The sequence below is a fragment of the Pseudomonas sp. A125 genome (assembly GCF_055409485.1).
On the sequence record NZ_JBUZVP010000005.1, the window covers coordinates 283524 to 329854 of the forward strand.

The window sequence follows — 46331 nt, forward strand, 5'->3', positions numbered from 1 at the left end:
TTGGCGCCCATGTCCACCGATGCCTGGCGAATCAGGGTCATGCGGTTGACCGCAAACACCCCCAAAATGACCACAAGCAACGCAATGAACGCAAAACCAAGGAAAGCTCGAGGTGCAATATTCAGGTTACGAAGGGACATAGCTGCGCTCTCAGAAGTAATGGCTGCGAGCGTCCCTGCCGCGACACGGTCAGTCAGCGTCAACGCGCTGCTCCGACCTTACGGCGCCACTGTTCTAATAGGTATGTGGCGCCTACAACCTTATCGGCCGGCTTGAGGATTTATTGCAGGATGTTCCGAAATATTTTTTCACACTTCTGACGACCGGCAGTTTCTGGCATCCTGCGCCTCCTTTTTCCTACCCGGGCCCGTATTTTGTCTGACACTCAAACCCCTCGCCCCCGTTATAAATCCGACCTGATCTACGGCCTCGAAGACCGCCCGCACTTCAGCGCGGCGATCTTCGCCGCCCTGCAGCATGTGCTGGCCAGCTTTGTCGGGATCATCACGCCCACCCTGATTGTGGGCGGCGTGCTCGGCCTTGAAAGCGAAGTGCCGTACCTGGTGAGCATGGCGCTGTTCGTCTCGGGGCTGGGCACCTTTGTGCAGGCCCGTAAGTTCGGCCCGGTGGGTTCAGGCCTGCTGTGCCTGCAAGGCACCAGCTTTTCGTTTATCAGCGTAATCCTGAGCGCCGGCTTCATGGTCAAGGCCCGGGGCGGCGGCACCGACGAGATCCTGTCGACGATCTTCGGCATCTGCTTTTTCGCGGCGTTTATCGAAGTGGTCCTCAGCCAGTTCATCGGCAAGCTGCGCAAGCTGATCACGCCAGTGGTCACCGGCACCATCATTACCTTGATGGGCTTGTCGCTGATCAAGGTAGCCGTCACCGACATGGCCGGCGGTTTTGGCGCCAGCGACCTGGGCGCCGCCGGCAACATGGGCCTGGCGGGCCTGGTGTTGCTGACTATCGTAGTGCTCAACCGCTTCAACAACCCGTTCCTGCGCCTGGGTTCGATCGTGATCGGCCTGACCCTGGGCTTTGTGGTGGCCTGGTGGATGGGCCGCGTCGACCTGGCCGCCCTGCCCCAGTTGCCGTTGATCAGCGTGCCGGTGCCGTTCAAGTACGGTTTTTCGTTCGACTGGGTGGCATTTATCCCGGTGGCGGTGATCTTCCTGATTTCGCCGCTGGAAGCCGCTGGAGACCTGACGGCCAATTCGATGATTTCCCAACAACCGGTCAAGGGCCCGCTGTACATCAAGCGCATCAAGTCCGGCTTGCTGGCTGACGGCCTCAACTCGGTGATGGCGGCCACCTTCAACAGCCTGCCGATGGTGACCTTCGCCCAGAACAACGGCGTGATCCAGTTGACCGGCGTGGCCAGCCGCTACGTGGCGTATTTCATTGCCGGGCTGCTGGTGCTGCTGGGGCTGTTCCCGATGATCGGCGCGGTGCTGCAACTGATGCCCAAGCCGGTGTTGGGCGGCGCGACCCTGATCATGTTCGGCACCGTGGCGGTGGCCGGGATCAAGATCCTCGCCGAAGCCGGCCTGCACCGGCGCAACGTGCTGATCGTGGCGATCTCCCTGGGCATGGGCCTGGGCGTGGCGGCGGTCCCGGAAGTACTGCGCGAGCTGCCCAAGGCGCTGCACAACATCTTCGAGTCGCCGATCACCGTGGGTGCGTTCTGCGCTATCGTGCTGAACATCTTCCTGCCTGAAGAGTTCATAGAACTGGAAGAAGATGAATTTGATCCGGAAGCCTCCACGCTCAAGGTGATGCAGGACCCGGACGTCACGAAATAGGAGAACCCGTTTATGCGCAAGCTCATGGTTTTGTCACTGCTGCTACTCACCCTGAGCGCGTGCGCGCTGTTCCCCAACCGCGACCCGGTGAACATCAACGTGGTGGGTATCGAACCGCTGCAGAGCCAGGACCTGGAGGTGCGTTTTGCGGTGAAGCTGCGGGTGCAGAACCCTAACGAAACCGCGATCGACTACAGCGGCGTGGCCCTGGACCTTGAGGTGAATGGCCGGCCACTGGCGTCTGGGGTCAGTGACCAGGGGGGGTCGATCCCGCGCTTTTCCGAGGCGGTGCTGACGGTGCCGGTGAGTGTCTCGGCGTTCTCCGTGCTGCGCCAGACGCTTGGTTTGAGCCAGACCCAAAGTTTGAATAACCTGCCTTACGTGTTGCGCGGGAAACTGGCGGGCGGCCTGTTTGGCACCATGCGCTTTGTGGATCGCGGCACGCTGGACTTACCCAACACTGCCACGTGGTGACGACATGGACGCCCTGCCTACGCTGTATACCGAACGCCTGATTCTGCGGCCGCTGACGCTGGAAGATGCCGAGGGCGTGCAGCGCCAGTTTCCCCATTGGGAAGTGGTGCGTTATCTGAATGCCCTGGTGCCTTGGCCTTACCCCGAAGATGGTGCGCGCAACTATCTTGAGCATGTTGCGCTGCCGGCGATGGCGCGCGGTGAGGAATGGCATTGGTCGATCCGCCTGAAAAGCGCGCCTGGGGCGTTGATTGGCAACGTCAGCCTGATGGATGAGGTGGATAACAACCGGGGATTCTGGCTGGGGCCGCAATGGCAGGGCCAGGGATTGATGGCCGAGGCCAGTGCGGCGGTGACGGCGTATTGGTTTGAGGTGCTGGGGCGACCCGTGATGCGGGTGCCCAAGGCGACGCCGAACGTGGCCTCTCGCAGGATTTCCGAGCGTACGGGGATGCGGTTGGTCAGGACCGACGAGGGGCAGTTTGTCGAAGGTCGTTTCCCCAGGGATATTTGGGAGATTACCCGGGAGCAATGGCTGCAGATTCGGGGGGAGTGAGGGGGGTTGGTTGAGTGGTACAGAACAAACTCAAAGGCGAACACGTTCCACTGTAGGCGCTGGCTTGCCGGCGATGGCATCACCTCGGTGTGGCTGAAAGACCGAGTTGCCTGCATCGCCTCCTGCACCTTGCCCTGGCTTCTCGCTGGCGCTGCCGCGTTACCCAGGTGCAACTCGATCCGTTACTGCTCAAGGTGCGATAGGCGATTGTCGCCTGCTTTGCGCTTACTTCGCCGCCATCAGCCGATTGACTTCACTGCGCACCATGTTGGAAAACTCCGGCGGCGACATCCCATCCAGCTCCGCACGCACCCATTCGGCCCATTTGCCCTTGCGCTTGGCGCGCTCGCCAAACAAGCGCGCAGCCTCACCCTTGGCCTTGCCCAGGTTGCTTTGCCAGAGGTCATAGAGACGGGACTTTTCATCTTCCAGCGCGGCGCGCTCGGCAAGGGGCTTGTTGGCCAGATTGAAGCTCATGTTGAATTACCTGCTGCACAAATAGGTGACATCTTACACTGTAGGTCGAAATTTCCAGGCCTGGATTTCACCTAAGCTGACCGTAGGAAAAAAACCTGCAACTTTTGCCCGCTTAAAACACTCCATTCTTCATCAAGCGCATTCATTGCCACATTCACCTGCAAGGAGTTAACCCAATGGCTCGCAAATCTGCCGCCCAAGCCGTCGAAGAACAAATCAAGGATCAAGCCTTCAGTGAACTCACGGCACTGATTGAAGAATCGGACAAGTTGCTCAAAAGCAGCGCGTCGCTGGTAGGGGAAGAAGGTGAAACCCTGCGCGAACAGGTCGCCATCAAGCTCAAGCAGGCCCTGGACTCGGTGTCCAACGTGCGCGAGCGTAGCAAGCCCGTGGTGGACGCCACCGAAACCTATATCGGTGGCCATCCGTGGCAGACCGTGGCGATTTCCGCCGGCTTTGGCCTGGTGGTCGGCCTGTTGCTGGGCCGTCGCAACTGACCTGAGTACCGGCTGCGCCCTCCCCGGGCGCAGCTTGCTTCACGCCTGTGCCAGCACCCGCAACCGGCTTAATTCTGCCGTCTCGATTTCAATTCCGCCTGCCAGTGACTTCGCCCGTGTGCGATGGCGCCGGTCTCCCGGCAACCGCCGCAACCCTGCTGCATGCATCTGGCGCACCAGTTCCTGGCTGCGTTCGGCGAAGTTTTGCCCGGCAGTCTTGCTCGGGTCGATCACGATCAGCAACTGCCCGGTCCACGGCGTGCGCGCGCCGGGGTGATCGGACCAGTTGAACTCGAACGAAAAGTTACCGCCCGTAAGAGCCGCCGCCAGCAGCTCGACCATCATCGACAGGGCGGAGCCCTTGTGCCCGCCAAAGGGCAACAGCGCACCGCCTTCAAGAATGGCCTTGGGGTCCTGGGTCGGCTGGCCGAGGCTGTCCACGCCCATGCCCGGCGGCAGGCGTTCGCCCTTGCGCGCGGCAATCTGCACGTCGCCATGGGCGATGGCACTGGTGGCCAGGTCAAACACGATCGGCAGGCCATCGGCACGGGGCGCGGCGAAGGCAATGGGGTTGGTGCCGAACAGCGGGCGATCCGCGCCGTGGGGCACCACGCACGTCATGCTGTTGACCACGCTCAAGGCCACCAGGCCTTCTTCGGCGAAGGGCTCGACATCCGGCCAAAGCGCCGCGAAGTGATGCGAGTTATGGATCGCCAGCAAGGCAATCCCGGCGCTGCGGGCTTTTTGTACCAGTAATGGGCGGGCGGCTTGCAGCGCGGGCTGGGCAAAGCCATTACCGGCATCCACCCGCACAAAGCCGCTGGCCACGTCCTCGACCACCGGCACGGCCTTGCCATTGACCCAGCCACTGGCCAGGGTCGAGACATAACCTGGGATACGGAATATGCCGTGGCTGTGGGCGCCGTCGCGCTCGGCGCTGGCGCAGTTCTCGGCCAGCACCCGGGCGACCTCGGCCGAAGTACCGTGGCGCACGAACACCTGGCGCAGCAGGTCGGTCAATTGCGCATAACTGAGTCGCTCTGATGAAGACTCGACATCCAAAGGCGATGCAGACATCTGAAGCTCCCGTTTAATTATTGGAATGGGCAACAGCGTACGAAGACTCGGACTGCCGATTAGACAGGGTTTGCCCCGTGGCTGTCGACAGGCAGTCCCAGACATATCTAGGCCCCGGGGTTGGCGAGGCGCGATAGCGTCTAGTGCCCTATCTCTCCAAGGATCGCAAGGATGAACCCGATGCCCTACTTTTTCGCCGAAGCCATGCGCGTGGGCTGGAAGGTGCTGGACCGAGAGCGCCAGTTGAACATCACCCCCCAGGACATCGAGTTTCTGGGCAAGGTATTTATCGCCAGCGATGCCGGGCGCCGCGAAAAAACGCCGCCGATGATCGCGCAGCGCGTCTGGCTGAATAAAAACACCGCGCACGCGTTCGAACTGGCCGGCAGCTTCATCATGAGCTCAACCAGCGTTTACCCACACGCGTTCCTCTACACCCCTTATGGCGGGCTGGAAAAATTCGACCACCGGCCTGCGCTGCTGGCCGCGCTGGGCGAACGCCTGAAAACCCCTGCCCAGGCGGCACAACTCTTGTGTTTCCTGCCCCTGCTGCAACAGACAATGCCCGTGCTGGACACCACGCCGGTGCTGACGCCCGAGGACATTGCCGGGGATGTATTTGGCGACCAGGAGCGAATCCTTAAGCACTACCAAAACAACAACCGCGAGGTATTGCTGGCAACGTTAAAGCAGCTACCGTCCCTGGATACGCTGCTGACCCAACTGATTGAAAGCGTTGCCCGCCCGCTGTTCCCCGGGTTGTTTGCGGGCGACACCCAAGTCAGCTTTTTTGCCGCTCGGCCTACCGCCACCCACCCCGTGCGTTGGCTGGATTCACTGCCCATCAATAACGCATTGCTGTTGTTTTACCGCGAGCAGGCCTGGCCTGCCGGGCAAACCCGGGAGTTCTTCCACCCCCAGCGCCCGCCCGATGCCAAGGACCCACAACGCCGCAGCCGCGACGCCCAGCTCTGGGAAACCGCGATCAAGCAGGCCGCAGGCCAACTGATCAGTTTTTTGCAGAGCGTCCTGGAGACTTTCTGGAACACCGACCTGTCGCCAGGCGTATCACGGCGCAGCGGGTTCGCGCAGGTTATGGCCGCGAACGCGCGACTGGACATACTGCTCAAACGCCAGCAAGCCATTATCAGCCCCGAACAAAGCCGCTCATTGGCAGCGCTCTACCTGTCGTCGGGCCCGGCGCCGGAGGATAGCCAAACGTTGCGTTTCGAGCGGCCACACATCTGGGAGCACCCGGCCAATGTCGTGACATTGGCCAACACTCTGCTGATCGGCAATGCCAAAGCGTATTTCTACACCTCGGAAAAAGGCCTTCAAGTGCTGGGAAGCTACGAGGACTTGATGAGTGCTCTCAAGGCCATGGTCAAGGCGCCCGGGTACGAAGACGACTTTTACAACCTGATGTCGCTGCAAGAGCGGGCACTGTTTATCGGTTTCAAGGCACCCCAGTTTTCCGGCAGCCGCATAGGCGGCAACCTGTTTGCGCAGTTGTTCGATGACATCATTGCCAAACAACAGCAAAACCTCGCGTATGCCCTGGACCTGTACCGCCGCACGCGTGCCGGCATCGAGCCTTCAGCGCTGGTGGATCACGCACTGGACGTACGCTACATGATCGACAGCCGCCTCCTCGCGCTCGATACCGCAGGGCGCTGGACGCCCCACTCCGTGCTGGCCGACCCGACCCGCCCCGTCTCACCCACTGCGCAGCGTACCGCCCTGATGCAAAAGCAGCTGGCGAGTATCCAGCAAGCGTTGGCTGAACGGGTCCGGGCACAACCCACGCTGGCGACTCGTGTGAACACCACACTCTCCTCCAAACTCAACCAGCGTCATCGGATAAACACTGCTGCCGACCAGATTTTCGTCAACCGCTACGACACTGCCGCCAGGGCTACCGAACCTGAGGCGCCGCGGCAAAGCCAGACATTGACCGCCTGCTTCGTCGACCGCCTGACGCGAGGCACGGGACCTATCCCGCAAACCGCCACCTACGGCCTATACCAGGTGCAAGGAAGCGGCCCCGCGGCCCAACGGCTGAACCTGAAAATCGAGCAGGCGAACGCGATTCTTGACGATACGCTGGTGCAGTTTCACAACCACCGCATTGCCGATCTCCCCCGCGAGCATCTGGAACAGCTTAAGGCATCGATGGCCCACGCCATGTCAGTGGCCATTCAAGGCGAAGCCCGGCTGCGGCGCCTGAATAACAGCCTGGACAGCCGGGACGAGGCAATGATCCAGACGGTATTCGACCTGCAGCATGCCAACCGCCATCAGCGCCTGGGCCTGGACGGTTTTATTCCCGATGCCTACGCCGTGACGGTCGAGCACCAGGGCCAGCCGCAAAGAATATCGCTGGCCAACTGTACGGTACTTACCGAGCGTGGTGGCCTGGACCCTTCTCACTCCGGGCGGGTGTTGCTGTGGATGCCCGCCGGGGGCCTGGAGCGCTTCACCGACGTGGGGCGCTTGCAAAGCGAACTTGAGCGACGGCTGTCTGATCCGCACCGACGCGAAACACTGCTGGCAAACCTCGACCCCATCCAGCGCCAGCCTCACCAGCGTTACGTGCTGGGCCGCTTCCTGCTGATCAACGAGTCGGTGGCCCAGCACCGCCAGCAGTCCTGGATCAACCATTACATCGGCCAAAGGGCCCATTGCCTGGCGCTCGGCCTGCCTGGCAGCGCCCTGCTCAAACGCCTGGGTGAGCTGGAGCGAGCGTTGCCTGCCACCAACCTGATGCACACAGCCCGGATCGCCCAGACCTTGATGGTGCAGCAGGCTCTGCCCGCCTGGCTGGGGATGGCACCGATACCGGAGCAGCGACGGCACTGCGAGATCCTTGAGCAATATCGCCATAGCCTCAAGGATGACAAAGACTACCTCGACGGCTTTCCCTCACTGTCGAGCTATGTGAGTGACACGCTCAACGACGTGTTGAAAGCCTATGGGGTTGACGCGCGAAACGTACACATCACGCCCAGGCTGGTGTTGGCCGGCCAGCGCCAGAACCTGGTGGACTACGCGCTTAATCATGTCACCGAGCAGGCCGCGACTTTCGACGTCGAGTCCACCGCCACCGGCCTGACGCCAGCCGTGGTGCGCCAGATACTCGCCCGCTTGCCCCTCAAGCAAGACAACCAACGCTACCTGGCCAGCCACCTGACTCCGGGCAACCTGGGGGCCGCGGAGCGCGAGCGGCGGTTTATTCGGCAGTTGCCCTGGCAACTGCTGCAACATGCCCATGGGCTGATGCTGCAGGAGCAGCTGTCGCCCACTGCCATGGGCTTGATCACGCAGATTCTCGACATGCCCGATGCCATCGCCCGCGCCGCCGTCAAGGGTACGACGGCACTCATTCGTCCCCTGGAGCTGATCGCCACCGCCGGCGCCCGAACCATCAAGGCACTGGGGGTGTATTTATTCAATGCCACGGGAAAAGGCCCGCTGGTCATCTATACGCCTTATTACCCGACGCAGGCGTTCCAGGAGTTTGACGACGAGGCCGATTTTTTGCACCGGCTCAACCTGCCTGGCGCATTGCAGGACTGGGTGGTCGAGCACCTGCCGACGGCCGAACGGGCCACCTACAAAAACCTCTGGGCCAGCACCGTCGGGCAAACCGCGGAAATCACCCTGGCGTCCAACCCCATCAACGGCCATGCCCTCAAACAGTTGTACCGGGACAACATCGCCTTGATGTCGAACATGCTCGAACAGCAAACCCACACCGCCGGCCAGGGCCCCTGGGCCACGCTCAAGGCACTGTTTACCCAAGGCCTTCAGCAGGCGCAGAGCCTGTTGCCCGCCAAGGTGATGCTGCCGTTGGTGATCTGGCAGAGCTATAAACTGTTCAAGGCCTCGGCAGAAGACTTGCAACAACACCACTGGCGCCATGCCCTGGAGACATTTATCGCAGGCGTCGCCCAAATGGCATCCATGCGGGACCTGATGAATGAGCAGCCGGTTTCAACCACAACCCCGGTGCAAGCCGCCCCCGTGGAAAAAGCCCGCACCTGGCAAGAGATCGGCATCACCGACCAGGCCCGCACCCAGCGGCAGCCCTTCGAAACCTGCGACCTCAGCCTGGCACCATTGACCGCTGCCAGTTCCGGGGTCTACACCGCCACCGATAACCACCATTACCTTCCCCTGGAGGGAAAGGTCTACCGGGCCGAGACGGCAAATGGGCAATGGCGGCTTTTCAGTGCACGTTCCAAGGGGCCGTACGTGCTGTTGGATAGCGACCGCCGGTGGGCCCTGGATACACGTGCGGCACGACGCCGCCATGGCCCCGGATTCAGCAGGTACCTTGAACGCCGGGAAGTCAATGAAGTGGTGCGCAGCACCATGAACGTCGAAGCCCGCGGCATGGCGCAGATTCGCCGCATATCGCCGCACCGCGCCCAGGTGATCGTGGATGCACTGGACCTGGCAACCTTTTACCTGCACAACTGCCAGCAGAACATCAAGCTGCTGGACCCCAAATACCCCCCGGTCACGCGGGTGCATCGTTTTATCAATCGCTTCTTTGGGGTACCGATCGACCCAGACACCGGGCCCGGGAAGTTTCCCCAGGAGCTTTCGGAAAAACTCCTGGAGACGATTACCGCCGTCCTTGACGAAGCGTTGGAACCGTCGCTTTATTCGCTCAATTCCACCCGGTTTATCTCCGGCGCGCATATTGCCGACCCCGAGCGACATTGGGCCTTTGTCATCGACGATGATCCCGACCGGCGCATCTACCTCACAGAGAACTTCTTCAACCCGCCCACCAGTCAGTATGAGGGCCGCCTGACCCATCACTTCGACAAGGAGATCCACGCCCGCGCCACGACATTGATCCATGAACTGACCCATATCGTCAGCAATACGGTCGACGTGGCGTACCTGAATTCATCATCACCGTTTTCGGACTTGATCGAGGTACAAACCCAGGAAGGCCGCGACCTTCGCACCTGGTTGCAAGACCTGCAGGCGAATGCCTACTCGTTGAGCACACCCATAGGGCAACTGTTCAAGTCATGGAACGGGGAAGGCGCTACAAAGGCCGATGTGGGAACCGACCCGGACGACGAATACATAAGGCAGCAAATTCTTGCCACCACAGGAGGCGTGGACTTGAGCAATGCGCGGGGGATTTTCAAAACCAACCTGACGCGGCGCTTCAATACCCAGATGGATAACGCCGACTCACTGACCTTACTGATCACAACCCTGGGTCGCCAGCTGGACCCGGTACCCTCGATTGCCGAGGCCACGCCGTAACGGACGGGGTGCAGGCCAGCGCCTGCACCCGCCAGCGCAATCAGTCTTTCTGGTCACGCAGCACATTGCCAGATTCACCGTCGATGCGGAACTCATAGACGATACCGTCGGACTTGCGCCCTTCACCTTCCCAGTAGCCATCGTTATCGGCTTCGATCTTGTAGACCTCGATGTAGCCTGCCTTGGTCTTGGCAGCCTCGATGGCTTTCTCGATGGTGATCCAGCCGGCACCCGGCTTGTCCGCCATGGCAGCGCCGGCACTGAGCAAGGCTGTGGTTGCGACGACGGCGGCTAAGGTTTGCTTAAACATTTTGGTACTCCATTCAGGGATTAAGTCTGCACTGTCCTGATTTTTTAGGGCCTTGCAGACGAGAATTAGTTCCAATTGATGTGCATTCGCCATGATCGCTGTTCTCGCCGTCCTGCTGGGGAGGTTAGAATGTGGGAAATCAGGATGAGTTAATGACAGATAAGTCCCTTTCAGAAGCCCAATATGACGCGATCACCGATGCGGCTGCGCACTGGTGCATGCGTTTGCACGCCGGCGATTGCACAACGGCGGAGCGTCAGGCTTTCGAGCAGTGGCACGATGCGCACCCACTGCATGCCTTCGAATATGCCGCGATGCTGGAAATCTGGGACGTTGCCGACCACCTGCCCCGCAGCGAACCGGCCCCTGTCGTGGTCCGGCTAAAGCCTCGCAGCCGGTTGCACAACTACGCAGTAGCCGCGGCGATAGCCCTGGTAGCCTTGCCATTGGCGGCCTTTACCGGCTGGGAAGTCGGCTGGCTACCCAGCTCATACAAGCATTACGAAGCCCAAAGCAGCCTGCGCCAGGTCACCCTCGATGATGGCAGTAAGGTTGAGCTGAACCTGGGCACCGAGCTGGTCTACAGCAATTACAAGGACCAGCGCCGGGTCACCCTGAAAAAGGGCGAAGCATTTTTTAACGTCAGCCATGACCCGCAGCACCCCTTCATTGTGCATGCAGGGGACGGCCAGGTGCAGGTGACGGGCACCCAGTTCAACGTCTGGAAATACGAAGACCATGTGCGGGTCATGCTGCTGCAGGGCTCGGTGCTGGTGACCAGCGATGAGGCCCACAGTGGCCTGCGCCTGTCTCCGGGGATGCAGGCCAGTTACAGCCGTGGTGATATCACCCCGCAGGCCCAGCCGGTTGCCCCGGGCGACACGGCCCTGGCCTGGCGTGAGGGTAAGCTGATCCTCGACAACCTGGCCCTGGCCGATGCGTTGCCGCTGATCAACCGCTACCTGAGCAAACCGGTAATGCTGGCTGACGCCGGCACCGGCGCAATTCGCATTGGCGGCATCTACAACATCAACGAGGTGTCTAACCTCGTCCCCTCCCTGCCCAAGGTTTTGCCGGTCTACCTGACCCAGAACCAGGACGGCAACCCCGTACTCAATTCCATTCCGCGTAAAACCCCAAAAAGCTGACCCTCGGGCGGCAGGGCGCGTGCCCTGCCCCAAGGCCGCTGCGTGCCTGGAACTGTCCACTTTTGAAACACTTGCACCGGCTGAACTGACAGCCGGCTGCGGACTGTCGGGTTTGTGGCGCGCAGTGTTTCATCCCTGAGACACGTGCCGGGCGAGTTGAACACAGGCCGCTCGTCTCACATTTGAAACACATCCTGCAGGCGCGCCTTTTCCAGAACGCATAACTCGTTGAATGACTTCATAAAATAAAAAGCGGCACAGCTCCTGCTCTCTTCCTGACAGCGCTGTTTAGGGTCAGCGCCAAGAATAAGGAATGCCGTCGTGAAGACACTTAATCCGGGCTCATTGAGCCTTCTGCTGATCAGCTGCGTACTGAGTACCAGCGTGAGCCTTCCAGTGCTCGCGGCAGGCGACGGTGTGATCGTGATTCAACGCACCGTCCAGGGCCACATGGCCGGCCGTACTGCTGGCGTCGACCCAAACCCCGTCACCGTAAATGCCAACGCTGCCCCACAGATCCTGCGGGCCACCAGTGAGTTGAGCGATAACGACTACGCCAGCATCAGTAGCGGCTCCAGCATCACGCGCGCCATCTTGCCTGGCGGCAATCTTCCCGGCTTGACCAACAACGGTGGCGGCGTGGGCCTCGGTGCAGGCGCAGCGGCCGGCCATGGCGGCGGCTCCAGCCTCTCCGGCCAGATCAACGGCTCAATCTCCCGCGGCATGGCGCCCCTGAACAACATCGGCGCCATGATGGGAGGCCAGTGAGATGAAATATTCCTGGTTGTTCCTCGCGATCCTCGCCAGCTCCTCGGCCATGGCTGACAACAGCGCAGTGATCGACAACTCCGGCAAGCAATACAACGGCGTTGTCTCGATCAACCAGGCGGCCGGTGACCAGCAGCAACAACTCAACAGCCGCGCCATTGCCACAGGCAGCAACACCCAGGCTGGCGGCGCTATCAGCCAGACCATCGGCGGCGCACCTGCAGGCCGCGCCCAAAACACCAGCGTGGCGATCCAGGGCAACTCTTTCAGCAATGGCAGCGGTGTACTGGGCGTCAACCAGTCGGCCGGGGCCAGCAACCAGATGATCAATGCCGTGCGGATCAGCGTGAATGCTGGCCCGCAAAGCATCGACGACGGCGTCATGTCGCAACAGAACGTGGCGCTGTCACCAAACTCAGGGTTTACCTCTACCACTGGCAGCCGCCAGGTCGTCACAAGCGACCAGGCCTTCACCGGCAGCCGTGGAGTGGTACAGGTCAACCAGAGTGCCGGGGTGGGGAACCGCATGGCTAACGCCCTGAATGTGCAGATCCAATGAGCATTGGATCGCAAGCTGCACCGTACCAACACTTAACCAACTAATTAGAAGCAAGGAGATACACCATGAAACCTACAATGGCTCTTAAACCACTGGTTTTCGCTCTGACTGCTCTCATGGCTGTTGCTGCAAACGCAGGTGGCTACGGCGGTGGCCATGGCGGTCACCCTCAACCTGCCCCGACATCCACAGTTGCTGCGGTGTCTGATGCCCAGTCGAGCCACGGCAACGGCGTGCTCAACCTCGGCACTCAAAACAATGCTTCGGCCAACAACTCGGTGAACGGCAGCAGCGGCAACGCTCAGGTCAACATCGCTGCCGGCGACGGCAACCAACAAGACAACCAGACCGCCATTGCCGCCGGCGATGCGGACGCTGTGTTTGCCTTGGGCACCATCACCCAGGACAACCGCAACAATATCTCCGTACAAGTGGCTACCCACAACAACGCGTCGCTCAACAACTCGGGTAACGGCAGCTCCGGCAACCTGGGCTTGAACGCTTCGGCCGGCAACTTCAACCAACAGAAAAACCAACTGGCAATTGCCAGTGCCAGCGGCACTGCTGCAGCGGCTTCGAGCAACACCACCCAAACCAGCGTAGACAATGCCTACCTGAACACCGTGGCTGTGCAATCGGGCCATCACAGCACCAGCTATCTGCCTGTCGTGAACAACGCCAGCGCAAATAACTCCCTTAATGGTTCGTCCGGCAACCTGGGCGCAAACATTTCGGCTGGCGTGGGCAATCAGCAAGGCAACACCACTGTGATCGCCTCTGGCGTGCGCTTCTGATCCAACGGGGCCTTGGCAACAAGGCCCCTTTTTTATTCCAGTGTCCACCAGGCCATTCGATCATGCGGATCATCGCCCTCACCTTCCTGTTATTGCTCACCGGCCCGACCTGGGCAGGGCAAATGGCGATTGCCGCCATGCCCGGCGGTGGCGTGATCTACAAGAAGGTCGAGAGCATCCGTGAACGCAAGTTCGCCAACCTGGTGGAACAGAAAACCGACTTCAGCTGCGGTGCCGCCGCCCTGGCCACCATCCTGCGCCAGGCCTACTGGATGGATGTGGATGAAGACCACATCATCAAGGGCATGCTGGTCAACGCCGACCAGGACCTGGTTCGCACCCAGGGCTTCTCCATGCTGGACATGAAACGCTACCTGGAAAGCATCGGCATGCGCGCCCGGGGTTACCGGATCAACGGTGACACCCTGCTCACCGTGAAGATCCCGGTGGTGGTGCTGCTGGAGATCCGCGGCTACAAGCACTTCGTGGTGATGCAGCGTGCCGACAAAGACTGGGTGTACATCGGCGACCCGGTACTAGGCCACAAGCGTTACGCCCGCGAGGACTTCGTCAAGGGCTGGAATGGCATCGTCTTCGCCGTATTGGGCGAAGGCTACGACAAGACCAATGTACTGCTCGCCCCGCCCACACCACTGACCGCGAAGAACCAGCTCAATGAGTTCAGCCCGGTCCGGGACAGTGAATTGATGGACTTCGGTTTTATCCAGAGCGACTTCTTCTAGAAGCGCAATAAGGGGCAGGACGCCCCAGGAGCAAACGATGAACACTTACCGTTGGCTGACGGTCATGTGCCTGGCAGCCTCAATGCCCGCTTATGCGTCATCGGTGTTCAAGCCGATTGAAATGAAAGACTCCGAGCTGGCCGAATTACGTGGGCGCTACGTAATGCCCGGGCGGATCATCAGCTTTGGCATCGTGATGAGCAGCACCTGGACCAACGCCACCGGCGACAGCATTACCGGCTCGGCCAGCATGCACGTCAACGCGTCGACCATCACCCCACAGTTTTATGTGACCACCACCAGCACTACCGGCAACGGCACGACGCCCACCACGGGCACCGGTACCGTCATCGGCGGCTCAGGGCTGGGCACCGGCCAAGGCGTTACCCAGAGCGTACGCGCCGCCGGCGATGGCAATACGGCAAACAACAACGTCGATATCAACGTCAGCCAGAACGGCCTGTCGCCAGCCAATATCGTGCAATCCGGGCAAGCGCTGGTGGCCGGCCAGACCATTACCGGCAACAGCGGCGCGGGCCAGATCAGCGTTTCGGCGAAGAACGGCGGGCTGCAGATGGCGATCCTGGCCAGTAACAACCAGGGGAATGTGACCCAGCAAATCGGCGGCGGCAATGTGCTGCAAGGCACGGTTTTGCAGGGCAACAGTAACTTCGTCAGCAACATGACCCAACTCAATGTGGTACTGGGCAACAACGGCCTGAACAATTTGGGGCAGAACCTCAACCTGAATCAACTCAAGGCCCTACGCACCAACGGTTATTGAACTACGCTGTGCCTCGACACCTGCGCATTAGAAAGGGACGGCTTATTTCATGCACCGATCGCTATCGTTACGTGCCGTAATTTGTTTAAGCACGCTCCTGCCCGCATCCATGTTGTATGCCGCGCCGGACACCGACATCGATACATTGAAAAAGGAACTGCTGGAACTCAAGCAACGCTACGAAGTGCAGCAAAAAGCGCTGGCGGTGCTGGAGCAACGGGTTCGCCAGGTTGAAGAACAGCCGGCAGCCCCGCCCCCCAAACGCCTGGCCAAATCCCCTGCAGACTTTCAGAAAGGCGGCACCACCGTGGCCGGCAATACGCCGGGCGTCGGTGCAGCTGCAGCTTCTGGTGGCGCAGCCGGCGGCGCGTCCTACGGCCAGTCGCTCAAGGATGATTCGGCCCCGGCGCAAAGCGTGAGCAACCTGTACAACGAGGCCAGCGGCTTCTTTGGCAACGGCAAGTTCAGCTTCGAAACCGGCGTGACCTATTCCCGCTATGACGCGCGCCAGTTGACCCTCAACGGCTTCCTGGCGCTGGACTCGATCTTCCTTGGCAACATCAACCTGGACCGGATCAAGTCGGACAGCTGGACCCTCGACCTCACGGGCCGCTACAACCTCGACAATCGCTGGCAGTTCGACGTGAACGTGCCGGTGGTGTACCGCGAGTCGACCTACCAATCCGGCGGCGCGAATGGCGGCAGTGGCACGGCGACTTCGGAACAATCGGTGACCCGCGACCCGACCATCGGCGACATCAACTTCGGGATTGCCTACAAGTTCCTCGACGAGAGCGTCAACCTGCCGGATGCGGTGGTGTCGGTGCGGGTCAAGGCGCCTACCGGCGAGGACCCGTTTGGCATCAAGCTGATCCAGTCACCGAGCAACACCAACCTCTACGTGCCGGAAAACCTGCCGACCGGCAACGGTGTGTGGTCGATCACGCCGGGCATCTCGCTGGTCAAGACCTTCGACCCTGCGGTGCTGTTTGGCTCGCTGTCGTATACCCATAACCTGGAAGACTCGTTCAGCGATATCAGCTCCCAGGTCGGTCAGAAAATCCCCGGCAAAGTCCAGTTGGGCGACAGCTTCCAGATCGGCGCGGGCGTAGCGTTTGCATTGAACGAGAAGATGAGTATGTCGTTCTCGGTCTCCGACCTGGTGCAACGCAAGAGCAAGCTCAAGCCTGATGGCGGCGACTGGCAGTCGGTGGTTTCCAGCGACGCCAACGCTGGTTACTTCAACGTGGGCATGACGATTGCGGCCACCGACAACCTGACGATCGTGCCGAACCTGGCCATCGGGATCACGCCGGATGCGCCTTCGTTCAGCTTCAGCCTGAAGTTCCCGTACTACTTCTAAACAGAACACTGCAGGAGCTTGCTCGCGAAAAACCTTAGAGCAACGCGGGGAACCAGAAGCCCCGCGTTATCGTTAACGAATTTCGCGAACAAGCTCACGCCTACAGACAAGGAAAAGCCCCGCAACGATAAGGGTCGTTGCGGGGCTTTTCGGTTTACCCGCCCTAGCGGATCTGGTGTTTGTGCAGCAACCGGTAGAACGTCGGCCGGGAAACCCCCAGCACACGGGCCGCGACACTCAGGTTGTCGCTGTGCCGGTTGAGCACATCGCACAGCGCCTGGCGTTCGGCGCGGTGCTTGTAGTCTTCAAGTGTAGCCATCGGCAGCGCAATTGCCTGGTGGCTTTGCAGCCCCAGATCAACGGCTTCGATTTGCCGCCCTTCAGCCAGCACCAGGCCACGCCGCACGCGGTTGGCCAACTCGCGCACATTGCCCGGCCAGCCGTGCTCGCCCATGGCCACCAACGCGTCTTCGCTGAAGCTGCGAGGGCGGCGGCCGGTTTCCTGGCTATAGAAGTGTGAAAAATGGTTGGCCAGCATCGCCACATCACCATGACGCTCGCGCAACGGCGCCGTCACCACCTGCAGGACATTGAGCCGGTAGTACAGATCTTCCCGGAAGGCCCCCTTTGCAACCGCTGCTTCGAGGTCGACGTGGGTGGCCGCCAGTACGCGTACATCCACCGGGATTGGCTGGCTGCCGCCAACGCGCTCGATCTGTTTTTCCTGGAGAAAGCGCAGCAGGTTGGCTTGCAGCTCCATGGGCAAATCGCCGATTTCATCAAGGAACAATGTACCGCCATGGGCCGCCTCGATACGCCCGACCTTGCGCTGATGGGCGCCGGTAAACGCACCCTTCTCATGGCCAAACAGTTCGGATTGGATCAGGTGTTCGGGAATTGCCCCGCAATTGATCGCCACAAACGGCTTGGCGTGGCGCTGGGACTGGCGATGCAAAGTACGGGCAACCAATTCCTTGCCGGTGCCGCTGTCGCCACGGATCAACACCGGGGATTCAGTGGGTGCCAGTTTGGCGAGCAACTTTCGCAGTTCACGAATGGGCCGGCTATCGCCCAGCAACTCGTGCTCGGGCTGGCCGGCGGGCGCGCTGTTGCCCTTGCCGCGCAGGCGCGCCATGCCGAAGGCGCGGCCCAGGGTGACCTGCACCCGGGACACATCAAACGGCAAGGTATGGAAATCGAAAAACCACTCGCAAACAAAGTCGCCAACGTTTTGCAGGCGCAGCACTTCCTGGTTAAGCACGGCAATCCACTCGGTGCCGCTGCGGCTGATCAGCTCCTTGACCGCCTCCGGGCGCTCCAGGTGAAACGGCTGCAAGCGCAGCAAACCCACGTCGCAGGAGCGCTCACCCACCGCCTCCAGGGCACAGCTGTCTACATCCCACCCCGCCGCACGCAAACCGGGCAATAACCCGTGGCAGTCCTCACACGGGTCGACCACAAGCAGGCGTCGCTGGGCAGGTGTAACAATCATGACTATTCCTTGGCGTCAAAATCGTTAAAGTTATTTAAAAACAGATATTTGGAATGCCTGTTGGTTACCCTATCAAGATCTTGACGCGGGCTTTGTACCGATTCGCTATAAGTCGCGCACGAACGGGTGCTTTCAGTTATCCGGGTGCGGTAAAAGGTCGCGGCACAACTTGCAGGAAGCTTTCAAAATAGCCCCTTACATGACATTAATCAGGGAAAGTTGAAAAATCTTCTTCTAACATGTGACCCGTACCCGGTGATCGTGCATCAGTACAAGTAACCAGTCGTTAGGCACGCCCAACCAACGGCTTCACTTGAATGGGCATTTAGAGAGAAGACCCCATGAACGCCCCGCTCCGCATCAACGAAGCTCTTTTGATCGCAGACCGTGCCTTCCAGCCCTTTCAATGCGTGGCCTGGCACGATGGCAACGGCGCCCTGAGCCTGAGTGTCATCGACCGCACCAATAACCGTATTGGCCGCAAACAGCTGTCTTGCAGCACTTATTCCGACCCGGCGCAGCTTGAAGACTTGCTCTTGCAAGCCCGCGCCGAACTCGACAAAGATGGCTATCAGTTACAATCCTGGGCAATGCCCAAGTAACTGAAAGTGGCCCGGGCGGCACTCAAAAGTGTGCCGCTGGGCCGCGCAGTGTATTCACTCGCACTAACATTTATAGGTAGCCCGCAGAGCAAGTTGCAACTTTACTTAGCGGGCTACTTATTACTGTGCTTGCCAATTAATGGGCCGAGAGAATAAATCGCTCGATGGCTTCCGCCGCCCCGTCATCGACATTACTGCCGGTGACCACAGTGGCCTGGCGCTTGACCACTTCCTCGGCCTGGCCCATGGCAATCGACAACCCGGCCACGTGAAACATCGCCGGGTCGTTGCCACCATCGCCGATGGCTGCTGTCTGCTCCAGCGGCACACCCAGGTGCGCCGCCAGGGTCTTCAAGGCTTCGCCCTTGTTGGCCTTCATGGCGGTGACGTCGAGGAACACCGGTTGCGAGCGGGAAACCTGGGCCAACCCCTCGACCCTGGGCTGCAATTGCGCCTCAAGCTCGATCAACAGCTGGGTATTGGTACTGGCCGCCACAATCTTGTCGACCCGGTCCAGGAACGGCTCAAAACTCTCCACCACAATTGCCCCATAGCCCAGGCCATGTTCCTCACGAACTGCCATCGGCCCACCCGGATCGCGACGCAGCCAGTCGCCATCGGCAAACAGCCACACCTCTACGTCAGGCTGGGGCGTAAACAATGCCAACGCCACCAACGCCGCTTCTGCCGGCAAGTGATGGGCCACCAGAATACTGCCGTCGGGATTGACCAGCGTGCCACCGTTAAAGCCTGCAATCGGTACATCGATGCCCAGCGCTTCGACCTGCTGCATCATGGCCTTGGGCGGACGCCCGCTGGCCAGGCTGAAAAACACCCCGGCCGCGCGTAACGCGCGAACCGTATCAATGGTGCGTTGGCTGAGGCTGTGATCCGGATGCAGCAACGTGCCATCCATGTCACTCAACACAAACCGGATAGGTTGACTCGGCAAGTCGCTCATCCGAGGCTGTGCCAGGTGTGGCCATCGCGCGCCAGCAACTCATCGGCCGCCGCCGGGCCGTCCTCGCCCGCCTTGTAGGCCTGGATACCGTCATCCTGCTTCCACGCATCGAGGAACGGTTGTACGGCACGCCAGCCATTTTCGATATTGTCTGCGCGCTGGAACAACGTCTGGTCGCCGGTCATGCAGTCGTAGATCAGGGTCTCGTACCCCGTCGACGGCTGCATTTCGAAGAAGTCCTTGTAGGCAAAACCCAACTCCACGTTGGCCATGTCGAGGGTCGGCCCAGGCTTTTTCGCCAGCAGGTCAAACCACATGCCTTCATTCGGCTGGATCTGGATCTTCAGGTAGGTGGGCTTGAGCTCATCAACCTCGGTGTCACGGAACTGCGCATAAGGCGCCGGCTTGAAGCAGATGATGATCTCGGTGTCGCGGATGCTCATGCGCTTGCCGGTACGCAAGTAGAACGGCACGCCGACCCAGCGCCAGTTGTCTATCATCACTTTGAGCGCGACGAAGGTCTCGGTGCTGCTGTCGGGTGCAACGTTGGCCTCTTCGCGGTAGCCCGGCAGTTGCTTGCCGCCGACTTCACCGGCGGTGTACTGCCCGCGTACCGAGTTGGCACGCGCGTCTTCCAGCGACCAGGGCCGTATGGCCCCGATCACCTTGGCCTTTTCGCCACGTACCGCATCGGCACCAAAGGCGGCGGGCGGCTCCATGGCGATCATTGCCAGCAACTGGAACAGGTGATTGGGCACCATGTCGCGCAGGGTGCCGGTGTGTTCGAAGAAGCTGCCACGGGTTTCCACGCCGACGGTCTCGGCGGCGGTGATTTGCACATGGTCGATGTAATGGTTGTTCCAGAACGCCTCGAACAGCACGTTGGAGAAACGGCTGATGAGGATGTTCTGCACCGTTTCCTTGCCCAGGTAATGGTCGATGCGATAAATCTGCTTCTCGCTCATCACCTTGAGCAGGCAGGCGTTCAGCGCTTCGGCTGTGGCGAGGTCCGAGCCGAAAGGCTTTTCGATCACCACCCGGCGGAACGCCTCCGGGGTTTCTTCGAGCAAGCCCGCCGCGCCAAGGCGCTGCACCACTTCGGCAAAGAAACGCGGCGCAGTCGCGAGGTAGAACACCGCATTGCCGGTGCCGCTGTCGGCGATTTTCTTGCCGATATCGGCGTAGGTGCCGTCGTCGAGGAAGTCGCCCTCGACATAGCTGATGCCCTTGGCCAACTGGGCCCACAACTGTGGGTCCAGGGCGTCTTCACCCTTGCCCTTGACCTTGCTCGCAGCCTCGGTGCGAATAAAGTCTTCGAGTTTCTTGGCGAAATCGGCGTCGCTGATGGCGTTGTGGTCAACCCCCACAATGCGCAAGCCGTTGCCCAGCAGCCCGTCACGGCTGAGGTTGTACAGCGCCGGCATCAGCAGGCGCTTGACCAGGTCACCGTGGGCACCAAACAGAAACAGGGTGGTGGGCGGAGCAGGTTCGGCCTTGAGTTTCTTGCCGTTGGCGGTCATTTTTTGGGTGTCTCCACATGGCCGCCAAAGCCGAAGCGCATGGCAGAGAGCATTTTGTCACCGTAGGTACTTTGCTGGCGGGAGCGGAAGCGCGCGAACAGCGAATTGGACAACACCGGTACCGGCACCGACTGCTCCATGGCGGCCTCGATGGTCCAGCGGCCTTCGCCACTGTCGGCGACCGAGCCGGAATAACCGTCGAGCTTGGGGTCGGTGGCCAGCGCATCGGCGGTCAGGTCCAGCAGCCAGGACGACACCACACTGCCACGACGCCAGACTTCGGCAATGTCTGCAACATTCAGCTCAAAGCGCTGGTCTTGTGGCAGGTTTTCCGAGTTCTTGGTCTTGAGGATGTCGAACCCTTCAGCAAAGGCCTGCATCATCCCGTACTCGATGCCGTTGTGGATCATCTTGACGAAGTGCCCGGAACCAGCGGGGCCGGCATGGATGTAGCCTTGCTCGGCACGGCTGTCAGCGCTAGCCGAACGATCCTTGGTGCGCGGGATGTTGCCCAGGCCCGGCGCCAGGCTTTTAAAGATAGGGTCCAGAAGCTTAACGGTCTCGGCGTCGCCACCGATCATCATGCAATAGCCGCGCTCCAGGCCCCAGACACCGCCGGAGGTGCCGACGTCTACATAGTGCAGGCCTTTTTCCGACAGGGCCTTGGCCCGGCGGATGTCGTCCTTATAGAAGGTATTGCCGCCGTCGATGATCACGTCACCGTCTTCCAGCAGTTGGCTCAGTTCTTCAATGGTGTTCTCGGTCGGGTCGCCAGCCGGCAGCATCACCCAGATCGCCCGGGGCTTTTGCAGCCCGGCCACCAGGCCTGCCAGGTCGGCAACGCCCGTGGCGCCCTCACCTGCCAAACCCTTCACGAATGCTTCATTGCGGTCGTAAACCACGGTGGTATGCCCATTGAGCATCAGGCGCCGCGCAATGTTGCCACCCATGCGGCCTAGTCCAATAATCCCCAGTTGCATGTGCTGATGCTCCTTACTACGAATAAATGTGTGTCACAGTTTATAGCGCAATGAGGCTAATGAGGGTTAGTCCAGAGCGGATCTGCATAGTTTCATGACAAAAAGTGGCCATCCTTTAGCCTTCAGTGCGGAAAAAGTCACAGCGACCATCAAAAATAAAAAAGTTCCCTTCGCAAAAAAAAGAATTCAGAATTGCCCCGACTGTTGCCGAGGGCCTCGAATCAAGCGCCCTGGCACCTCGATACACCGGCTATTTGCGAGGCAAGCAATGAGCACTGCACAGATGACCCGTCCACCACAGACCCTCTACGTCAACATTCGTCGCGATGAATTGCGTCAATTGAAAGAGGAGCGCGACCAGTTGCAGCAGGAAGTCCTGCGCCTGCGCTCGCACCTGCAAGGCCAGCTCATGCAACCGTCAAGCACCCAGCCAGCCCTTTGCTGAACCTGCGCTGAACGAACCGTTCAGGAATAACTCACGAAGTTTTCACATCCTCCTCCCGATACTCCCGCCGAATAGGTCCGCCCAACGCGCGGCGGTCCTCTGCTGCGCGTGTCTTCGCGTGGTGACTGAAAATTATCGGGTTGGAGCGCTGGATGGCGATGTTCAAACGCAGCACTACGTCTGCGAAAGGTTTTGATTGGGCCGGCCTGGGCTGGATGTTTTTATTCTTCTGGTATTTCTCGGGCATTACCCAACTATTGATCCAACTGACCGGCACCTCCGGTTTCAGTGGTTTCCGCCAGGCATTCTTCATGAGCGCCCTGTGGTTGGCGCCGATGCTGTTGTTCCCGCGGCGTGCGCGCCTGGTGGCCGGCTTGATTGGCGTGGTGCTGTGGGCCTGCTCCATGGCCAGCCTGGGTTATTTCTTCATCTACCAGCAGGAATTCTCCCAAAGCGTCATCTTCATCATGTTCGAGTCGAACATCTCTGAAGCCGGCGAATATGCCACCCAATACTTTGCCTGGTGGATCGTGCTGGCGTTCATTGCCCACACTGCCATGTCGGTTTTCCTGTGGACGCGCGTGCGCCCGGTGTACCTGCCACGTGGCCAGGCCATATTGGCGGCCACCGCCATCGTGATTGCCATCGTCGGTTACCCGCTGGTCAAGCAGATCGCCAAGAGCGAGACCATGGAGCTGGCCATCGACCGCTTCGAAACCCGGATCGAGCCGGCGGTGCCGTGGCAGATGATCGTTGCCTACCGCCGCTACACCGAACAGCTGGACAACATGCAAGGCATGCTGACCAGCGCCAGCAAGATCGCGCCCCTGACCAACCTCAAGGACAGCATGGCCGGCCAGCCGTCGACCCTGGTGCTGGTGATCGGCGAGTCCACCAACCGCCAGCGCATGAGCCTGTACGGCTACCCGCGCAACACCACGCCAGAGCTGGACAAGCTGCGCGACCAACTGGCGGTGTTCGATAACGTCATCACCCCGCGCCCGTACACCATCGAAGCGCTGCAACAGGTGCTGACCTTCGCCGACGAAGAAAACCCGGACCTGTACCTCAAGACTCCGTCCATCGTCAGCGTGATGAAGCAAGCCGGCTACAAGACCTTCTGGATCACCAACCAGCAGACCATGACCAAGCGCAACACCATGCTCACGACCTTTTCCGAACAGGCCGACGAGCAGGTGTACCTCAACAACAACCGCAACCAGAACGCCCGCCAATACGACGGCGACGTGCTGGAACCGTTTGCCAAGGCGATGTCCGACACCGCCGAGCGCAAATTCATCGTGGTGCACCTGCTGGGCACCCACATGAGCTACCAGTACCGCTACCCGCCGACCTTCGACAAGTTCACCGACCGCCAGGGTGTGCCTGCCGGGGTCAGCGACGACCAGTTGCCAACCTATAACAGCTATGACAACGCGGTGCTGTACAACGACTTCGTGGTGTCGAGCCTGATCAAGGATTACGCCAAGACCGACCCCAACGGCTTCCTGCTGTACCTCTCAGACCACGGTGAAGACGTGTTCGACTCGGCCGGCCACAATACCCTGGGCCGCAACGAAGCCAAGCCGACCGCGCCGATGTACACCATCCCGTTCATGGCCTACGCATCGCCCAAGTGGCGTGAAAGCCATGACTGGAGTTTTGCCGGCAACTTGCAGCGGCCCTACATCAGCTCGCAGTTGATCCATACCTGGGCCGACATGGCGGGCTTGAGCTTCGATGAACTGGACCATAGCAAGAGCCTGGTCAGCGACAGCTTCAAGCCTCGGCCACTGCTGATTGGTGACCCGTATGGCCGCCAGCAAAAACCCCTGATCGACTTCAGCCTGCTCAAGCCGAAGAAAACCGACGCGGCTGACGTGGTCGCCAAGTAACGCCCGCGCACCGACGGCTTCAGCGTGCAATGCGCTGAAGCCGGCAACATACAGATAAGAATTACTCTCATCAAAAGCCTAAAGTACGCAATTCCCCGCCGTCTTTAAATCGCATGCTCAATTTAAAGACAACAAGGAATTCGCTGCGATGCTAGCGCCCATTACCCGCTCCATAACCTTGACCCTGGGGCTTTTCAGCGCCGGCATGAGCCCGGACTTGCTGGCTGACGAGCCTTATCAGGAAACCGAAGAAACCGCCGAGGCGCTGGAGTTGGCCAGTACCCGCATCACGGCGGCCCATCTCGGCTCCGACACCGAAGGCACCGGCGCCTACACCACCGGCGCCATGAGCACCGCGACACGCTTGAACCTCTCGATCAAGGAAACCCCGCAGTCTGTCTCGGTCATCACCCGCCAGCAGATGGATGACTTCAAGCTCGGCACCTTGAGCGAAGTGATGAACCAGACCACCGGCGTGGTGGTACAGCGAAATGATTCCGAACGCTTCAACTTTTATTCGCGCGGCTACGCCATCCAGAATTTCCAGATCGATGGAATGCTCAACACCTTTACCGGGCTGAAGTCCGACTCCGACACCATCATCTATGACCGCATCGAAGTGGTACGCGGCGCTACGGGCTTGACCACCGGTGCCGGCGACCCCTCGGGCACCATCAACATGGTACGCAAACGCCCTGCCGCCGAATGGGCAGCCAAAGTCGGCACCAGTGCCGGCAGCTACGACAACTACTACAGCTACGTCGATGTGGGCGGGCCCCTGGCCTTCGACGGGCGCCTGCGTGGCCGCACAGTAGTGGCGTACCGCGACAGTCAATCCTTTCGCGACCGTTATGCCCTTGAGCGAAAGGTAGGCTACGGCATTCTCGAAGCCGACCTGAGCGACAGCACCGTACTGGCGGTCGGTTATGACTACCAGGACAAACAGGTCCAGGGCGCAACCTGGGGCAGCGTGCCGTATTGGAACGCGTCAGGTGGCAAGGCCAACTTGCCACGCTCCAACAACATCACCACGCCCTGGAGCAACTGGCCACTCACCGACCGCACCACCTTCGCTACCCTGGACCACACACTGGCCAATGATTGGCGCTTCAAGGCCGCCTACACCCACCGGGAAAGCGAAACAGACGGCAAGGTCTATTACGGCGGCAACGGTTACCCGAACGCCGACCGCAGTGGCATCAGCGCCTACAGCAGCCATTTCGCTGGCAAAGATAAAATGGATGCGGTGGACTTCAACGTCGCGGGCTCCTATTCGTTATTAGGACGCGAGCATGAGGCCATGGTCGGCTACGGCCAGGCGCGTCACCGCGACTCCTCGCCCTACATTATTGGCGACAGGCCCGATAACTACCTGAACATTCCAGACTGGAAAGACACCGGAGGCATCCCCGAGTTTGCCGATGAAACCACCGGCATGGATTCGAGCACCGGCAGCACCTATCAAAAAGCCGGTTACCTGGCTACGCGCCTGAGCCTGAGCGACGACTGGCATGCGGTACTGGGCAGCCGCTACGGCTCCTGGAAGTCCAGCAGCACCCAATATGCCTACGACGAGGACCGGCAACTCAAGAGCATCCGCAACAGTCGCCAGACCCAAAGTGACGTCTGGACGCCCTATGCCGGGTTGCTCTACGACATCAATCAGGATTTCACCGCCTACGTGAGCTACACCGACATCTTCAAACCGCAAACGCAAAAGGATGTCAGCGACAAATACCTCGAACCGATTGTGGGCAAGAGCTATGAACTGGGCCTCAAGGGCAGCCTGTTGAACGATCGGCTGACCCTTTCGGGCGCGGTGTTCCGCACGATTCAAGACAACGTGGCCGAGCTCGATGACTCGGTTCCTCTGGGGCCAAACGGCGAGGAGTATTACACGTCCGGCGGCAAGGGTAACAAGGTGCAGGGCTTCGAAATGGAAGCTGCAGGCGAAGTGATGCCTGGCTGGAACGTAACCGCCGGTTATACCTACACCCACTCCGTGAATGGCGAAAAAGAGCGCAACAACACCACCCAACCCCTCAACCTGCTGCGCACCTCCACCACGTATCGCCTGCCCGGCGACTGGCGCGCGCTGACGGTAGGTGGCGGTGTGAATTGGCAGAGCGACATCTATCGCTATGCCCGCCGCCCGGTGGGCCGTAACGCGGATGGCAGCTTCATAACCCAGAGCACGGCAATCCGCCAGCAGGCCTATGCCCTGGTCAACCTCATGTCGCGTTATGAGTTCGACAAGCACCTGTCTGCCTCATTAAACGTAAACAACTTGTTTGATACGAAATATTACAACAACGTCGGCTTTTACAACGGCGTTTATTGGGGAGACCCGCGCACCGTAACGCTGGCACTGGACTGGCAGCTTTAAGCGCTACCCAGCTGAACCCGAAGTTAACAAAATCGTTAACTTTCGGTCAGCCCCAGGTTAACCCTTACTTAATACCATGGGCCCACAGTCTCCCCATCCCGCCGCTGACCACAACGCGCGGACCCAATACACTTAATGAGACACTGCCATGAAAATTTCGACTGTTATCCTTGCCGGCCTGATGACCATGACCTCAGTTGCAGCCTTTGCCGAGGGCGGTTCAGAGCGTTCGAAGGAGTTCTACAACAACTTCACTTTCGTCCAGGAACAAACCCACGGCGCAGCCCAGCAAACGGCGCTGGCGGATGGCAAGACGGTAAAACCTGCCACAGCCGAACAAACTACCGAACTGCAGCAACCCAACAGCTGATTGTTATCCGTAACACCCTGCGCTATTGCGCTCTGATAGCTAAGGCCAACTTGGCGCCACTTGCTGGCGCCTTTTTTTTGCCTTCGATTAAATAAACATTAATTAAAGCGACTTACTCCAAAACAACATCCGACCCTGTTCCGGATCAAATACCGTGTCGTCAAAACCAAACTTGCGATACGCCGACTGCGCCACGCCATTGCCTTCGAGTACCTCAAGGGTGATCTTGCAGCAGCCGCGCTGGCGAGCGATTTCCTCGACCTTTTGCAGCATCTTCTGGCTCAGTCCCAGGCCCCGAAATTTATCCATCACCACCACATCATGGACGTTGACCAGCGGCCGGCAGGCAAAGGTCGAAAACCCCTCGAAGCAGTTCACCAGCCCGGCCGGCGTACCGCCGACAAACGCCAGCACACTGAAGGCATGGGCACGCTTGGCCAACTCTGCCGGCAGTTGTTGCAAACGATCGGCCGGCAAGCTGTGGCCACCGCCCATTGGGTCTGCGGCGTAATGATTGAGCAAAAGGCCAATGGCCTCGGCGTGTACCGGGTTGGTGTAGCTGGCTTGCAGCACCAGGATGTCTGCGGTGTCCATTTCCTTCCTCGTTAACGGTGCGACAGGGACTTGGTCCCCATAAAAGGGCTCGATTGTAAGCATGGAGTGGGCGTCAGATGAAGGAGATTAAGTACATTTAGCCGCGTGAAAGCGCGCCAGCCCCACCGAATCTGGCCAACTGCATCTCCTGTAAGCGGCTCAGGGCGCGGCGGAAGGGAAATTCCAGGTAACCCTCGGTGTAGAGGCTTTCCAGTGGAACGCTGGCCTGGATATACAACGGCACTTTGCGGTCGTAGCACTCGTCTACCAGGGCAATGAAACGCCGGACGCTGTCGTCATGCACCGACAACTCCGGCAGCTCACGGTCACCGGCGTCCACCCGCAGGGCCGCGTCTTCGGTGCCCCGGGCGATGCGGCCCGGGCGCTTTTGCGCACTGAGGCTCGGCACCTCGTCCAGCAAAATCGCCTTGAAGCGATCACACAGCAGCATGAAGTCCATGGCGGCCAGCGGCTGTTCGCACAGGTCGGCATAACGGCACCACAGCACGGTTTCACTGGACTGCAGCGCCACGATAGAGCGATAGCCTACCGCGACCGGGGCGCTGCTCACGGCCTGTCCTTTGCTCAACTGGCGAAACACCTCGGCCAGCGCCTCGGGTTGATCGACCCAATAACGCTGCAGCGCGGTTCCCGGGTGGAGCCGATGATCTTCCCCGCCGTCAACGGCCACCACACGCATATGGCGCTTGATAGCCTCAATGCCCGGCAGGAAGCGATCCCGGTTGAAACCGTCGGCATAGAGTTGGTCGGGCGGCTGATTGGACGTGCAGACCATCACCACGCCTTCCTCGAACATCACTTGGAACAACCGGCCAAGGATAATGGCGTCACCGATGTCATTGACGAACAACTCGTCAAAACACAGCACCCGCACTTCCTGGCTCAGTTCACGGGCCAAGGCCTGCAACGGGTCATGAGTACCGGTCAGCTGGAACGAACGCTGGTGCACCCACCCCATGAAGTGATGGAAATGCTGGCGCCGCGCGGGCACGCGCAAGCTCTGGTAGAACTGGTCCATCAGCCAGGTCTTGCCGCGCCCGACCGGGCCCCACAGGTACACGCCAGTGACCGCCCCATGCCCCTGATGCAGGGCCTGGTGGCAGTCTTGCAGGGCTTGCACCGCCTCGCGCTGGGCGTCGTCGGGGACAAAACCCTGGTCGGTGATGGCGTGCTGGTAGGCGGCGAGTGGCGAGTCGAAAGTCATGCCGCCAGTATGCCATGACGCCTACAGGGAAATATCCAATCGGGAAATCTTGCCCTGCTCATTGAGGCGGAAGGTGTAGCGCAACTCCAGCGGGCTGCCGGGGAAGCTGCCGGTGACCAGGTTGCTGACCAGCACCTTGCCGGTTCGGTGCTGCACGTTGAGCACCTGCACCCTGGGCTGATAACGACGCCCGGTGTCTTCCATCCAGCGAGCGATGGCGGCGGTGCCGATCCGGTGTTCGCCTTCGTCGAACACGTTGGCATCCTCGGCAAAACAGTCGACCACCAGCGAGGTGTCGCCAGCATTGGCGGCGGCAATGTACGCGGCAATCGCCGGGGCCAGTTCGGGGGTGGGTTGGGACATGGTGACAGCTCCTTGTTGGTGATTTATGGAGCCATGCTAATGCAGCGTCGTGTCAGTTCTTGTCAGGAGTGAACGGCCCGGATTCGTTCTGTTCCATCAGCTTGCGCCAGGCCCGCAACCAGTCGCTGCGACGCCCCGGATAACGCTCGCCTTGCAGGGTGGCGGTAGCTACACGATCAGTGCGGAAGGTGCGATAGGCCCCGCGCAATTCGCACCACGCGACAATTACCCGCACCTCGTTGAGAAAGCCCAGGGCCAGGGGCCAGACCAGCCGTTGGCTGGCGGCCTGGCTGGCGTCGGCGTAATCGATATGCAGTTTGGCCTGGCCGCGAATGGCCTCGCGAAACACGTTCAACGGCACGCGGTTTTCCGGGTAGCCGAACCCTCGCGGGCCGGGCAGCAAAGTGGGATTGCGCAACGCTTCCTGTGCGGCCGGGTCCAGTACATCAGCAATTTTTGCCAGCGCATTGGCCGCTGCGCGGCTCAACACTTCATCGCCACGCTGATCGACATACCGCAACCCCAGCACGATCGCTTCGGTCTCGTCGGCATTGAGCATCAGCGGCGGCAGGAACAGCCCCGCCCGTAACACGTAGCCCACGCCTGCCTCGCCATAGATCGGCGCGCCCAAGGCGGTCAATTCTGCTATATCGCGGTACAGCGTGCGCTCGGAAATCTCCAGTTCCACCGCCAGCACGGCGGCGGTCACCGGGCGTTTTTTGCCCCGCAGGACTTGCAACAAGGTCAGCAGACGGCTGGTACGCGACACGTTGATCACGCTCGGAAAAAGAAAGGTGGCGCAGCTTAACAGAGGCCCCTGTCAGAAAGTGTCAGGAGCCGGAGCCCTTCCCTGCACGCACCAAAAAGCCGCTTGACGAAAAATATTACTCGCATCATATTAAATAGATGTCGCAAGACATTTATATGAATCACAGCCTCAGGAGTTCTCTTATGCGTAATAAAGTCTTTGGCCGTCGTAGCGGCCTGCAGGTTTCAGAGCTGGCCCTGGGCACCGCCAATTTCGGCACAGGCTGGGGCCACGGTGCCGAGCGGGAAGAGTCTAAACGCATTTACGACGGTTACCTGGAGGCCGGCGGCAACTTCCTCGATACCGCCAACGGCTACCAGTTCGGCCAGTCGGAAGTACTACTCGGCGAGTTCATTGCATCGGAGCGCGATCGCCTGGTGATCGCCACCAAGTACACCTTGCGCACCCAGCCTCAGGACGAAGGCACGATCAAGCTTGGCAACAATCGCAAGAACATGGTGCGCGCCGTCGAGGAAAGCCTCAAACGCCTGAACACCGACCACATCGACCTGTTCTGGGCGCATATCAGCGACAACGTCACGCCGATGGAAGAAATCCTGCGCGGCTTTGATGACTTGGTGCGTGCGGGCAAGATCCATTACGCCGGCTTGTCGAACTTCCCGGCCTGGCGCATTTCCCGTGCCGACCTGCTCGCCGAAGTGCGTGGCTTTGCGCCACTGGTTGCGATCCAGACCGAATACAGCCTGGCCGAGCGCACCGCCGACCGTGAGCTGCTGCCCATGGCCGAAGCGCTGGGCCTGGCCGCCACGTTATGGTCACCGCTGGGTGGTGGCTTTCTCACTGGCAAGTACCGCACGAGCCAGGACGATAGCCGCGCCAGCAAACTGGGGATTCTGGTTCACGCCGAAAAAAGTGCACGGGAAACGGCGGTGCTCGACACCCTGCTGGCGGTTGCCGGCGAGCTGAATGCCACCCCGACGCACATCGCCATCGCCTGGCTGCGGGAAAAAGCCCGTCGCTCGACCACCGCGCTGATCCCGATTCTGGGACCGCGTACCCGCGAACAACTGGATGGCACCTTGGGTGCACTGAACGTGCAACTCTCGGCCGAGCAAGTAGCCCGCCTGGACGCTGCCAGCGCAATACCGCTGGGCGTACCCCACGAGATGATCGCCGAGCGCTTCCCGCGGTACACCGGCGATGACGCCCAAGAGCTGCGCTGGCCGCCGGTTATTTAAGACCATCTGTGGTGAAGGGGCTTGCCTCTGGTGAGGGGCTTGTCTGTGGTGAAGGGCTTGTCTGTGGTGAGGGGGCTTGTCCCCCGTTGGGCTGCGTAGCGGCCCCAAAATCCTGGGAACGCTGCGCACTCCAGCGGGGGACAAGCCCCCTCACCACAGGCAAGCTCCCTTACCACAGACAAGCTCCCTTACCACAGGCAAGCTCCCTCACCACAGGCAAGCTCCCTCACCACAGGCAAGCTCCCTCACCACAGGCAAGCTCCCTTACCACAGGCAAGCTCCCTTACCACAGGCAAGCTCCCTTACCACAGGCAAGCTCCCTTACCACAGGCAAGCTCCCTCACCACAGGCAAGCTCCCTCACCACAGGCAAGCTCCCTCACCACAGGCAAGCTCCCTCACCACAGGCAAGCCCCCTCACCAGAGGCAAGCTCCCTCACCACAGGCAAGCTCCCTCACCACAGGACGGTGTTTGGCCTTGAGTAAACAATCGCCTCAGTTATGCGAGGCTCTTGCTCACCACTTCAAACACATCACTGGACAGCTCGCCCGAAGCGCGAATCCGCTCCAGCTCACCTTTCATCAGCGCCTGGCGCGCGCTGTCATACTTGCGCCAGCGAGTCAGCGGCGCCAACTGCCGGGAAGCAATCTGCGGGTTGAAGCCATTCAGCTGGATCACCAAATCCGCCAGGAACCGATAGCCCGAACCATCTGCCGCGTGGAAGTTGATCAGGTTCTGCCCGGCAAACGCCCCCACCAATGCACGCACCTTGTTCGGGTTCTTGATGTTGAATGCCGGGTGCTGCATCAACGCCTTGACCCGCTCCAGCCCGCCCGGCAAGCCACTGCCCGCCTGCACGCTGAACCATTGGTCCATGACCAGCGGGTTGTCCTTGAAGTTCTCGGCAAACACCGCTAGGGCCTTGGCTTTCTCTTCATCGAACGGCGAATTGACCAACACCGCCAGGGCCGTCAGGCGCTCGGTCATGTTGTCGCACGCGTCAAACTGCTCAAGCGTGGCCGCCAGCACTTCGGGCTTGCCGCTGAGCATCAGGTACGACAAGGCGATGTTCTGCAAGGCGCGACGGGCAAAGTGTTCCGCCTCGGCCACGTACGGGGTTTTCTTCGACAGGTCGCGATTGGCCTGGTACCGCAGCCACAAGCCTTCGAACAATTGGTCGGCCAGTTGCGTGCGGGCGAACTCGCGGGCCGCGTGGATGGCGTCGACGTCCGCCACTTCACTGATTTCAGTCAGGTAGGCTTCACTCGGCAGCGAGAGCATTTCGGCAACCATCGCCTGGTCCAGGCTCTGGTCGCTGAGCACGCTGCGTAGTGCGGTGATCAGGCGTTGGTCCAATGCCAGTGCCTTGCCTTGCTGGTGTTGGCCGATCAGCTCCTGCAACACCTGCACCGACAGTTGCTGGCCAGCGTCCCAACGGTTGAAACCATCGCTGTCGTGCTGCATCAGGAACATCAACTGGTCGCGGTTGTACGGGAAGCTCAACTTCACCGGCGCCGAGAAGCCGCGCAGCAGCGAAGGCAGCGGGTGTTCGGTGATGTCGACAAAGGTGAAGGTCTGTTCGGCCTCGGTCACCGAGAGCACCCGGGACGTGGCGCCAGCAGTAGCCTCACCGGCGAGGCGCAAGGCAATACCCGCACCCTTCCCGTCCAGCAGGCCCAGCTCGACCGGAATCACGAACGGCAGTTTTTCAACTTTGTCCGGGGTTTGCGGGCAGCTTTGACGGAAGGTCAGGCTGTAGGTTTTTGCCGCGGCGTCGTAGGACTCGCTCACCGCCAGGCGTGGCGTGCCGGCTTGGCTGTACCAGCGCTTGAACTGGGTCAGGTCAGCACCGTTGGCATCTTCCATGGCCTTGATAAAGTCGTCGCAGGTCACGGCCTGGCCATCGTGGCGTTCGAAGTACAGGTCGCTGCCTTTACGGAAGCCTTCGGCGCCGAGCAAGGTTTGGATCATGCGGACGACTTCCGAGCCCTTTTCGTACACGGTCAGGGTGTAGAAGTTGGAAATTTCGATAAAGCCGTCCGGGCGCACGGCGTGGGCCATCGGGCCGGCATCTTCGGCGAACTGGTGGGTGCGCAGGTAGGCCACGTCCTGGATACGCTTGACCGTCGCCGAGTTCATGTCGGCCGAAAATTGCGAGTCACGGAACACCGTGAAGCCTTCCTTCAGCGACAGCTGGAACCAGTCGCGGCAGGTCACGCGGTTGCCCGACCAGTTGTGGAAGTATTCGTGGGCAACGATCGCCTCGACCCGCTGGTGAGCGGCGTCGGTGGCGGTTTCGGCGCGGGCCAGCACGGCGCTGGAGTTGAAAATATTGAGGCCCTTGTTCTCCATGGCGCCCATGTTGAAGTCGTTGACCGCCACGATCATGAAAATATCGAGGTCGTACTCACGGCCATAGGCTTCTTCGTCCCAGCGCATCGACTTCTTCAGGCTGTTCATGGCGTGCTGGCACTTGTCGATGTTTTCCGGCTCGACATAGATGCGCAGCGCCACGGTACGCTCGGTCATGGTGATGAAGGTGTCTTCGACGCACCACAAATCACCGGCCACCAACGCAAACAGGTAAGCCGGCTTCTTGAACGGGTCCTCCCAGGTCGCCCAGTGCCGGCCGTCTTCGCCAGGGCCGGAGGCAATCGGGTTGCCGTTGGACAGCAGCACCGGATAGCTGTGCTGCTCGGCGATTACCGTGGTGGTGAACACGCTCATCACGTCCGGACGGTCGAGGTAATAGGTGATCTTGCGAAAACCCTCGGCCTCGCACTGGGTGCAGAACATGCCGCTGGATTTGTACAGGCCTTCCAGCGCGGTGTTGGTTTCCGGGTGGATCTTCACCGTGGTGTCCAGGGTGAAGGTCGCACTGGTGGGGTGCACGGTCAGGTGGCTGTCGCTCAACTGGTAGTCGGTATCGGTCAGCTCCTGGTCGGCCAGGTTCACCGACACCAGCTCCAACTGCTGCCCATCCAGCACCAGCGGCGGCAAGCCGGCGCCGCGCTCGGGGTTGCGGCGCATCACCAGCTGCGCGTGGACCAGGCTGTGGTCCTCGAACAACTCGAAGGTCAGGTGCGTCTCGTCGATCAGGTAGTCCGGCGCCTGATAGTCCTTCAGGTAAATCATCTTCGGCTGTTCGGTGCGCATGTCTGTCGTCCTTCTACTGATGCACGGCGAGCTGGTAGGCCGTGTATTTACGAATGTTGATCACGCCGGTGTCGAAGATCAGGTATTGGCCCTTGATCCCCATCAGCGTGCCTTCGGCAATCGGGTTCTTGTCCAGGTTGAAGCTGACGATCTTGGTCGGATACTGCTCGATCGGGTAGCGGATTTCGATCGGTTCGATGTCGGTCACCGGTTGGATGGCCTGTAGGCCAAAGCGTTCCTGCAAACCGAGCAAACCGTCGGCACAACTGGCGAACAGTTCATCGCGTACCTGCGCAAGGTTGACGGCCTGGGCATCGCCCTTGAGCAGCGCGCGCCAGTTGGTCTTGTCGGCCACCTGGCTGCGGAACAGGTCTTCGACAAAGCCCGACTGCTGGCGCGTGGCAACCCGCATGATCGGCAGCGCCTGGCTGGCGCCCTGGTCCAGCCAGCGGGTTGGCAACTGACTGGCGCGGGTAATGCCGACCTTGATCCCCGTCGAGTTTGCCAGGTAGACCACATGATCGGTCATGCAGAATGTTTCACCCCAGGCCGGATCGCGGCAGGTGCCGGCGTCGTAATGGCAGCGCTCGGGGCTCATGATGCACAAGTCGCACTGGGCGAGTTTAGTCATGCACGGGTAGCAGTAACCCTGGCTGAAACTGGTCTTGGTCTTGCGCCCGCAATGGGTGCAATGGATCGCACCGAGGTATTCCAGGCGTACGGTGGTGCCAATCAACGGGTTGACCGGCACCTCGATGTCGCCGAGGCGAAACGCGTATTGAACGGTCGGCTCACCCAACTGCGCCGACATTTTGCTGACTGCACCACGGCCAATCTCAATCAATGGATGGCATCCGACTTGAACAGGATGTTCGGCACCGGCGCCGACTTCGAGGCGCATTCCTGCGGGCCCATGTAGCCGGTGCGCTGGTCTTCCGGCAGGTTCTGCAGTTCCCAGGCAATCACTGCCTGCAACGACAGTTCACGCTGCTCGGCCGTGAGCTTGCGACCATCGGACCATTTGCCGATTTCCACGGCGAGCTTGAGGCTCTGGTAGATGTCCGGCGTGATGTTTTCGATCATTTCAACAAAAGAGGACATAAGACTCTTCCTTAACTAAATAGGAGACATTTTGCGGCGGCTGTACAAACCACCCAACAAACCGGTCAGGCAACCAATCACCAAGCCACCGACGTGGGCCGCGTTGGCGATTTCGCCGAAGCCGATCATCGAGACCAGGCCCGACAGGCACAGCACCAGCCACACCAGCATCATCACCAACACCCCGCGAGGCAGGCGATACGCCGGGTTCGGCGACAATAATTGATAGATCCAGCAATGCCCGAGCAAGCCATACAGCACACCGGACAACCCGCCAAACAGGCCGGGGCCACCAAAAGAGTATTGCGCGTAGTTCGACACCAGGCTGAACAGCAGCGTCAGGCCCAGCAGGTTGATACTGCCCTGGCGCAGCTCGATGCGCCGGCCCAGTTCCCAGTACCACATGCCGTTCATGGCCAGGTGCAGGATGCCGAAGTGGATCAGCATCGGCGTGACCAGCCGCCACCACTGCCCCGACGCCAGGCTGTCGGCCAACGGCGTGAAATGCAGGTACTCACCCGACACGCTGAACGGCAGGAACGTCAGCCAGCTCATGGCTTGCAGGTTATCCCCCAGCAGCGTCACAGCGCCGACGATGATGCTCAACAGCAGCACCAGCCCGGTCACCGGGCTGTGGCGCAACTGCTGGACAAAACCGGGGCGCTTGGTCGACGTTGCCTGTGCCGGGATATCGAGTTGCTGGTCCGGATCACCGGCAGGGAAGCGTTGGTACAAGACCTTCACGTCTTCGCTGATCGAATCGGGCACCCACAGCACCTGTTCCCCGGACTCTTCGCTGACGCGGTGGGGCACTTGCATGCGCTGCAGCAACTTGACGAAACCACTTAAATCCACCGCCAGCGGCAAACGTAAAACAGCCACGGTACTCATGAAATAACCTCAGGGCGCTCGACATCGACCCAAACAAATTTACGTGGGTCCAGGCGGGTTTCCTGATCCAGCCGGTAAGCCACCAGCTTGCCGTAGAGCACTGCGCTGTAGTCCAGGCAGGCCAGGTTCGGGCGGATCGGCGCCGGTTTGCCGCTGCGCCAGTAGTGGCCGACGAACAGCAACGGCTCGTCGACGCCGTAGCGCAGCAGGGAATTTTTTTCGGTAGACGACAACGGTGTGGCCGCCACCGGTTCCGGCAGCGCATCGGGTTGGAACACGATGTCGCCGTAGGTTTTCGGGTCGTCTTCCCAGAACTTAGTGCGAAAGAAAGACCGCGTCAGGCCGTCGCCGCCGGTCAGGGTCAAGCCATCCGGCAGGCGCATGTCGGTGCCGCGTAGCAGGCGGTCGAAAGCGTTGCTGGCGAAACTACCGGGCACGGCGGCGGCCTGCAGGAAGTGCTGGTCGATGCAGCCATCCGGGAAGTGCGCGCGCAAAGGCTCGATAAAGCCGTTGTCCCAGCAGGCGTGGACCACGCGAAACCGCCCGGCATCGACAAACAACGGCATGTCGTAGAACCAGCCGAGGAAGTCGTGCCAGTCCGCCGGGTGCTGTTCGAACTGGGTCAGGGTCTCGTGGATCAACCGCGCATGCCGTGGCGTGTGCTCGCGCACGAACTGCTTGCCGCTGCCAGGGGTTGCTGGCGTGCTCCAGCCCAGCGCGTTGAACTCATGATTGCCCATGATGCACAGCGCCTGGCCGGCCTCGGTCATGTCATGGACGATATGCAGCGCCTCGCGAATACGCGGGCCACGGTCAATGATATCGCCAAGGAACACGGCCATTCGCGACGGGTGGCGCCAGGTGCCGCCCTGCTTGTGGTAACCCAGTTGGTCGAGCAAGTGCTCAAGGGTATGAGCGCAACCGTGCACGTCACCAATCAGGTCGTAGCTACGCGCGGGATCGAGCATCAGTCGCCTCCACCCCCCAAGCGGCTGCCCCAGCCCAGCTTGGTGCGGCACACTTCGTAGTAGTTGTGATCCAGCGGGTGGATCAACCGCAGCTTCTGCGCCTTTTTGCTCACGGTGATGGTGTCGCCGGGGGCGCAGGTGAAATGGTTTTGCCCGTCACAGGAGACTTGCGGGTAGATCTGCATGTCTTTGGAGACCACGATTTTCAGCTCACTGTTGCCGTCGACCACGATGGGCCTGCTGGACAACATATGGGGGTACATCGGCACGATCACAATGGCATCCAGCTTGGGATGCATGATCGGGCCACCGGCAGACAGCGCATACGCGGTGGAGCCGGTCGGCGTGGCGACGATCAGGCCGTCGGCCTTCTGGCTGCACACGAACTGGCCGTCGATGTACAGCTCGAACTCGATCATCCGCGTCGACTTGCCGGGGTGCAGCACCACGTCGTTGAGGGCGTCGCCCTGGCCGATGGCTTCGCCGTGGCGGCGCACTTCAGCTTGCAGCAGGAAGCGGTTTTCTACCAGGTAGTGGCCGTCCAGCACCTTGGCCACTTCCACTTCCAGCTCGTCGGGACGAATATCGGTGAGGAACCCCAGGCTCCCGCGGTTGATCCCCAACACCGGCACGTTATGCCGCGCCAGCGCCCGGGCGGCGCCCAACAGGCTGCCATCGCCGCCCACCACGATGACCATGTCGCAGACTTCACCGAGCATCTTGCGCGACGAGGTTTGCAGGCCGTGGCCCGGGAGTATTTCAGCGATGGTGTCTTCGAGGATCACATGCAGGTGGCGCTCGAGCAGAAACTTTTTCAGCCGGCGGACGGTGTCCAGCACCTGGGTACTGCCCAGGCGACCGATAATGCCGATATTGCGAAATTGCTCCATGGGGCTCCTGCGGGGTTCGGGTTCTGGCAAAAAAGAACGATTATGGGCGAAAGCCGGCGTTACACAAAATCCTTTGTCGCCGCAAACCCCAGACGACAACGGTTCTCAGCCACCTTGCCGGCCGTAAAAGGCTATGCTCGGACCATGACTCTGTTCCCTGATCTACAGCACCTGCCCCGCCAACTGCGTCACCCTGAGGTGCGCGACCTCGCGTGGGTGATGCTCGCCCCGCCGATGCTCGCACAAACGCCATGGCCGCAGCGCCACCCGCTGACCGGCAGCGACTGGGTGCAGGCCCCGCATTTGCTGGAACACTGGCTGCGCCAACTGGACCACGACAGCAGCACCTTGCTGCACTGGTTGAGCCAGGCGCGCACCCGTCGGCTGGGGCTGTACTACGAACGGCTGTGGCAGTTTGCGGTGCAGCACGCGCCGGGCGTGGAGCTGCTGGCGGCCAACCTGCCGATCCGCCAGGCCGGGCATACCTTGGGCGAGCTGGACATGCTGCTGCGTGACCGCGACGGCGTGCACCATCTGGAACTGGCGATCAAACTGTATCTCGGACCGCAGGACGGCGATGGCCGGGACGCCGCGCAATGGCTGGGCCCTGGCTGCCATGACCGGCTGGACCGCAAGCTGGCCCATCTGGCCCAGCATCAACTGCCGATTTCCGCCCGGCCGGAAAGCCGCGAGGTCCTGGCCGCGCTGGATATCCAAGAGTTTGATGCCCATCTGTGGCTGGGCGGCTATCTGCTCTACCCATGGCCCGGCATGGCGCAGGCGCCGATGGGCGCGCATCCCCAGCACTTGAATGGGCGCTGGCTGCATCAGCGCGATTGGTCGCGGTTTATCGAACAAAGCCCGGCTGGACGCTGGCAACCTCTGCCCCGCCACGCATGGCTGGCGCCGGCGCACTACCCGGCGGACGACGCCTGGGACGCGACCCGTATGCAGGATTGGCTGACCGCGTTGGACCCAATGGCGCCCGCGCAATTGCTGGTGCGCCTGGTGGAAAACCACGAGGGTGAATGGGAAGAGGCCGAGCGGTTGTTCCTGGTGGCGGATCTTTGGCCGAATGTGGCGGGTAACGGCTGATTGCACAGGTGACACGCGCACCTATCATCGCGATTGAAAGGTCGTCTTGACTCATACACGTCACTCTGGCATCGAGCGTCTGATTGGGTATTTTTCCGGACGGGGCATCACCCGCATGGCCTCTGCTGCAAGATTCTGGGGGACCTTTACCGTAATGCTGACCTGTTCGCCATTCGGTGGTGGTAACAGTGTCCGGTTCTGAGCGCAGCCGCTGAAGCCAAGCATTAACAACAACACACCACTGATGCGGATTAGGTAAGCATTCATATTTGTGCGCCTTCATGATCGGTCCGAATGTTCATGGTTTGACCTTTTCCAATGGCTGAAGCGCTTGAGTGGTGACGGCGTGCCAGCGTACAGATTCAGGCCTGGGTGATCTCGATCATCACGTCAAACTCTCGCTCACGGCAGAAACGCTCAAGCGCCTCAGCGCCACCTTCAAAGGCCTGTGCAGCGGGCTCGATCGTCTACACAGGCGACAGGTTTACCAAAGGCCTCGTAGTGTCCCGACAACACCTCACCACCAAAGGGCCGCAACGGATCACCCACCCGTACCAGCGGCATCATGGCACCAGCTCCTTGGCCTGCTCGACCAAGCCGCCAGTACGCTTCAGATAGTCCAGCATGTTCTGCATGCGCAGGGTTTCTTCTCCCTCGATAATGGCTTGCGTTTGCTGCGCCACCACCTCACCGATCGCAAAGGTCGGTTGCAGGATTTTCTCTGCCCCCGGCAGGAAAGGCTCGACTTTGCCGCTGACGACGTTGATCACCTGGTAACCCACTGACGCAGCGCCCAACGTGCCCGCCATGCCTTTCCAGCCATGACGACGGATGCTGTACACCCCGCCCAGTACCAGCGCGATGCCCACCACACGCCCAGCCACCACCACCGGGGTCATGCGCTTGTTGGTCTCGCCTTCGAAATACACCATGCGGTAACGGAAGTAATCCCCCCACAACTCCCGTGAACTCGTAGTGTCGTGTAAAAACCAGGCACGCGAGTCATGCACCTGGTCATCAAACAGCGCGACCACCGCAGCCTTCTGCGGCGAGTCGCTGACGCGAAATCTATTGAGGTTGCTGCCGACTTCAACAAACAACTCCCTGGCGCGCGCTTCACCCTCGGCCTTGATCTGCTCATACTCCTGTTGCTCGTCGTCATCATTGAGCAGGTACACCGTGTCCCTAAGCGCTACATCCAGCACCCAGCCTTGCACGCTGCTCTGATCGCGCCGCCAACCCTGGTAGTCGTGTTCGAACTCCACGGCGGCTTCGCGGATCTGCTGCTGGTCCTTTACCGGCTCGTAAGCTGGCGGGCCGGCCGCCCCCAACAGAAGCTGTGCTTCGTTCTCGAGACCACGTGCCTCCTTGCGTTTTCTTTTGGCCTCGGCGATCTCGGCGTCACGTATAGCCTTTTGGGTTTTCTCCAGCGAAGCATTGGTTTGCGTGGCTTCGCCGAAGAAGGGTTGATTGACATAACTGCCACGGGCCAGGCGCTCGATGCGCCATCCGGTGAGCCAGGCCAATTGCGCGGCCATGGCGTCTTCGAGCGGATGACCGAGGCGCAAAGCTTCGGTGTTCGACGGGGTTTGTGAGGGGCTTTCTTCGGCCAGGCCCAAGGTGCTGCGCCAGGCGTTGAAGCGGTCGATGAGTACCCCATTAAGGGCAAATTCGTAGTCGGTCTCTGTCGACATGTTGCGCGCCGGTTGAATCTGCCGCAGTTTATCCGGCAGCACTTCCTCAGGGACCGTCAACGGTGCGCCGGCCGCAAACGCCTCCGCATACAGATCATGCAGCACGATCTGCGACAGCAACTCGCCCGAGCCACCCCGGGCCTTGCCCTGATCCCCCGGTGGGTAACCGCCGCCCACATCCGAGTGCACGCCGGGGTAGATCACCTCCCGGGCGTAAGGGGGATAAAGACCGTCGGCGTAACGGATCGAGTCCAGTGGGAAACACAAGCGCTGTTCGTGGGCGGCAACAAAATGCCGGCAGACCTTGATCCACTCGGGGAATTTCTTGACATCGGGCAACTGCTGCGTGCCATCGGCCCAGTCCATATGCCCGTCAGCAAAGGGCGCGGCATGGGCGCTGCCCACCGAAGCCACGGTGTCCAGCAGGCCAAGAAACTCAATGGTCAACGGCATCCCGAGCAGTGCCTGCTCAGGGTGTTCGGCTCCTTCCGGGGTATCGAACAGTTCGCTCAACCAGGTAATGAAGGTACGGGCCTCCGCTGCGCCACGGGAAAAACCATAGACGAACAGCTTGATCGCGAGCAATTTTGGTTGCGCGGTTGCGACCTTGACCCGCAAGGGCTCCAGCAGCGAGGCCATGGCTTGGCGTCGGCTGTTTTTACCCAACGCCGTCAGTGGCCAAGTGGTAGCCATTGTTTTGAGCTTGGCCTGAGCGACCGACAGATCCAACCCCTGTTTGTTGTTCAGAGCGAAGGACATCGCATCTGCGATTCGCAACAACCCCCAATTGATCCTATCCTCGCCTCGATTGGCGAAGGCCAAACCGAACGTGCTGAAGTCCAGCTCACCGATTTCGGGGAAGGGAGTACCTACACCGGGGATGTAATAACGAAAATAGCCGCCTTCCGGCTGCTCCAGGCTGGCGTGGTAGAGCCGGGCGATATTGGTCGGATGGGGCGGTGTGGCCTTACGGGTGTCGTAGGGTTCGTTGTTGTTAGTACCGTCAAAGAACAGGCTGATATGCAAGCTACGGGCACAGGTGGAAGCACCTCGCAAACCGCGCTGGGCATTCAACTCCTGGCGATACTTCTGCGTCTCGGCCATTTGCAGGTCGTAATTATCGCTTACCTTCTGTGGATCACTGGGCAGACGCCCCGCCTTTGGAAATAAGGCCGGCACATAAACCGATTCGCTGCTCTTCACTTCGGACATACGGCTAACTCCTTCATTTCCAACGGTTCCTTGATTGGGCTATTGGGTGAGGGGTAACGCCAGCAGGACGTGGATACCTTGACTTGATTACAGGGCAAAAAATGCACTTCCAACGCACACAGCCTGTCTTCATAAGGGGGGAGTTCCACTATGGCGATATGCTGTTGGTAGTTCGCTTTATGTTTGGCGTAGGCCTCTTCATCAGGGCCGTACCCGGATGGTTTACGCTTGAGCCTCGCATAAGGATTAGGATCAGTTTCCCACTCTACTTTAAACTTCAGGCCTGGCTGCCATTGCCTTGGCAACATCGCACAGCACATCCCACCACCATAGCCATGTGGAGATATATTGGGACCACCATAACCATTCACGGAAAAATAATTAATGGCTGCCGACGTATGATTAACCCCGTTCAAATCCCCTCCCAAAAACTTTGACTCTCCCAGCGAGCATCCGGCAAGTAACACAAGCAAACAACCGCCCAGCCATTGGCACACAGCACTGCCATTTAAATAGCTCATCCTTTACTCCTTATTCGGTCTGACCTTATGGGCACCGTAGGTCGTAACGTCGCAAAACAAGCTGGGATGCAGCCTGCGCGGGCATTCAACCTCTGGCGATACTGCTCCGTCTCGTCCATTTTCAGGTCGTAATTATCGCTAACCATCTGTGGATCAGTAGGCAGGCGTCCTGCCTTCGGAAACAAAGCCGGCACATAAACCGATTCGCTGTTTTTCACTTCGGACATACGGCTGGCTCCTTCATTTCCAATGGCTCCTTGATTGGGCTATTGGGTGAGGGGTAACGCCAGCAGGACGTGGATACCTTGACTTGATTACAGGGCAAAAAGTGTACTTCCAACGCACACAGCCTCTCCTCATATGGTGGCAGATCCACTATTACGCTGTGCTGTTGGTAATTAGTTTTATGTATGGCATACGCGGCTCGGTACGCATCGGTTCCTAAAGCGGGTAAACGCGCATTAGAATTCGGATCAGTTTCCCACTCCACTTTAAGCTTCAAGCCAGGCTGCCACTGCCTTGGCAACATCGCGCAGCACATCCCACCACCATAGCCATGTGGAGATATATTGGGACCACCATAACCATTCACGGAAAAATAATTAATGGCTGCCGACGTATGGTTAACCCCGTTCAAATTACCCCCCAAAAACTTTGACTCTCCCAGCGAGCATCCGGCAAGTAACACAAGCAAACAGCCGCCCAGCCATTGGCACACAGCACTGCCATTTAAATAACTCATCCTTTACTCCTTATTCGGTCTGACCTTATGGGCACCGTAGCTCGTAACGTCGCAAAACATGCTGGAATGCAGACTGCGCAGGCATTCAACTTCTGGCGATACTTCACCGTCCGGGCCATTTGCAGGTCGTAATTATCGCTAACCGTCTGTGGATCACTGGGCAGACGCCCCGCCTTTTGAAATAAGGCCGGCACATAAAGCGATTCGTGGCTCTTCACTTCGGACATACGGCTGGCTCCTTCATTTTCAAAGGCTCTTTAATTGGATATCCAGGCTGACCATAAGCCATACATGCGGTGGCGACCTTAATCTGATTACACGGTAAAAAATGAACCTTTAATGAACACAGCGTTTCTGTCTCATAAGCTGGGAGATCCACTATGGCGCTGTGCTGTTGATAATTGGCTTTATGTATGGCATACGCCGCTCGGTACGCATCGGTTCCTAAAGCGGGTAAACGCGCACTAGGGTTCGGATCAGTTTCCCACTCCACTTTAAGCTTCAAGCCTGGTTGCCACTGCCTTGGCAACATCGCACAGCACATCCCACCACGAGAGCCATATGGAGATATATTGGGACCACCATGGCCATTCACGAAAAAATAATTAATCGCCGCCGACGTATGATTAACCCCACCCAAATTACCCCCCAAAAACTTTGACTCTCCCAGCGAGCACCCGGCAAGTAACACAAGCAAACAACCGCCCAGCCATTGGCACACCGTGCTGCCGTTTAAATAACTCATCCGTTATTCCTTATTTGCGCTCACGTACGCCACAAACACCTGCGACACTCAGTCAGGCAATATCCACGCTGCTCAAATGCAGCGTTGCGTATACCTTCAAATCGCCGAAGTAATTTTCCTGACTCGCCTGAAGCACTGCGCGATAGCAACAAACAAAACATTGCTCATGGGAAAGGTCCGGAAACTTCGCCCTGGCGACGTCTAACAAACTTTGCGCATCACTGATGCTGCCCAGCCGGTCAAATTGAGCGTCATCGAAGTTGATCGCAGGCAAGGTTTCAGCCAAGGTCTGGTTCGACCGATAGGTGCCAGGCTGCCAAACAGGCTGCTGGTCCCGGTCCAGCCAACTCCAGAACAGGGTTACGCACTGAAATTGCTCTTTCTGTTCAGGGCTCAATACACTGGCCAACAACTCAGGCATTACACGGGGGTCGTAGAAGCGCAACAATCCAGACTGGCCTCCCCACTCAAGCTGCGAGAGCGCCTGAAGGGACTTGGCCAGAACATCAAACGGCATAGGTGAGATCAACAGCATCAGGCGCGGCAGATGCCCAACCTCTCCAACCAGCTCTTCCAGCCAGGCTCTGTGTCGCCAGTCGGCGAGGTTGATTCGCATCAGAATGGGCGCCTGCGTCAGCAGTGCTTCTTCTGGTGTTGCGCTGAACAAGGAAACCCAGGACAGGCCTGGTTCCATCAGGCGAAGGGTCGGCAGTATGGATATATCCCAGGCTGCTTGATCAACCAAGACATCGACATGCTTCACGTTCGCGGAGTCGCACAGGCTTTCTATCTGCTTGATCCAGTGTGTGTAGTGTTCTTGCATTTTCTACCCTCAGCCGGCGGTGCGCATGACTGCGCCCGACGCTTGCGTTTGAGCAATTTTCAGACACTCTTTGCACACCGACTGCGGTAACTCGGGCATCGGAAAACTCTGGCTGGCCGTGGTTTCCCACACGTGCTGCCCCTTGAGATTGATTTTGCCGGGCGTGTGGATGTCAATGGCCCCGGCCGGGGTGATGCGGATGTAACCGCCGCCACACGCCAGGGTGATGCCGTTTTTGGCCGTTAGTTGTAGATGGCCCTGTACCGACTGCGCGGTGATGTCTTGCTGGGCAATCAGATTCAACATGTCGCCGTGGGATTCGATTTCCAGCGGCCCCTTACCGGATACCAGGCGCATGCCTTCCTGCTGGGCCAGCAGGGAAATGGCCTGGTTAGCGTGGAGGGACAGGCGCCGGGCGGCGGCCAGGTTGATCTCGTCGTTGCTTTGCACGTACAGCGCCTCGCTGCTTTTAAGCAGCAGGCTGGCCGGTGTCACCGCGACAATGCCCTTGGGGGCGCTGAACAGGATGGCGGAAGCGTTCAGGTCTTTGGCACTGTCCTGAAGCCACTGCAAACCGTCAATCGCGGGCTGGTGGCTATGGTGCGCTTGAGCGATTTCCCGCCAGTCGGCAATTTGCTGTTTCGCACCCTGAACCTGACTGGAAGCCGGTTCCATGGTCAGTACATTGCCACAGGCCTTAGTCTGCTCATCAGCACTGATAAACAGTCCCTTCCCGCCCCGGATCGCTCCCCATCCGTCAGTGCGCAGCTCAAACCCTTCCCCGCGTTTTTCGCGCTTGGCATCCACCAAATGCCCAAGATTCAACTGGCTCTTGCCACTGTGCTCAGTACTGAGCTTGACGTGCTCCTGCCCCCGCGTGTCGTCCATGCGCAATTTGTTGTTGGACGGTGTGCGCAGCACGTTGCGTTTGTAGTTGCGCAAGGTCACGTGATCCACGTGTTCGCTGTCGTGCAAGGCATGGGCGATGTAGGGCCGGTCCGGGTCGCCT

Annotated in this window: 46 protein-coding genes and 1 pseudogene (1 of these 47 only partly in view); 19 read left to right on the forward strand and 28 right to left on the reverse strand. The window is 59.9% G+C overall.

All coding sequences use genetic code 11. The features are described 5' to 3' along the window. Positions 1-140 carry the 5' portion of a methyl-accepting chemotaxis protein gene (locus ACZRN6_RS09545; RefSeq protein ID WP_322145567.1) on the reverse strand. The gene continues 1486 nt to the left of window position 1, outside the view, so only the first 140 of its 1626 coding nucleotides appear in the window; its start codon is at positions 138-140; its stop codon lies off the left edge, out of view. A gap of 234 nt (positions 141-374) precedes the next feature. On the opposite strand from ACZRN6_RS09545, the gene ACZRN6_RS09550 reads away from it, so the two are divergent. The 3 genes from ACZRN6_RS09550 to ACZRN6_RS09560 are packed head-to-tail and all read left to right on the forward strand — an operon-like array spanning position 375 to position 2832. Next, on the forward strand, positions 375-1802 hold the full coding sequence (locus ACZRN6_RS09550) for a nucleobase:cation symporter-2 family protein (RefSeq protein ID WP_322145568.1): 1428 nt from the start codon (positions 375-377) through the stop codon (positions 1800-1802). 12 nt (positions 1803-1814) lie between these two features. After that, the gene (locus ACZRN6_RS09555; RefSeq protein ID WP_322145569.1) at positions 1815-2276 is read left to right on the forward strand and encodes an LEA/WHy family protein; all 462 of its coding nucleotides are present in this window, start codon (positions 1815-1817) and stop codon (positions 2274-2276) included. A gap of 4 nt (positions 2277-2280) precedes the next feature. After that, a complete protein-coding gene (locus ACZRN6_RS09560) occupies positions 2281-2832 on the forward strand; it encodes a GNAT family N-acetyltransferase (RefSeq protein ID WP_322145570.1) in 552 nt (183 codons plus the stop codon). 225 nt (positions 2833-3057) lie between these two features. Here ACZRN6_RS09560 and ACZRN6_RS09565 read toward each other — a convergent pair whose 3' ends face one another. Then, entirely contained in the window at positions 3058-3309 is a 252-nt protein-coding gene (locus ACZRN6_RS09565) for a hypothetical protein (RefSeq protein WP_003217960.1), read from the reverse strand. Positions 3310-3485: 176 nt separating this feature from the next. Here ACZRN6_RS09565 and ACZRN6_RS09570 point away from each other — a divergent pair, with 176 nt between their 5' ends. After that, the gene (locus tag ACZRN6_RS09570; RefSeq protein WP_010172915.1) at positions 3486-3806 is read left to right on the forward strand and encodes an ElaB/YgaM/YqjD family protein; all 321 of its coding nucleotides are present in this window, start codon (positions 3486-3488) and stop codon (positions 3804-3806) included. A gap of 39 nt (positions 3807-3845) precedes the next feature. Here ACZRN6_RS09570 and ACZRN6_RS09575 read toward each other — a convergent pair whose 3' ends face one another. Continuing rightward, positions 3846-4883 carry an Ldh family oxidoreductase gene (locus ACZRN6_RS09575; RefSeq protein WP_464007814.1) on the reverse strand — a complete coding sequence of 346 codons (1038 nt, stop codon included), beginning with the start codon at positions 4881-4883 and terminating at the stop codon, positions 3846-3848. 171 nt (positions 4884-5054) lie between these two features. On the opposite strand from ACZRN6_RS09575, the gene ACZRN6_RS09580 reads away from it, so the two are divergent. Further along, positions 5055-10175: a dermonecrotic toxin domain-containing protein gene (locus ACZRN6_RS09580; protein WP_464007815.1), complete on the forward strand. Its 5121-nt coding sequence runs from the start codon at positions 5055-5057 to the stop codon at positions 10173-10175. Between the two features lie 40 nt (positions 10176-10215). On the opposite strand, the gene ACZRN6_RS09585 is transcribed toward ACZRN6_RS09580, so the two are convergent. After that, a complete protein-coding gene (locus tag ACZRN6_RS09585) occupies positions 10216-10485 on the reverse strand; it encodes a PepSY domain-containing protein (protein WP_322145573.1) in 270 nt (89 codons plus the stop codon). A gap of 152 nt (positions 10486-10637) precedes the next feature. Here ACZRN6_RS09585 and ACZRN6_RS09590 point away from each other — a divergent pair, with 152 nt between their 5' ends. From ACZRN6_RS09590 to ACZRN6_RS09620, 7 genes are all read left to right on the forward strand, one after another. Next, positions 10638-11633 (forward strand): FecR family protein, encoded by a 996-nt coding sequence (locus tag ACZRN6_RS09590; protein ID WP_464007816.1) that lies wholly within the window; start codon positions 10638-10640, stop codon positions 11631-11633. A 321-nt stretch (positions 11634-11954) separates the two neighbouring features. After that, on the forward strand, positions 11955-12401 hold the full coding sequence (locus ACZRN6_RS09595; protein WP_464007817.1) for a hypothetical protein: 447 nt from the start codon (positions 11955-11957) through the stop codon (positions 12399-12401). A gap of 1 nt (position 12402) precedes the next feature. Then, positions 12403-12960 (forward strand): adhesin, encoded by a 558-nt coding sequence (locus tag ACZRN6_RS09600; RefSeq protein ID WP_464007818.1) that lies wholly within the window; start codon positions 12403-12405, stop codon positions 12958-12960. A 77-nt stretch (positions 12961-13037) separates the two neighbouring features. Next, positions 13038-13754 (forward strand): hypothetical protein, encoded by a 717-nt coding sequence (locus tag ACZRN6_RS09605; RefSeq protein ID WP_464007843.1) that lies wholly within the window; start codon positions 13038-13040, stop codon positions 13752-13754. A 62-nt stretch (positions 13755-13816) separates the two neighbouring features. Continuing rightward, a complete protein-coding gene (locus tag ACZRN6_RS09610; RefSeq protein WP_464007819.1) occupies positions 13817-14497 on the forward strand; it encodes a C39 family peptidase in 681 nt (226 codons plus the stop codon). 37 nt (positions 14498-14534) lie between these two features. Then, positions 14535-15281, forward strand: a complete 747-nt coding sequence (locus ACZRN6_RS09615) for a hypothetical protein (RefSeq protein WP_464007820.1) — start codon at positions 14535-14537, stop codon at positions 15279-15281. 49 nt (positions 15282-15330) lie between these two features. Beyond that, on the forward strand, positions 15331-16644 hold the full coding sequence (locus ACZRN6_RS09620) for a hypothetical protein (protein WP_464007821.1): 1314 nt from the start codon (positions 15331-15333) through the stop codon (positions 16642-16644). Positions 16645-16807: 163 nt separating this feature from the next. Here ACZRN6_RS09620 and ACZRN6_RS09625 read toward each other — a convergent pair whose 3' ends face one another. Next, positions 16808-18136 (reverse strand): sigma-54 dependent transcriptional regulator, encoded by a 1329-nt coding sequence (locus ACZRN6_RS09625; RefSeq protein WP_464007822.1) that lies wholly within the window; start codon positions 18134-18136, stop codon positions 16808-16810. Positions 18137-18477: 341 nt separating this feature from the next. Between ACZRN6_RS09625 and ACZRN6_RS09630 the strand changes: the two genes are divergently transcribed. Next, complete coding sequence (locus ACZRN6_RS09630; RefSeq protein WP_322145582.1) at positions 18478-18738, forward strand: hypothetical protein; 261 nt, start codon at positions 18478-18480, stop codon at positions 18736-18738. 136 nt (positions 18739-18874) lie between these two features. Here the strand turns inward: ACZRN6_RS09630 and ACZRN6_RS09635 are convergent, their stop codons facing one another. From ACZRN6_RS09635 to gnd, 3 genes are read right to left on the reverse strand one after another with little or no spacing between them, the layout of a single operon-like run. Further along, complete coding sequence (locus tag ACZRN6_RS09635) at positions 18875-19699, reverse strand: HAD family hydrolase (protein WP_464007823.1); 825 nt, start codon at positions 19697-19699, stop codon at positions 18875-18877. After that, positions 19696-21219, reverse strand: a complete 1524-nt coding sequence (gene zwf / locus ACZRN6_RS09640; protein WP_322145584.1) for a glucose-6-phosphate dehydrogenase — start codon at positions 21217-21219, stop codon at positions 19696-19698. Before zwf ends, ACZRN6_RS09635 begins: the two co-directional genes overlap by 4 nt. Next, positions 21216-22223 carry a phosphogluconate dehydrogenase (NAD(+)-dependent, decarboxylating) gene (gene gnd, locus ACZRN6_RS09645; RefSeq protein ID WP_322148701.1) on the reverse strand — a complete coding sequence of 336 codons (1008 nt, stop codon included), beginning with the start codon at positions 22221-22223 and terminating at the stop codon, positions 21216-21218. The genes zwf and gnd overlap by 4 nt, the downstream gene beginning before the upstream one ends. Before the next feature lie 244 nt (positions 22224-22467). On the opposite strand from gnd, the gene ACZRN6_RS09650 reads away from it, so the two are divergent. The 4 genes from ACZRN6_RS09650 (at position 22468) to ACZRN6_RS09665 (ending at position 27295) form a co-directional block, all read left to right on the forward strand. After that, a complete protein-coding gene (locus ACZRN6_RS09650; RefSeq protein ID WP_322145585.1) occupies positions 22468-22644 on the forward strand; it encodes a DUF6026 family protein in 177 nt (58 codons plus the stop codon). A gap of 152 nt (positions 22645-22796) precedes the next feature. After that, a complete protein-coding gene (locus tag ACZRN6_RS09655) occupies positions 22797-24539 on the forward strand; it encodes a phosphoethanolamine transferase CptA (RefSeq protein ID WP_464007824.1) in 1743 nt (580 codons plus the stop codon). 148 nt (positions 24540-24687) lie between these two features. After that, a complete protein-coding gene (locus ACZRN6_RS09660; protein WP_464007825.1) occupies positions 24688-26925 on the forward strand; it encodes a TonB-dependent siderophore receptor in 2238 nt (745 codons plus the stop codon). 148 nt (positions 26926-27073) lie between these two features. Beyond that, entirely contained in the window at positions 27074-27295 is a 222-nt protein-coding gene (locus tag ACZRN6_RS09665) for a hypothetical protein (RefSeq protein ID WP_322145588.1), read from the forward strand. 102 nt (positions 27296-27397) lie between these two features. Here the strand turns inward: ACZRN6_RS09665 and ACZRN6_RS09670 are convergent, their stop codons facing one another. The 4 genes from ACZRN6_RS09670 to ACZRN6_RS09685 all read right to left on the reverse strand — a co-directional run bounded on the left by ACZRN6_RS09670 (position 27398) and on the right by ACZRN6_RS09685 (position 30246). Next, positions 27398-27889 (reverse strand): GNAT family N-acetyltransferase, encoded by a 492-nt coding sequence (locus tag ACZRN6_RS09670; RefSeq protein WP_322145589.1) that lies wholly within the window; start codon positions 27887-27889, stop codon positions 27398-27400. Between the two features lie 97 nt (positions 27890-27986). Continuing rightward, complete coding sequence (zapE, locus tag ACZRN6_RS09675) at positions 27987-29114, reverse strand: cell division protein ZapE (RefSeq protein WP_464007826.1); 1128 nt, start codon at positions 29112-29114, stop codon at positions 27987-27989. Between the two features lie 21 nt (positions 29115-29135). Next, the gene (locus tag ACZRN6_RS09680; protein ID WP_322145591.1) at positions 29136-29477 is read right to left on the reverse strand and encodes a nuclear transport factor 2 family protein; all 342 of its coding nucleotides are present in this window, start codon (positions 29475-29477) and stop codon (positions 29136-29138) included. A gap of 52 nt (positions 29478-29529) precedes the next feature. Further along, positions 29530-30246, reverse strand: coding sequence for a helix-turn-helix transcriptional regulator (locus tag ACZRN6_RS09685; protein ID WP_464007827.1), 717 nt, complete (start codon positions 30244-30246; stop codon positions 29530-29532). Positions 30247-30428: 182 nt separating this feature from the next. Here ACZRN6_RS09685 and ACZRN6_RS09690 point away from each other — a divergent pair, with 182 nt between their 5' ends. Then, positions 30429-31484, forward strand: a complete 1056-nt coding sequence (locus ACZRN6_RS09690; RefSeq protein ID WP_322145593.1) for an aldo/keto reductase — start codon at positions 30429-30431, stop codon at positions 31482-31484. A gap of 498 nt (positions 31485-31982) precedes the next feature. Here ACZRN6_RS09690 and pepN read toward each other — a convergent pair whose 3' ends face one another. Genes pepN through ACZRN6_RS09720 form a run of 6 tightly spaced genes read right to left on the reverse strand, consistent with a single transcriptional unit; the run spans position 31983 to position 38490 of the window. Next, on the reverse strand, positions 31983-34640 hold the full coding sequence (gene pepN / locus ACZRN6_RS09695) for an aminopeptidase N (protein WP_464007828.1): 2658 nt from the start codon (positions 34638-34640) through the stop codon (positions 31983-31985). Between the two features lie 13 nt (positions 34641-34653). Continuing rightward, complete coding sequence (locus ACZRN6_RS09700; protein WP_464007844.1) at positions 34654-35484, reverse strand: DUF2797 domain-containing protein; 831 nt, start codon at positions 35482-35484, stop codon at positions 34654-34656. Further along, positions 35481-35741, reverse strand: a complete 261-nt coding sequence (locus ACZRN6_RS09705; RefSeq protein WP_322145595.1) for a YeaC family protein — start codon at positions 35739-35741, stop codon at positions 35481-35483. Before ACZRN6_RS09705 ends, ACZRN6_RS09700 begins: the two co-directional genes overlap by 4 nt. A 15-nt stretch (positions 35742-35756) precedes the next feature. Continuing rightward, positions 35757-36632: a rhomboid family intramembrane serine protease gene (locus ACZRN6_RS09710; protein ID WP_322145596.1), complete on the reverse strand. Its 876-nt coding sequence runs from the start codon at positions 36630-36632 to the stop codon at positions 35757-35759. Further along, positions 36629-37603, reverse strand: a complete 975-nt coding sequence (locus ACZRN6_RS09715) for a metallophosphoesterase (RefSeq protein WP_322148703.1) — start codon at positions 37601-37603, stop codon at positions 36629-36631. The genes ACZRN6_RS09710 and ACZRN6_RS09715 overlap by 4 nt, the downstream gene beginning before the upstream one ends. Further along, entirely contained in the window at positions 37600-38490 is an 891-nt protein-coding gene (locus ACZRN6_RS09720; RefSeq protein WP_003217892.1) for an NAD(+) kinase, read from the reverse strand. The genes ACZRN6_RS09715 and ACZRN6_RS09720 overlap by 4 nt, the downstream gene beginning before the upstream one ends. Positions 38491-38634: 144 nt before the next feature. Between ACZRN6_RS09720 and ACZRN6_RS09725 the strand changes: the two genes are divergently transcribed. After that, entirely contained in the window at positions 38635-39585 is a 951-nt protein-coding gene (locus ACZRN6_RS09725) for a DUF1853 family protein (RefSeq protein WP_464007829.1), read from the forward strand. 60 nt (positions 39586-39645) lie between these two features. Here ACZRN6_RS09725 and ACZRN6_RS09730 read toward each other — a convergent pair whose 3' ends face one another. The 10 genes and pseudogenes from ACZRN6_RS09730 to ACZRN6_RS09775 all read right to left on the reverse strand — a co-directional run. Further along, the gene (locus tag ACZRN6_RS09730) at positions 39646-39852 is read right to left on the reverse strand and encodes a hypothetical protein (RefSeq protein ID WP_464007830.1); all 207 of its coding nucleotides are present in this window, start codon (positions 39850-39852) and stop codon (positions 39646-39648) included. A gap of 183 nt (positions 39853-40035) precedes the next feature. Further along, a pseudogene (locus ACZRN6_RS09735) lies at positions 40036-40152 on the reverse strand (PAAR domain-containing protein); the annotation flags it as partial. Further along, positions 40149-42491: a T6SS phospholipase effector Tle1-like catalytic domain-containing protein gene (locus ACZRN6_RS09740; RefSeq protein WP_464007831.1), complete on the reverse strand. Its 2343-nt coding sequence runs from the start codon at positions 42489-42491 to the stop codon at positions 40149-40151. The pseudogene ACZRN6_RS09735 and the gene ACZRN6_RS09740, both read right to left, overlap by 4 nt. Continuing rightward, positions 42479-43012 (reverse strand): DUF3304 domain-containing protein, encoded by a 534-nt coding sequence (locus ACZRN6_RS09745; protein WP_464007832.1) that lies wholly within the window; start codon positions 43010-43012, stop codon positions 42479-42481. Before ACZRN6_RS09745 ends, ACZRN6_RS09740 begins: the two co-directional genes overlap by 13 nt. Beyond that, positions 43009-43239 carry a hypothetical protein gene (locus ACZRN6_RS09750; protein WP_464007833.1) on the reverse strand — a complete coding sequence of 77 codons (231 nt, stop codon included), beginning with the start codon at positions 43237-43239 and terminating at the stop codon, positions 43009-43011. Before ACZRN6_RS09750 ends, ACZRN6_RS09745 begins: the two co-directional genes overlap by 4 nt. Continuing rightward, positions 43227-43754 (reverse strand): DUF3304 domain-containing protein, encoded by a 528-nt coding sequence (locus ACZRN6_RS09755; RefSeq protein ID WP_464007834.1) that lies wholly within the window; start codon positions 43752-43754, stop codon positions 43227-43229. Before ACZRN6_RS09755 ends, ACZRN6_RS09750 begins: the two co-directional genes overlap by 13 nt. Further along, the gene (locus tag ACZRN6_RS09760) at positions 43751-43981 is read right to left on the reverse strand and encodes a hypothetical protein (RefSeq protein WP_464007835.1); all 231 of its coding nucleotides are present in this window, start codon (positions 43979-43981) and stop codon (positions 43751-43753) included. Before ACZRN6_RS09760 ends, ACZRN6_RS09755 begins: the two co-directional genes overlap by 4 nt. Further along, positions 43969-44499, reverse strand: a complete 531-nt coding sequence (locus ACZRN6_RS09765; protein WP_464007836.1) for a DUF3304 domain-containing protein — start codon at positions 44497-44499, stop codon at positions 43969-43971. Before ACZRN6_RS09765 ends, ACZRN6_RS09760 begins: the two co-directional genes overlap by 13 nt. Positions 44500-44551: 52 nt before the next feature. Then, positions 44552-45322, reverse strand: coding sequence for a DUF4123 domain-containing protein (locus ACZRN6_RS09770; protein ID WP_464007837.1), 771 nt, complete (start codon positions 45320-45322; stop codon positions 44552-44554). 9 nt (positions 45323-45331) lie between these two features. Continuing rightward, positions 45332-46331 (reverse strand): DUF2345 domain-containing protein (locus tag ACZRN6_RS09775; RefSeq protein ID WP_464007838.1); only part of this gene is annotated, 1000 nt, incomplete at its 5' end.

What these genes read in the sequence shown, in the direction of transcription:
- ACZRN6_RS09635 (WP_464007823.1), bottom strand. Translation starts at nt 19,699, where the DNA reads ATGAGCGACTTGCCGAGTCAACCTATCCGGTTTGTGTTGAGTGACATG.
- ACZRN6_RS09705 (WP_322145595.1), bottom strand. Translation starts at nt 35,741, where the DNA reads ATGTCCTCTTTTGTTGAAATGATCGAAAACATCACGCCGGACATCTAC.
- ACZRN6_RS09670 (WP_322145589.1), bottom strand. Translation starts at nt 27,889, where the DNA reads ATGGACACCGCAGACATCCTGGTGCTGCAAGCCAGCTACACCAACCCG.
- ACZRN6_RS09565 (WP_003217960.1), bottom strand. Translation starts at nt 3,309, where the DNA reads ATGAGCTTCAATCTGGCCAACAAGCCCCTTGCCGAGCGCGCCGCGCTG.
- ACZRN6_RS09730 (WP_464007830.1), bottom strand. Translation starts at nt 39,852, where the DNA reads ATGAATGCTTACCTAATCCGCATCAGTGGTGTGTTGTTGTTAATGCTT.
- ACZRN6_RS09765 (WP_464007836.1), bottom strand. Translation starts at nt 44,499, where the DNA reads ATGAGTTATTTAAACGGCAGCACGGTGTGCCAATGGCTGGGCGGTTGT.
- ACZRN6_RS09615 (WP_464007820.1), top strand. Translation starts at nt 14,535, where the DNA reads ATGAACACTTACCGTTGGCTGACGGTCATGTGCCTGGCAGCCTCAATG.
- ACZRN6_RS09620 (WP_464007821.1), top strand. Translation starts at nt 15,331, where the DNA reads ATGCACCGATCGCTATCGTTACGTGCCGTAATTTGTTTAAGCACGCTC.
- ACZRN6_RS09750 (WP_464007833.1), bottom strand. Translation starts at nt 43,239, where the DNA reads ATGTCCGAAGTGAAAAACAGCGAATCGGTTTATGTGCCGGCTTTGTTT.
- ACZRN6_RS09570 (WP_010172915.1), top strand. Translation starts at nt 3,486, where the DNA reads ATGGCTCGCAAATCTGCCGCCCAAGCCGTCGAAGAACAAATCAAGGAT.
- ACZRN6_RS09740 (WP_464007831.1), bottom strand. Translation starts at nt 42,491, where the DNA reads ATGTCCGAAGTGAAGAGCAGCGAATCGGTTTATGTGCCGGCCTTATTT.
- ACZRN6_RS09760 (WP_464007835.1), bottom strand. Translation starts at nt 43,981, where the DNA reads ATGTCCGAAGTGAAGAGCCACGAATCGCTTTATGTGCCGGCCTTATTT.
- ACZRN6_RS09580 (WP_464007815.1), top strand. Translation starts at nt 5,055, where the DNA reads ATGAACCCGATGCCCTACTTTTTCGCCGAAGCCATGCGCGTGGGCTGG.
- ACZRN6_RS09650 (WP_322145585.1), top strand. Translation starts at nt 22,468, where the DNA reads ATGAGCACTGCACAGATGACCCGTCCACCACAGACCCTCTACGTCAAC.
- ACZRN6_RS09590 (WP_464007816.1), top strand. Translation starts at nt 10,638, where the DNA reads ATGACAGATAAGTCCCTTTCAGAAGCCCAATATGACGCGATCACCGAT.
- zapE (WP_464007826.1), bottom strand. Translation starts at nt 29,114, where the DNA reads ATGACTTTCGACTCGCCACTCGCCGCCTACCAGCACGCCATCACCGAC.
- ACZRN6_RS09655 (WP_464007824.1), top strand. Translation starts at nt 22,797, where the DNA reads ATGGCGATGTTCAAACGCAGCACTACGTCTGCGAAAGGTTTTGATTGG.
- ACZRN6_RS09680 (WP_322145591.1), bottom strand. Translation starts at nt 29,477, where the DNA reads ATGTCCCAACCCACCCCCGAACTGGCCCCGGCGATTGCCGCGTACATT.
- ACZRN6_RS09575 (WP_464007814.1), bottom strand. Translation starts at nt 4,883, where the DNA reads ATGTCTGCATCGCCTTTGGATGTCGAGTCTTCATCAGAGCGACTCAGT.
- ACZRN6_RS09600 (WP_464007818.1), top strand. Translation starts at nt 12,403, where the DNA reads ATGAAATATTCCTGGTTGTTCCTCGCGATCCTCGCCAGCTCCTCGGCC.
- ACZRN6_RS09690 (WP_322145593.1), top strand. Translation starts at nt 30,429, where the DNA reads ATGCGTAATAAAGTCTTTGGCCGTCGTAGCGGCCTGCAGGTTTCAGAG.
- ACZRN6_RS09710 (WP_322145596.1), bottom strand. Translation starts at nt 36,632, where the DNA reads ATGAGTACCGTGGCTGTTTTACGTTTGCCGCTGGCGGTGGATTTAAGT.
- ACZRN6_RS09560 (WP_322145570.1), top strand. Translation starts at nt 2,281, where the DNA reads ATGGACGCCCTGCCTACGCTGTATACCGAACGCCTGATTCTGCGGCCG.
- pepN (WP_464007828.1), bottom strand. Translation starts at nt 34,640, where the DNA reads ATGCGCACCGAACAGCCGAAGATGATTTACCTGAAGGACTATCAGGCG.
- ACZRN6_RS09725 (WP_464007829.1), top strand. Translation starts at nt 38,635, where the DNA reads ATGACTCTGTTCCCTGATCTACAGCACCTGCCCCGCCAACTGCGTCAC.
- ACZRN6_RS09555 (WP_322145569.1), top strand. Translation starts at nt 1,815, where the DNA reads ATGCGCAAGCTCATGGTTTTGTCACTGCTGCTACTCACCCTGAGCGCG.
- ACZRN6_RS09660 (WP_464007825.1), top strand. Translation starts at nt 24,688, where the DNA reads ATGCTAGCGCCCATTACCCGCTCCATAACCTTGACCCTGGGGCTTTTC.
- ACZRN6_RS09665 (WP_322145588.1), top strand. Translation starts at nt 27,074, where the DNA reads ATGAAAATTTCGACTGTTATCCTTGCCGGCCTGATGACCATGACCTCA.
- ACZRN6_RS09585 (WP_322145573.1), bottom strand. Translation starts at nt 10,485, where the DNA reads ATGTTTAAGCAAACCTTAGCCGCCGTCGTCGCAACCACAGCCTTGCTC.
- ACZRN6_RS09605 (WP_464007843.1), top strand. Translation starts at nt 13,038, where the DNA reads ATGGCTCTTAAACCACTGGTTTTCGCTCTGACTGCTCTCATGGCTGTT.
- ACZRN6_RS09745 (WP_464007832.1), bottom strand. Translation starts at nt 43,012, where the DNA reads ATGAGCTATTTAAATGGCAGTGCTGTGTGCCAATGGCTGGGCGGTTGT.
- ACZRN6_RS09770 (WP_464007837.1), bottom strand. Translation starts at nt 45,322, where the DNA reads ATGCAAGAACACTACACACACTGGATCAAGCAGATAGAAAGCCTGTGC.
- zwf (WP_322145584.1), bottom strand. Translation starts at nt 21,219, where the DNA reads ATGACCGCCAACGGCAAGAAACTCAAGGCCGAACCTGCTCCGCCCACC.
- ACZRN6_RS09755 (WP_464007834.1), bottom strand. Translation starts at nt 43,754, where the DNA reads ATGAGTTATTTAAATGGCAGTGCTGTGTGCCAATGGCTGGGCGGCTGT.
- ACZRN6_RS09630 (WP_322145582.1), top strand. Translation starts at nt 18,478, where the DNA reads ATGAACGCCCCGCTCCGCATCAACGAAGCTCTTTTGATCGCAGACCGT.
- ACZRN6_RS09720 (WP_003217892.1), bottom strand. Translation starts at nt 38,490, where the DNA reads ATGGAGCAATTTCGCAATATCGGCATTATCGGTCGCCTGGGCAGTACC.
- ACZRN6_RS09625 (WP_464007822.1), bottom strand. Translation starts at nt 18,136, where the DNA reads ATGATTGTTACACCTGCCCAGCGACGCCTGCTTGTGGTCGACCCGTGT.
- ACZRN6_RS09610 (WP_464007819.1), top strand. Translation starts at nt 13,817, where the DNA reads ATGCGGATCATCGCCCTCACCTTCCTGTTATTGCTCACCGGCCCGACC.